The sequence below is a fragment of the Micromonospora sp. RP3T genome (genome assembly GCF_003027925.1).
In the GTDB taxonomy this organism is placed as follows: domain Bacteria; phylum Actinomycetota; class Actinomycetes; order Mycobacteriales; family Micromonosporaceae; genus Micromonospora.
This window is the reverse complement of record NZ_PYPS01000006.1, coordinates 170,095-214,182: the sequence shown is the minus strand read 5'-3', so window position 1 is coordinate 214,182 and position 44,088 is coordinate 170,095. Positions and strand designations below refer to the sequence as shown.

General features: G+C 74.8%; 37 protein-coding genes (1 of these 37 only partly in view). 10 read left to right on the top strand and 27 right to left on the bottom strand.

All coding sequences use genetic code 11. The features are described from left to right. Positions 1-79 precede the first annotated feature (79 nt). From C8054_RS07905 to C8054_RS07865, 9 genes are all read right to left on the bottom strand, one after another. Complete coding sequence (locus C8054_RS07905) at positions 80-1,144, bottom strand: hemolysin family protein (protein ID WP_107156068.1); 1,065 nt, start codon at positions 1,142-1,144, stop codon at positions 80-82. Further along, positions 1,141-2,499 (bottom strand): hemolysin family protein, encoded by a 1,359-nt coding sequence (locus C8054_RS07900; RefSeq protein ID WP_107156067.1) that lies wholly within the window; start codon positions 2,497-2,499, stop codon positions 1,141-1,143. The genes C8054_RS07905 and C8054_RS07900 overlap by 4 nt, the downstream gene beginning before the upstream one ends. A gap of 165 nt (positions 2,500-2,664) precedes the next feature. Continuing rightward, positions 2,665-2,994, bottom strand: a complete 330-nt coding sequence (gene mnhG / locus C8054_RS07895) for a monovalent cation/H(+) antiporter subunit G (protein WP_107156091.1) — start codon at positions 2,992-2,994, stop codon at positions 2,665-2,667. Between the two features lie 191 nt (positions 2,995-3,185). Beyond that, entirely contained in the window at positions 3,186-3,449 is a 264-nt protein-coding gene (locus C8054_RS07890; RefSeq protein ID WP_107156066.1) for a monovalent cation/H+ antiporter complex subunit F, read from the bottom strand. After that, positions 3,446-4,063, bottom strand: a complete 618-nt coding sequence (locus C8054_RS07885) for a Na+/H+ antiporter subunit E (protein WP_107156065.1) — start codon at positions 4,061-4,063, stop codon at positions 3,446-3,448. The genes C8054_RS07890 and C8054_RS07885 overlap by 4 nt, the downstream gene beginning before the upstream one ends. Beyond that, a complete protein-coding gene (locus tag C8054_RS07880) occupies positions 4,060-5,565 on the bottom strand; it encodes a Na+/H+ antiporter subunit D (protein ID WP_107156064.1) in 1,506 nt (501 codons plus the stop codon). Before C8054_RS07880 ends, C8054_RS07885 begins: the two co-directional genes overlap by 4 nt. A 55-nt stretch (positions 5,566-5,620) precedes the next feature. Next, positions 5,621-6,088, bottom strand: a complete 468-nt coding sequence (locus C8054_RS07875) for a Na(+)/H(+) antiporter subunit C (RefSeq protein ID WP_107156063.1) — start codon at positions 6,086-6,088, stop codon at positions 5,621-5,623. Further along, complete coding sequence (locus tag C8054_RS07870) at positions 6,085-8,916, bottom strand: Na+/H+ antiporter subunit A (RefSeq protein WP_107156062.1); 2,832 nt, start codon at positions 8,914-8,916, stop codon at positions 6,085-6,087. Before C8054_RS07870 ends, C8054_RS07875 begins: the two co-directional genes overlap by 4 nt. Positions 8,917-9,013: 97 nt before the next feature. Continuing rightward, positions 9,014-9,367 (bottom strand): hypothetical protein, encoded by a 354-nt coding sequence (locus C8054_RS07865; RefSeq protein WP_107156090.1) that lies wholly within the window; start codon positions 9,365-9,367, stop codon positions 9,014-9,016. Positions 9,368-9,544: 177 nt separating this feature from the next. Here C8054_RS07865 and C8054_RS07860 point away from each other — a divergent pair, with 177 nt between their 5' ends. Continuing rightward, complete coding sequence (locus C8054_RS07860; protein WP_107156061.1) at positions 9,545-14,230, top strand: DEAD/DEAH box helicase; 4,686 nt, start codon at positions 9,545-9,547, stop codon at positions 14,228-14,230. 121 nt (positions 14,231-14,351) lie between these two features. Continuing rightward, the gene (locus C8054_RS07855; RefSeq protein ID WP_107156089.1) at positions 14,352-15,164 is read left to right on the top strand and encodes an S-adenosyl-l-methionine hydroxide adenosyltransferase family protein; all 813 of its coding nucleotides are present in this window, start codon (positions 14,352-14,354) and stop codon (positions 15,162-15,164) included. A gap of 91 nt (positions 15,165-15,255) precedes the next feature. Here C8054_RS07855 and C8054_RS07850 read toward each other — a convergent pair whose 3' ends face one another. Next, the gene (locus tag C8054_RS07850) at positions 15,256-16,476 is read right to left on the bottom strand and encodes a hypothetical protein (RefSeq protein ID WP_107156060.1); all 1,221 of its coding nucleotides are present in this window, start codon (positions 16,474-16,476) and stop codon (positions 15,256-15,258) included. Positions 16,477-16,583: 107 nt separating this feature from the next. Here C8054_RS07850 and C8054_RS07845 point away from each other — a divergent pair, with 107 nt between their 5' ends. Both C8054_RS07845 and C8054_RS07840 read left to right on the top strand, forming a co-directional pair. Then, positions 16,584-17,375 carry a DNA-formamidopyrimidine glycosylase family protein gene (locus C8054_RS07845; RefSeq protein WP_107156059.1) on the top strand — a complete coding sequence of 264 codons (792 nt, stop codon included), beginning with the start codon at positions 16,584-16,586 and terminating at the stop codon, positions 17,373-17,375. 168 nt (positions 17,376-17,543) lie between these two features. Continuing rightward, complete coding sequence (locus C8054_RS07840; protein ID WP_107156058.1) at positions 17,544-21,170, top strand: fibronectin type III domain-containing protein; 3,627 nt, start codon at positions 17,544-17,546, stop codon at positions 21,168-21,170. A gap of 348 nt (positions 21,171-21,518) precedes the next feature. Here the strand turns inward: C8054_RS07840 and C8054_RS07835 are convergent, their stop codons facing one another. From C8054_RS07835 to C8054_RS07805, 7 genes are all read right to left on the bottom strand, one after another. Next, positions 21,519-22,280 (bottom strand): hypothetical protein, encoded by a 762-nt coding sequence (locus C8054_RS07835; protein WP_107156057.1) that lies wholly within the window; start codon positions 22,278-22,280, stop codon positions 21,519-21,521. 16 nt (positions 22,281-22,296) lie between these two features. After that, positions 22,297-23,148, bottom strand: coding sequence for a PspA/IM30 family protein (locus tag C8054_RS07830; protein WP_107156056.1), 852 nt, complete (start codon positions 23,146-23,148; stop codon positions 22,297-22,299). A gap of 126 nt (positions 23,149-23,274) precedes the next feature. Then, positions 23,275-23,715 (bottom strand): helix-turn-helix domain-containing protein, encoded by a 441-nt coding sequence (locus C8054_RS07825; protein WP_107156055.1) that lies wholly within the window; start codon positions 23,713-23,715, stop codon positions 23,275-23,277. A 205-nt stretch (positions 23,716-23,920) separates the two neighbouring features. After that, complete coding sequence (locus tag C8054_RS07820) at positions 23,921-24,469, bottom strand: CinA family protein (RefSeq protein ID WP_107156054.1); 549 nt, start codon at positions 24,467-24,469, stop codon at positions 23,921-23,923. A gap of 50 nt (positions 24,470-24,519) precedes the next feature. Next, entirely contained in the window at positions 24,520-25,101 is a 582-nt protein-coding gene (gene pgsA / locus C8054_RS07815; protein WP_199199598.1) for a CDP-diacylglycerol--glycerol-3-phosphate 3-phosphatidyltransferase, read from the bottom strand. A 47-nt stretch (positions 25,102-25,148) separates the two neighbouring features. Then, positions 25,149-26,636, bottom strand: coding sequence for a 30S ribosomal protein S12 methylthiotransferase RimO (gene rimO, locus C8054_RS07810; protein ID WP_107156052.1), 1,488 nt, complete (start codon positions 26,634-26,636; stop codon positions 25,149-25,151). Between the two features lie 63 nt (positions 26,637-26,699). Further along, entirely contained in the window at positions 26,700-27,632 is a 933-nt protein-coding gene (locus tag C8054_RS07805; RefSeq protein ID WP_107156051.1) for an ornithine cyclodeaminase family protein, read from the bottom strand. A 215-nt stretch (positions 27,633-27,847) separates the two neighbouring features. Between C8054_RS07805 and C8054_RS07800 the strand changes: the two genes are divergently transcribed. Together C8054_RS07800 and C8054_RS07795 are read left to right on the top strand one after the other, a co-directional pair. After that, positions 27,848-28,162 (top strand): multidrug efflux SMR transporter, encoded by a 315-nt coding sequence (locus tag C8054_RS07800; protein ID WP_107156050.1) that lies wholly within the window; start codon positions 27,848-27,850, stop codon positions 28,160-28,162. A gap of 85 nt (positions 28,163-28,247) precedes the next feature. Then, a complete protein-coding gene (locus C8054_RS07795) occupies positions 28,248-28,493 on the top strand; it encodes a hypothetical protein (RefSeq protein ID WP_107156049.1) in 246 nt (81 codons plus the stop codon). 60 nt (positions 28,494-28,553) lie between these two features. Here the strand turns inward: C8054_RS07795 and C8054_RS07790 are convergent, their stop codons facing one another. Beyond that, positions 28,554-31,016, bottom strand: coding sequence for a DNA translocase FtsK (locus C8054_RS07790; protein WP_107156048.1), 2,463 nt, complete (start codon positions 31,014-31,016; stop codon positions 28,554-28,556). 113 nt (positions 31,017-31,129) lie between these two features. Here C8054_RS07790 and C8054_RS07785 point away from each other — a divergent pair, with 113 nt between their 5' ends. Next, complete coding sequence (locus C8054_RS07785) at positions 31,130-31,609, top strand: YbjN domain-containing protein (RefSeq protein WP_107156047.1); 480 nt, start codon at positions 31,130-31,132, stop codon at positions 31,607-31,609. Next, positions 31,606-33,207, top strand: coding sequence for a YbjN domain-containing protein (locus tag C8054_RS07780; protein ID WP_107156046.1), 1,602 nt, complete (start codon positions 31,606-31,608; stop codon positions 33,205-33,207). The genes C8054_RS07785 and C8054_RS07780 overlap by 4 nt, the downstream gene beginning before the upstream one ends. Positions 33,208-33,301: 94 nt before the next feature. Here C8054_RS07780 and C8054_RS07775 read toward each other — a convergent pair whose 3' ends face one another. From C8054_RS07775 to C8054_RS07750, 6 genes are all read right to left on the bottom strand, one after another. Continuing rightward, positions 33,302-34,849 (bottom strand): S1 family peptidase, encoded by a 1,548-nt coding sequence (locus C8054_RS07775; RefSeq protein ID WP_107156045.1) that lies wholly within the window; start codon positions 34,847-34,849, stop codon positions 33,302-33,304. A 174-nt stretch (positions 34,850-35,023) separates the two neighbouring features. Next, positions 35,024-36,712, bottom strand: coding sequence for a ribonuclease J (locus C8054_RS07770; protein ID WP_107156044.1), 1,689 nt, complete (start codon positions 36,710-36,712; stop codon positions 35,024-35,026). A gap of 50 nt (positions 36,713-36,762) precedes the next feature. Continuing rightward, complete coding sequence (gene dapA, locus C8054_RS07765) at positions 36,763-37,689, bottom strand: 4-hydroxy-tetrahydrodipicolinate synthase (RefSeq protein WP_107156088.1); 927 nt, start codon at positions 37,687-37,689, stop codon at positions 36,763-36,765. Between the two features lie 61 nt (positions 37,690-37,750). Next, positions 37,751-38,488: an FAD-dependent thymidylate synthase gene (gene thyX, locus C8054_RS07760; RefSeq protein WP_107156087.1), complete on the bottom strand. Its 738-nt coding sequence runs from the start codon at positions 38,486-38,488 to the stop codon at positions 37,751-37,753. Between the two features lie 99 nt (positions 38,489-38,587). Next, positions 38,588-39,229, bottom strand: coding sequence for a DUF2752 domain-containing protein (locus C8054_RS07755; protein ID WP_233219530.1), 642 nt, complete (start codon positions 39,227-39,229; stop codon positions 38,588-38,590). Next, entirely contained in the window at positions 39,219-40,448 is a 1,230-nt protein-coding gene (locus C8054_RS07750) for a winged helix-turn-helix domain-containing protein (protein ID WP_107156043.1), read from the bottom strand. Before C8054_RS07750 ends, C8054_RS07755 begins: the two co-directional genes overlap by 11 nt. 82 nt (positions 40,449-40,530) lie before the next feature. Here C8054_RS07750 and C8054_RS07745 point away from each other — a divergent pair, with 82 nt between their 5' ends. After that, positions 40,531-41,082: a GNAT family N-acetyltransferase gene (locus C8054_RS07745; RefSeq protein ID WP_107156042.1), complete on the top strand. Its 552-nt coding sequence runs from the start codon at positions 40,531-40,533 to the stop codon at positions 41,080-41,082. Here C8054_RS07745 and C8054_RS07740 read toward each other — a convergent pair. Then, the gene (locus C8054_RS07740; RefSeq protein ID WP_107156041.1) at positions 40,981-42,294 is read right to left on the bottom strand and encodes a glycosyltransferase family 87 protein; all 1,314 of its coding nucleotides are present in this window, start codon (positions 42,292-42,294) and stop codon (positions 40,981-40,983) included. The genes C8054_RS07745 and C8054_RS07740 overlap by 102 nt on opposite strands. Positions 42,295-42,329: 35 nt before the next feature. Between C8054_RS07740 and C8054_RS07735 the strand changes: the two genes are divergently transcribed. Beyond that, entirely contained in the window at positions 42,330-42,914 is a 585-nt protein-coding gene (locus C8054_RS07735; RefSeq protein ID WP_107156040.1) for a GNAT family N-acetyltransferase, read from the top strand. 78 nt (positions 42,915-42,992) lie between these two features. On the opposite strand, the gene C8054_RS07730 is transcribed toward C8054_RS07735, so the two are convergent. Together C8054_RS07730 and C8054_RS07725 are read right to left on the bottom strand one after the other, a co-directional pair. Then, positions 42,993-43,877 carry a carbohydrate ABC transporter permease gene (locus C8054_RS07730; RefSeq protein ID WP_107156039.1) on the bottom strand — a complete coding sequence of 295 codons (885 nt, stop codon included), beginning with the start codon at positions 43,875-43,877 and terminating at the stop codon, positions 42,993-42,995. Between the two features lies 1 nt (position 43,878). Beyond that, positions 43,879-44,088, bottom strand: the end of a protein-coding gene (locus tag C8054_RS07725; RefSeq protein ID WP_107156038.1) for a carbohydrate ABC transporter permease. The gene runs 909 nt beyond the window's last position; 210 of the gene's 1,119 nt are visible here — the last part of the coding sequence; the start codon falls outside the window, past its right edge; its stop codon occupies positions 43,879-43,881.

Here is a 44,088-nt window from a genome sequence, read left to right as displayed (position 1 = left end):
AGAGTGGCTATCCGAGGCCGGATAGCCACTCTTTCCGTGAATCCGCGCCCAGGGTGGGCGGGGTGGGAGGGGGTGGGGGTCAGCGGAGGCGGCGGCCCCTGGGGACGGGGTCGGTCTCGTCGTCGAACTCGCCGATGACCTCCTCCAGGAGGTCCTCCAGCGCGACGAAGCCGATCGGCCGGGTCGGGCCACCACCGTTGCGGACCAACGCGAGCTGGGCCTGCCGGCCCCGCATCGCCGCCACCGCCTCGGACACCGACGACTCGGCCGGCAGCGTGAACGCGTTCGTCATCAGTTCCCCGGCGGTAGCCGCCCGGCCGGTGGTCACCGCGCGCACCGCCTCCCGGACGTGCACCAGGCCGCAGACCTCGCCACCGCTGTCGACCACGGCGAGGCGGGACCGGCCGCTGTCCCGGGAGACGTGCTCGATCCGTTCGGCGGTGTCGTCCCGGCGGACCGTGACGATCTTGTCGAACGGCTCCATCACCTGGGCCACCGTGGTGCCCTGCAACTCCAGCATGCTGGTGAGCAACTGGTGCTGCTCGGCGCCGAGCAGCCCGTGTTCCCGGGACTGCTCCAGCAGGATGCGCAGCTCGTCCGGGCCGTGCACCTGGGCGAGCTGGTCCTGCTGCTGCACGCCGACCAACCGCAGCATCGCGTTGGCCACCCCGTTCAGCAGCGACAGCACCGGGCGGGCGATCCGGGCGAACGCCCGGAACGGCAGCGCCAGCAGCATCGCCGAGCGCTCCGCGTCGGTGATCGCCCAGGACTTCGGCGCCATCTCGCCGACCACCAGGTGCAGGAACGTCACCAGGCCCAGCGCGAACACGAGCGCCACCACGTGGCTCGCCGCGTCGGGCAGGCCCACCGCGTGCAGCAGCGGGCTGAGCAGGTGCTCGATGGCCGGCTCGGCCAGCGCGCCGAGGCCCAGCGTGCACAGCGTGATGCCGAGCTGCGCGCCGGCCAGCATCAGGCTCAGCTCGCGGACGCCGTCGAGCGCCGCGCGGGCCGCCCGGCCGCCACCGGCCGCCGACTGCTCCAGCCGGTAGCGCTTCGAGGCCACCAGCGCGAACTCGGCCGCCACGAAGAATCCGTTGAGCGCCAGCAGCACCACGGAGAAGATCAACGCGAACCCGGGGCTCATGCCGCACCCTCCCCGGCCACGCCGGCGGTCGTCCGGAGCCGGACCGAGTCGGCGACGTGCCGGTCCACGGCCAGCACCTCGACCAGCACCCGGGGCCCGGACGGCGGCGGTTCGTCACCGTCACCGGCGAGCGCGATCTCCAGCCGGTCGCCGACCTCGGGCACCCGACCCAGCTCCCGCATCACCAGGCCGGAGAGCGTGTCGTACTCCGGCGCCTCGGGCAGTTCGATGCCGGTGCTGTCGGCGACCTCGTCGATCCGCCAGCGGGCCGGCACCACCCAGGAACCGTCGTCCTGCCGGGCCGGCGCCCGCTCCGGCGGGTCGTCCTCGTCGCGGATCGGCCCGACCAGCTCCTCGGCGAGATCCTCCAGCGTGATCACGCCGGCGAACCCGCCGTACTCGTCGACCACGCAGGCCAACTGCCGGTGCCCGGACCGGAGCCGGTCCAGCACCGTCGGCAGCGGCAGCGTCTCCGGCACCAGCAGCGGGGGTACGGCCACCGCGTCGATCCGGGTACGCGCCCGCTCGGCCGGCGGCACGCCCAGCACGTCGGCGATGCCGACCACGCCGATCAGGTCGTCGACGCCCTCGGCGCCGCGCACCGGGAACCGGGAGTGGCCGGTGTCGAGCATCTCGACGATCCGGCTGACCGGCTCGTCGGCCCGGACGGTGTGCACGTCGACCCGGGGCACCATGGCCTCGCCGGCGGTCAGCCCCCGGAAGTCGAGCCCCCGGTCCAGCAGGTCGGACATCTCCGCGTCGAGGTGTCCTTCCTCGCGGGACTCGGCGATGATCTGTTCCAGGTCGGCCGGGGTGGCGCCGCTGGGCAGCTCCTCGATCGGCTCGATGCCGACCCGGCGGAGCAGCCGCACGGCGGCCCGGTCGAAGAGCGTGATCAGCGGACCGGCGATCCGCAGGTAGATCAGGGTGGACCGGGACAGCGCCCGGGCCAGCGGCACGGCCCGGGCGATGGCCAGGTTCTTCGGGGCCAGCTCGCCCAGGACCATCTGCACCACGGTGGCGATGACCAGGGCCAGCGCCACCGACAGCGGCAGCGCCACCGCGCCGGACACGCCGGCCACGCCGAGCAGGCCGGCCAGCCCGGCGCCCAGGTACGGCTCGGCGACGTAACCGACCAGCAGGGCGGTCACGGTGATGCCGAGCTGGGCGCCGGAGAGCATGAACGAGAGCCGCCCGGTCACCTCCAGGGCGCGGGCGGCGGCGCGGTCGCCACCGTCGGCGAGTTGCTTGAGCTTGCCGCGGTCCACGGCGACGTAACCGAACTCCTGCGCCACGAAGTAACCGGTGGCGGCGGTGAGCACGGTGATGAGAAGGAGACCGACGAGGATCAACACGGGAGGTTCAGGGCTCCCGGGGTCGTCGGGGAGGGAAGATGCCGGGTACGACCCGGCCGGCTACTGCTGCCCTCCGGGGCAGGAGAGTCGATCATGCCGCCCATTTTATCGGTGCCCGCTGGATGCTCGCTGAAGGTGCCGAAAAGCCTCCCCCACGTCCGGTTCTCAGTGTCCGGCCAGCTCGTCGACGTCGAGCAGCGACCGGTCGACCCGCCCGGACCGGTAGGCGGCCCGCCCGATCATCTGCGCGGCGACCGGCGCGGTGGAGAGCTGGAAGATCGCCACCAACGCCAGCATGCCCAGGTCCGAGCCGGTACGCAGCCGCAACGCCAGCCCGCCCAGCAACAGCAGCACGCCGAGCACCTGTGGTTTCGTGGCGGCATGCATCCGGTCCAGCGTGTCCGGGAAGCGCACCAGCCCGATGCCGGCGACCAGGCTCAGCAGCGCGCCGCCCAGCAGCAGGATCCCCCCGGCCCAGTCCGCCACGACCGTCACGACCGTCACGCTGAGCCGCCTTCCGTTCGCGACTGCGGGGCTCGCAACCCCGGCTCACTCCTCGCGCTCACGCTGAGCCGCCTTCCGTTCGCGACTGCGGGGCCCGCAACCCCGGCTCACTCCTCGCGCTCACGCTGAGCCGCCTTCCGTTCGCGACTGCGGGGCCCGCAACCCCGGCTCACTCCTCGCGCTCACGATTCGGCCCGGACGGCGAAGCGGACCAGGGAGACCGAGCCCACGAAGCCGAGCAGGGAGAGCACCACCAGCACGGGCAGCGTGGTGGCGTGCCGGTTCACCGCCGCCTCCGCCCCCACCGCGCCGAGCATGGCGGCGAGCAGCAGGTCGGCGCCGACGATGCGGTCGAGCAGGGACGGGCCACGGTAGATCCGGGTCAGGGCGAGCAGCGCGGTGGCCGAGAGCAGCACGGTCAGCGCGACGGCGAGCAGGACGGTCACGGGTGGTTCCTCCGTTCGACGGGTTCGGTGTCGAGCTGGCGTACCTCGGTGGGCGAGCCGACGGCGCGCACGATGCGCCGTTCGACGGCGAGCACGCGGTCGCGGCTGCCGGTCAGGTCCTCGGGACCGCGCACGTCGAGCACGTGCACGTAGAGCACCCCGCGCGTGCGGTCGATGTCGAGGATCAGGGTGCCCGGCACCAGCGAGATCACCTCGGCGGTGAGCGCCAGGTTGAGGTCGGTGCGGACCCGCAGCGGCACCGCGATGATCGCGCCGCGCGGCCGGTAGCCGGGGCGCAACGCGACGGCGGCGACGTGCACGCTGGCGCTGACCAGCTCCCCGACGAACGTGCCGGCGAGCACCAGCAGCGGCCCCGGTCGCAGCCGCCCACCGAAGGTGACCGGCGGCAGCGGGAAGAAGAACAGCACCGCCGCGCCGATCGCCAGGCCGGTGAGCAGGTTGACCCAGGAGACGTCGCCCCAGAGCAGCAGCCAGACGACGACCAGCCAGCCGAGCGCCACGGCCTGGTCGCGCCGCCGCCCGCCGCGACCCACCGTCGGCGGGTCGCCGCCCGGCGCCGCACCGTTCCGGTCCGGGCCCGGGTCGGTGGTCACGGCACGTCCCGGGGCAGCACGGCCCGCACGTACGGGGTGCGTTGGCGCAGGTCGGCGGCGGCGTCCGCGGTGACCTGGAACAGTGGGCCGGCCACCAGCGTGAGCAGCACGCCGAGCGCGACGAGCGCGGCGGTGGCGCCGACCATCAGACCGGGCAGCCGGGTGACCGGCGTGGTGGTGGCCAGCCGCGGCGCCCGCCAGAACGCGATGTTCCACACCCGGGACGCCACGTAGAGCGTCAGCAGGCTGGTCAGCGTGCCGGCGCCGACCAGCACGGCGGGCAGCGCGCCGCCGGCCGCCACGCCGGCCTGGAGCAGGCCGAGCTTGCCGAGGAAGCCGGAGAACGGTGGGATGCCGGCCAGGTTCATCGCCGGCACGAAGAAGAGCACCGCGACCACCGGGGTGACCCGCGCCAGCCCGCCGAGCCGACGCAGGTCGGTGCTGCCGGCGCGTTCCTCGACCAGGCCGGCGACCAGGAAGAGCGTTGTCTGGACGGTGATGTGGTGCACCACGTAGAAGATCGCGCCGGACAGGCCGGCGACGCTGCTCAACGCCACCCCGAAGATCATGTAACCGATGTGGCTGACCAGCGTGAAGGAGAAGAGCCGCTTCATGTCCGACTGCGCCACCGCGCCCAGGACGCCCACCACCATGGTCAGCCCGGCCACCACCATCAGCAGCCCGTCGACCTGGCCGCCGGGGAAGAGCAGCGTCTCGGTGCGGATGATCGCGTACACGCCGACCTTGGTCAGCAGCCCGGCGAAGACCGCGGTCACCGGCGCGGGCGCGGTCGGGTAGCTGTCCGGCAGCCAGGCGGAGACCGGGAAGACCGCCGCCTTGATGCCGAATGCGAGCAGCAGCATGAGCTGCAACGCCAGGCGTACGCCGGCGGGCAGCGCGTCCAGCCGGCCGGCGAGCTGCGCCATGTTCAACGTGCCGGTGGCCGCGTACACCAGCCCGACGGCGGACAGGAAGAGCAGCGACGACAGGATGCTGACCACCACGTACGTCGAGCCGGTGCGCAACCGCACCTCGGTGCCGCCCAGTGTGATCAGCACGAAGCTCGCGGCCAGCAGGATCTCGAAGCCGACGAACAGGTTGAACAGGTCCCCGGCCAGGAACGCGTTCGTCACCCCGGCGGTGAGCACCAGGTAGGTGGGGTGGAAGATGCTCACCGGCGCGGTCTCGCCGGTCTCCGCCCGGCCCTGGCCGATCGAGTAGAGCAGCACGCAGAGCGTGACCGCCGAGGAGACCACCACCATGAGCGCCGCCAACTGGTCGGCGACCAGCACGATGCCGACCGGCGCCGGCCAGCCGCCGACGCGCACCACCACCGGCCCGTACCGGTACGCCTGGACCAGCAGCACCACCGCGACCAGCAGTACACCGGCCAGGCAGAGCACGCTGATCGAGCGTTGCAACCGGGGCCGGCCGGTCAGCATCAGGGTGAGCGCCGCGCCGAGCAGCGGCACCACCACCGGCAGCGGCACCAGCCCACTCATGGTGCCGCCTTCCTTCGCGACTGCGGGGCTCGCAAACCCGGCTCACTCCTCGCGCTCACGATTCCTCGTTTCGGCGGAGCCGGCGGCGGGCCGGCTCCGGGTCGACCTGTTCCGGGTCGCCGTCCGGGCCGTCGCCGCCGAGGTCCGCGGTGGCCACCTCGTTGCGTTCGGCCAGCCGGACGGTCTGCCGGTCCTCCAGGTCGTCCTGCACCTCGTCGTCGCCGCTGGTGTACCAGCTCCGGTAGGCCACCGCGAGCAGGAACGCGGTCAGCCCGAACGTGATCACCACGGCGGTGAGCACCATGGCCTGCGGCAGGGCGTCGCTCATGTCGCCGGTCGGCGCGGTGCCGACCAGCGGGGCGGCGCCGGACCGCCCGCCGAGCAGGATGAGCAGGTTCACCCCGTTGCCGAGCAGGATGACGCCGAGCAGGATCCGGGTCAGGCTGCGTTCCAGCAGCAGCGTGACGCCGGTGGCGACGAGCACCCCGACCGCCAGCACCAGCACCAGCGTCGGCCCCGTCACGCGCCCGGCCCCTCACGCCGGACCGTCAGGCCACGGCCCGGCTCGCCGGCCGCCTCGACGTGCCGGTCCACCTCGGCGCCCAGGCTGCGCAGGATGTCCAGCACCAGCCCGACCACCACCAGATAGACACCGATGTCGAAGAAGAGCGACGTGACCAGGTAGAAGTGGCCGATAACCGGCAGCCACAGGTCCACCTTGACGCTCTGCAGCACCTCGCCGCTGAGCAGCAGGCCGAGCACGCCACTGCCGACCGAGACCGCCAGGCCGGCGCCGAGCACCATGCCGGCGCCGACCGGCGCGGCCTCGGCCAGCTCGTACCGCCCGCCGGCCAGGTACCGCAGGGTCAGCGCGAGGCCGGCGACCAGCCCGCCGGAGAACCCGCCGCCGGGCGCGTTGTGCCCGGAGAAGAGCAGGAACAGCGAGAAGAGCAGCACGGTGTGGAAGATCAGCCGGGTGACCACCTCGAACACGATCGACCGCCGCCGCTCGTGCAGCGTCTGCCCGCCGCGCAGCCAGACCGTGCGGCCGGGGCGCGGCGTCGCCGGGCGGGGGCGGCGCGGGCGCGGCCCGGTGCGGGAGCGCTCGAAGATCAGGCTGGCCACCCCGGTCGCGGTCACCACCAGCACCGAGATCTCGCCCATGGTGTCCCAGGCCCGGATGTCCACGAGCGTCACGTTGACGACGTTGCGGCCGTACCCCTGCGCGACCGCGAGGTCGGGGAACGCCGCGGAGATCGACGGCGCCCGGCGGGCACCGGCCGCGGTCAGCGCCAGACCGGCCATCACCAGGCCGGCGGCGACGCCGATGCCCCGCCGCAGCCACCGGCTACGGCGCAGCGGACGGGCCGAGAAGCGTTCCGGCAGCCGGCGCAGCACCAGCACGAAGACGGCGATGGTGGCGGTCTCCACCAGGAACTGGGTGAGCGCCAGGTCCGGCGCGCCGTAGAGGACGAACATCATCGCGGTGCCGTATCCGGTCACGCCGACCAGCAGCATGGCGGTGAGCCGGCGACGCGCGTCCACCGCGAGCACCGCCGCGACCGCGATCACCACGCAGACCACCAGTTGGGTCGGGGTGTCCCAGGGCGCCAGCCCGACCCGCCACGGCGCGGTGGCCACCATCGCCCCGCCCGGCACGACCACCAGGACGAGCAGCACGGTGCCGAGGTACTGCGGCAGCGAACCACGCTGGGTGACGCCGGTGACCTCGATGGCGAGCCGGTCGAACCGGTGGGTCACCCACTCGTAGCCCTGGTTGCCGCCCACCGGCGAACGCAGCCGGGCCAGCACGGGGGCGAGCGGGCCGCGGAGCAGGTGCAGCAGCACGCCGCCGGCCAGCACCAGCGCGGAGAGGCCGAGCGCCACGGTGGGTCCGTGCCAGAGCGCCAGATGCTCCTCGACCGGGCCGAACAGCTCGGCGTACGGCTGGAGCAGGCCGCCCAGCCAGCCGGCGGTCAGGCCGGCGGCGAGCCCGGCCACGGCCAGCAGCGCCGGGGGTACGAGCATCGCCGCGGGCGGTCGCTCCAGCACGGTGTCCGCAATCCCGGGTCGGGTGCCGAACGCGCCCCACAGGAAGCGGATGCTGTAGCCCACCGTCAACGCGCTGCCGGCGACCAGGCCCACCAGCACCCACGGCCGGTCGGTGAACGCGGCGAGCACGCCTTCCTTGGCCACGAAGCCGAGCAGCGGCGGGACGCCGGCCATCGACGCGGCGGCCAGCGCGGCGACGGTGGCCAGCAGCGGCGCGGCCCGGCCCACGCCGGACAGGTCCCGCAGGTCCCGGCTGCCGGCGCAGTGGTCGAGGAGGCCGACGACGAGGAAGAGCGCGGCCTTGAACAGCGCGTGCGCGGCCAGCAGGGCGACGCCGGCCAGGGCCGCCGCCGGGGTGCCCGCCCCGAACGCCACCGTCAGCAGGCCGAGCTGACTGACCGTGCCGTACGCCAGCAGCAGCTTCAGGTCGCTCTGCCGCAGCGCCGCCCAGCCGCCGCCGACCAGCGTGACCAGCCCGGCGACCACGGTGACCGGCCGCCACGGTCCGGCCGGGGCGAGCGTCGGGCCGAGCAGCCCGATCAGGAAGATGCCGGCCTTCACCATCGCCGCCGCGTGCAGGTACGCGCTGACCGGTGTCGGCGCCGCCATCGCCACCGGCAGCCAGGCGTTGAACGGGAACACCGCGGACTTGGCCAGCGCGCCGGCGAGGATCAGCAGCACGGCGGTGGCCAGGTACCCGCCGCCGGGCAGCGGCGCGGCGGCCACCGCCGACCAGCGGTAGCTGCCGGCGTGGTGGCCGAGCAGCAGGAAGCCGACCAGCATGGCCAGGCCGCCCAGCGTGGTGACGGTGAGCGCCTGGGCGGCGGCCCACCGGCTGGCCCGGCGTTCGGTGCTGTGCCCGATCAGCAGGTAGGAGAAGACGGTGGTCAGCTCCCAGAAGACGTAGAGCAGCAGCAGGTCGTCGGCGACGACGAGGCCGAGCATCGCGCCGGCGAACGCGACAAGCACGGCGGCGAACCGGGCCAGGCCCACCGAGCCGGGCGGGAAGTAGCGGGCGGAGTAGACCAGGACCAGCGCACCGACGCCGCCGACCAGCAGCATCATCAGCCAGGACAGCGTGGTGACCCGCAGGGCCAGGTCGAACCGGAGCTGCGGGATCCAGGGGTACGTCTCGACGACCGCGCCGCCGTGGCGTACCGCGCCGGTGTGCGCCACCGCCCAGCCGGCCGTGGCCGCCGGGGCGAGCGCCAGCAGCAGGCAGGCTCGCGGGCCCCACCTGCGGACCAGCAGCGGGGCGAGCAGCGCCGCCACCAGGTGCAGGATCAGCAGGACGAGCACGCGTACTCCCGGTCGAGGTACAGCGCGGGGGCACGCTGCGGGTACGACCGATCACACGCCACTTCCCCACCCGCCGCGCCGTTTTCCCCGAAACCCGTCAGGGGAAGCGGGCCGGGTTTCGGCGGGGGTCGCCGGGCTGGGTCGGGTGGTTGAGCTGGCGGGCGGCCCGGTCCACCACGCGCTGGGCGGCGGCGAGGGAGCGGACCGGGAGCCGGGTGTCGCGGCTCTCCCGGCGCAGCACGAAGTAGTGCACCGCGGCGCGGACCAGCGCGCGGTCGGCGGCGCTGGACCGGGCGGTGGCGACGACCAGCTGACGCAGGCGCTCGGCCAGCTCCTCGGCCAGCTCCAGCTCGGGGCCGTGCAGACCGGCGCGGAGTGAGGCGAGCCGGCTGTCGACCTTGCGGATGAGCACGTCGGTGCCGGGTCGAGAGCCTCGCTCCTCAACGGTCATCCACGCCTCCACCCACGCCACGTTGCGAGTGAAGTTACTTTATGTTGCATGCCGCAAGCAAGCAGTTAAGTAAGACTTAACGGAACAAATCCCCTATTCGTCGCGTCAATTGTCCGCCCGGTACCGAACCACCCCGGCGACGGGCCGGATGTCGTACCGGCGGGGCAGGATGGTGCCGTGGCGGACGAGGTGACCCCGGCCGACGGGGTGCTGACGGAGTTCGGCGCGGCGACCCGGGAGTGGTTCACCGCGGCGTTCGCCGCGCCCACGCCGGCCCAGGCGGGCGCCTGGCGCTCGATCGCCGCCGGTCACCACGCGCTCGTGGTCGCCCCGACCGGCTCCGGCAAGACGCTCGCGGCGTTCCTCTGGTCGCTCGACCGGCTGGGCAAGGAGCCACCGCCGGCCGACCCCCGGCGGCGGTGCCGGGTGCTCTACGTCAGCCCGCTCAAGGCGCTCGCCGTCGACGTGGAGCGCAACCTGCGGACCCCGCTCATCGGCATCCGGCAGGCCGCCACCCGGCTCGCGCTCGCCCCGCCCGACATCACCGTCGGCATGCGCACCGGCGACACCCCGGCCGACGAGCGGCGGGCCTTCGCCCGCACCCCGCCGGACGTCCTCATCACCACGCCCGAGTCGCTGTTCCTGCTGCTCACCTCCGCCGCCCGCGACTCGCTGCGCGGGGTGGACACGGTGATCGTCGACGAGGTCCACGCGGTGGCCGGCACCAAGCGCGGCGCCCACCTGGCGCTCTCCCTGGAACGCCTCGACGCGCTGCTGGAGCGGCCCGCCCAACGCATCGGGCTGTCCGCCACGGTGCGCCCGATCGACGTCTGCGCCCGCTTCCTCGGCGGCGCCCGCCCGGTCGACGTGGTGCAACCGCCAGCCGACAAGACCATCGAGGTCAGCGTCCAGGTCCCGGTGGAGGACATGACCCGCCTCGACGAGCAGGAGCCCCCGGAGGACCAGCTGGGCGGGCTCGGCCCGCGCCGGCCCTCGATCTGGCCGGCCGTCGAGGAGCGGGTGCTCGCGTTGATCCGCGCGCACCGGTCCACGATCGTGTTCACCAACTCCCGGCGGGGGGCGGAGCGGCTCTGTGCCCGCCTCAACGAGCTGGCCGCCGAGGAGGCGGAGGCGGAGGCCGCCCCGGAGGGCAGCCGCGTGGCCCGGGGCGGGGAGCCGGTGCGCGTATCCGATCTCCTGCCCGGCGCCGACGGCCCGCCGGCCGGCGGCGGGCGGCGCGGCGCGGACGCTTTCGGCGGGCCGGTGGGGCCGGTGCGCGCGCCCCGGCAGCCGGCCGAGGTGATGGCGCAGTCCGGGGCCGCGACCGGCGCGCCGTCGGTGATCGCGCGGGCGCACCACGGCAGCGTCTCCCGGGAGGAGCGCAAACACATCGAGGAGGCGCTCAAGTCCGGTCAGCTCCCCGCCGTGGTGGCCACCTCCAGCCTGGAGTTGGGCATCGACATGGGCGCGGTCGACCTGGTGGTGCAGATCGAGGCGCCGCCGAGCGTCGCGGCCGGGCTGCAACGGGTGGGCCGGGCCGGGCACCAGGTCGGTGCCGTCTCCCGGGGCGTGGTCTTCCCCAAGCACCGCGGCGACCTGCTCTCCTGCACCGTGGTCGCCGAGCGGATGGGCGAGGGCGCGATCGAGGAGCTGCACTACCCGCGCAACCCGCTCGACGTGCTGGCCCAGCAGATCGTCGCGATGGTGGCGTTGGAGCCGTGGCCGCTCGGCGACCTGGCCGTGCTGGTGCGGCGCGCGGCGCCCTTCGCCGAGCTGCCAGACTCGGCGCTGCACGCGGTGCTCGACATGCTCTCCGGTCGCTACCCGTCCACCGCCTTCGCCGAGCTGCGCCCCCGGCTGGTCTGGGACCGCGCCACCGACGTGCTGACCGGCCGGCCCGGCGCCCAGCGGCTCGCGGTGACCAGCGGCGGCACCATTCCCGACCGCGGGTTGTTCGGCGTCTTCCTGGCCGGGGCCGAGCGGGCCGCGCGGGTCGGCGAGCTGGACGAGGAGATGGTCTACGAGTCACGCGTCGGCGACGTGTTCCTGCTCGGCTCGTCGTCCTGGCGCATCGAGGAGATCACCCCCGACCGGGTGCTGGTCTCCCCCGCGCCGGGGCAGGCCGCCCGGATGCCGTTCTGGAAGGGCGACCAGCTCGGCCGGCCGGTCGAGCTGGGCCGCGCGATCGGCGCCCGGGTCCGGGCGCTGCTGCGGCAGTCCGACGCCGACGCGGTGGCGGCGTTGCGCGCCGGCGGGCTGGACGACTGGGCCGCCGGCAACCTGATGACGTACCTGCGCGAGCAGAAGGCGGCCACCCGGTCGCTGCCCGACGACCGGACGGTGGTGGTCGAGCGCTTCCGCGACGAGCTGGGCGACTGGCGGCTCGCCGTGCACTCGGTGCTCGGCGCCCGGGTCAACGGCCCGTGGGCGCTCGCCATCGGCCGCCGGCTGGCCGAACGCTACGGCGTGGACGCCCAGGTCATGCCCTCCGACGACGGCATCGTGGTGCGACTGCCGGACACCGCCGAGGAGCCGCCCGGCGCGGACGTGGTGGTCTTCGAGCCGGACGAGATCGCCCAGCTCGTCGAGGAGTCGGTCGGCACGTCCGCGTTGTTCGCCGCCCGGTTCCGCGAGTGCGCGGCCCGGTCGTTGCTGCTGCCCCGCCGCGACCCGCGCCGCCGGCAGCCGCTCTGGGCGCAACGCCAGCGCGCCGCGCAACTGCTCGACGTGGCCCGCGAGTACGCCGACTTCCCGGTCACCCTGGAAGCCGCCCGGGAGTGCCTCCAGGACGTCTTCGACCAACCGGCCCTCGGCGGGCTGATGCGCGACCTGGCCGCCCGCAAGGTGCGCCTGGTCGAGGTGGAGTCCGAACGCCCGTCCCCGTTCGCCAGGTCGCTGCTGTTCGGGTATGTGGGGGCGTTCCTCTACGAGGGCGACGCGCCGCTGGCCGAGCGGCGGGCCGCCGCGCTGGCGCTCGACTCCGGGCTGCTCGGCGAGTTGCTCGGTCGGGTCGACCTGCGGGAGCTGCTCGACCCGGCGGTGCTCGCCGAGACGGAGCGGCAGTTGCGGTGGCGCACCGAGCAGCGGCGGCCCCGCGACGCCGAGGACGTGGTCGAGCTGCTCCGGGTGGTCGGCGACCTGAGCCCGGCCGAGCTGGCCGAACGCGGGGTGCCGGAGGCGTGGCCGGTGGAGCTGGCGGCGGCCCGCCGGGTGCTGCGGGTCCGGGTCGCCGGCGAGGACCGCTGGGTGATCGTCGAGGACGCCGCCCGGCTGCGCGACGCGCTCGGGGTGGCGCTGCCGGTGGGGGTGGCCGAGGCCCACCTCGCGCCGGTGGCCGATCCGCTCGGTGACCTGGTCGCCCGGTACGCGCGCACCCACGGCCCGTTCGCGGCGGCCACCTGCGCCGCCCGGTTCGGGCTCGGGGTGTTCGTGGTCGAGCAGGCGCTGCGCCGGCTCTCGGCGACCGGTCGGGTGGTCTCCGGCGAGTTCGCGCCGGACAGCGTCGGCACCCAGTGGTGCGACGCGGAGGTGCTGCGCCTGCTGCGCCGCCGTTCCCTGGCGGCGCTGCGCCGGGAGATCGAGCCGGTGCCGCCCCGGGCGCTGGCCGCGTTCCTGCCCCGCTGGCAGCAGGTCGGCTCGTCGGCCCGGGGCGTCGAGGCGGTCGCCGCCGCCGTGGAGCAGGTGCAGGGCACCACCGTGCCGGCGTCCGCGCTGGAGCGTCTGGTGTTGCCGGCCCGGGTCGCCGACTACTCCCCGGCCCAACTCGACGAGCTGTGCGCCGGCGGCGAGGTGGTCTGGGCCGGCGCCGGCGCGATCTCCGGCGGCGACGGCTGGGTCACGTTGGCGTACGCCGACGTCGCGCCGCTGCTGTTGCCGCCACCGGACGAGGCGTTGACGCTCACCCCGCTGCACGAGTCCGTGCTCGACGCGCTCGGCGACGGGCAGGCGCTGTTCTTCCGTTCGCTCTCCGACCGGGTCGGCGCCACCGACGACGCCGCGTTGTCGGCCGTGGTGTGGGATCTGGTCTGGGCCGGCCACCTGACCAACGACACGCTCGCGCCGCTGCGGGCCGCGTTGGGCGCGGGTGGGGCGCACCGGTCCCGGCCGGCGGCCCCCCGGACCCGCTACCGCCGGCCCGGTCGGGTGGCGCTGCCCAGCCGGGGCGGCCCGCCGACCATGGCCGGCCGCTGGTCCCGGCTGCCGGAACGCGACCTGGACCCGACCCGTCGGGCCGCCGCCCTGGCCGACCTGCTGCTGGAACGGCACGGGGTGGTGACCCGGGGCGCGGTGGTGGCGGAGCAGGTGACAGGTGGCTTCGCCGCGGTCTACCCGGTGCTGTCGGCGTTGGAGGAGCGCGGGGCGGCCCGACGCGGCTACTTCGTCGAGGGCCTGGGCGCGGCCCAGTTCGCGGTGCCCGGCGCGGTCGACCGGATCCGCGCGTTGGCCGACGACAGCCGGGACCGGGGCGGCGGCCCGACCGTGGTGCTGGCCGCCACCGATCCGGCGAACCCGTACGGCGCGGCGCTGCCCTGGCCGGACCGCGTCGTCGACTCGGGCGACGGGGCGGCACCCGCCACCGGTCACCGGGCCGGGCGCAAGGCGGGCGCACTGGTGGTGCTGGTCGGCGGTGACCTGGTGCTCTATGTGGAGCGGGGCGGGCGGACGATCCTCTCGTTCACCGACGACACCGACGCGCTGGGGGCGGCCGGCAAGGCGCTCGCCGACGCGGTGCACTCCGGCGCGCTCGGCGCGATCTCGGTGGAGCGGGCCGACGGCGAGGCGGTGCACTCCTCCCCGCTGCGCGACGCGCTCACCGCAGCCGGCTTCCGGGCCACCCCCCGGGGCCTGCGCCTGCGCGGCTGACCCGCCGGACCGGCCGGCACCGCGCGGCTGACCCGGCCCGGACCGGGCCGCGCCGCACGGCCATGGCGGGAGGGCGGGGCGACGTCTCGCTAGGGTGGCCGGAGACGACGAGGAGGAGCCGATGGCGAGTCATCCGGCCGGCCCACCGGCGGCGCGCCGGCCGTGCGTCTCGCTGACCACCGACTACGGGCTGGCGGACGGCTTCGTCGCGGCCTGCCACGGGGTGCTCGCGCGGTTCGCGCCGACCGCCCGGGTGATCGACGTGACGCACCTGGTGCCGCCGGGCGACGTCCGCCGGGGCGCTGCGGTGCTGGCGCAGACGGTGCCGTACCTGCCGGTCGGGGTGCACGTCGGGGTGGTCGATCCGGGGGTCGGCACCGAGCGGCGCGGCATCGCGCTGGCCACGCCCGGCGGGTTGCTGGTGGGGCCGGACAACGGCCTGCTCCTGCCGGCGGCGGAGGCGCTCGGCGGGGTGACCGCCGCGGTGGAGCTGACCAACCCGGCCTGGCTGGCGCCCACCGTGTCCCGCACCTTCCACGGGCGGGACGTGTTCGTGCCGGTGGCCGCCCGGCTGGCGCTCGGCGCGCCGCCGGGCGGGGCCGGGCCGGCCGTCGACCCGGCCACCCTGGTCCGGCTGCCGGAGCCGGTCGTCCGGGCGGAGACCGCCGGGTTCGACGCCGAGGTGCTCACCGTCGACCACTTCGGCAACGTCCAGCTCGCCGCGCCGGGCCCGCTGCTCGACGGCCTGCCGTCCCGCGTGCTGGTGAACGGGCACGAGGCCGTGCACGGCCGCACGTTCGGCGACGCGGAGCCCGGCGGACTGGTCGCCTACGTCGACTCGGCCGGCCTGGTGGCCGTGGCCGTGCACACCGGCCGCGCCGCCGACGTCCTCACCCTCTCCCCCGGCGACCTGGTCACCGTCACCACCCCCTGACCTCCGCGATCTTGCAGTTCGGGCCCCGACAAATGACCCGAAAGCCGCGCCGGACGGGCCGCAACTGCAAGATCCACGGGGTGGGGGTGGGTCAGCAGCGGGGGACGGTGCCGCCGGAGATTGCGGACAGGTACGCGTGGCTGACGTAGGTGCCGCCGACCAGGCGGTACCACCTGGTGGTGGTGCGGTAGGTGCCGGCGACGCGCTCGCCGGTCAGGTAGCACTGCACCGGCACCTGCGCGTGGGTGGCGGCGAGGCCCCGGCTCGCGTACGAGGTGCCCGCCCCGGTGCGCAGGGTCAGCGGCCCGGAGCCGACGACTGCCCGCGCCCCGCCCCCGGTCCAGAGCAGGGTCACGTCCACCCACGCGTTGTCGGTGAGCCGCAACCCGTCCCAGAACGTGCCGTCGGCCAGGTCCAGCCCGGCCGGGTTGCGCACGACCCGCCCGAACTGGTCCCGCCCGCCGTGGTAGCCGTCCTCGTAGGCGGCCTGCGCCTCGGGCCGGCCCTGCGGCAGGTCGCGCCAGTTCTCCCGGACGGTCGGCGGGTTCCACCAGTCGTCCCGGGTGTTCCACGGGCCGACGTCCCAGACCGGCGCGTACTCGCACCGGCTGCCATTGGTGGTGCAGACCTTGACCGTGTAGTCGCCGGTGCCCCGGGGGGAGAGGCCGCGCCGGGTGGGCAGCGCCGCGAAGTGGTCGCGGGCGCCGACGACGTGCCCGTTGGCGGTGACGCCGCCGACCAGGCCGATCCGGGTCGCGTACACCCGGTAGGTGCGCCCGGCGGTGGGCTGGGTCGCGGCGGTGGTGGCCTGGTCGGCGGCGAGCGTCAGGTCGGTCACGGTGGCCTCGGCGGCGGCGCCCGGCGCGGTCAGCACGACGCGCGCCTGGACCCGGGTGACCGGCTGGTCGAAGACGGCCTCGGTGGCGTCGCGCCACTCGGTCCAGCCGCCGGCCCGCCAGCCGCGTACCTCGGCCGTCGCGGTGCCGCCGTCGCCGGTGTGGGCGGCGAGCCGGGCGCGGACCCGGGTGGCGGGCCGGTCCAGCGCGCGCGGCGCGGCGAGCAGGATGCCCTCGGCGAGCGGGCCGGACGCGGCGGCGGGGCGGGTCCGGGCGGTCGGGCGGGGGTCGGCCAGCCGCAGGCGGCCGGCGCGCCAGGTGACGTTGACGTCGTCGCCACCGGCGACGGCGAGGTCGGCGGACCAGCGTTCTCCTCCGGTGGCGCGGGCCGGCGCGGCGGAAGCGGCGGCGGGCAGGCCGGCGGTGGCGGTGAGCAGGGCGGTCAGGGCGATGACGGTACGACGGGCTCGGGCCATGGGATTCTCCTCAGAACCCCCTGATCCTGTCCGCTATCGTCACAAAAAAGAATATCGGTCCAGATAGCGAAACATGTGAATTCCGTTCGGTAGGCGACAATGACGGGGTGCCCGAAGGTGACACCGTCTGGAACACCGCCCGCGTCCTGCACCGTGCGCTGGCCGGGGCCCGTCTCACCGGGTCGGACTTCCGCGTGCCGCAGCTCGCCACCACCGACCTGACCGGCTGGACCGCGCGCGAGTCGGCCAGCCGCGGCAAGCACCTGCTGCTGCGCCTCGCCGGTCCGGCCGGCGAGGAGCGGACGCTGCACTCGCACCTGCGGATGGACGGCGCGTGGCGGGCGTACGCCCCGGGTGAGCGGTGGTCGGCCCGACCGGCGCACCTGATCCGGGTGGTGCTCCGCTCCGCCGGCGCGGTAGCGGTCGGCTACCACCTGCACGAACTGGCGCTGATCCCGACCGCCGAGGAGGAGTCGCTCGTCGGTCACCTCGGCCCGGACCTGCTCGGCCCGGACTGGGACCCGGCCGAGGCGGTCCGCCGGCTGGCCGCGCACCCGGAGCAGAGCATCGGGGAGGCGCTGCTCGACCAGCGCAACCTGGCCGGCGTGGGCAACCTCTACAAGTGCGAGGTGCTGTTCCTGCGCGGGGTGTCGCCGTGGACGCCGGTGCGCGACGTGCCCGACCTGGCCGGCACCGTGGCGCTGGCCCAGCGGCTGCTGGCGGCGAACCGGGGTCGCTGGACGCAGAGCACCACCGGGGTGCTGCGCCGGGGCGGGACCAGTTACGTCTACGGCCGCCGGGCCCAGCCGTGCCGGCGCTGCGGGACGGCGATCCGCAAGGAGGAGCTGGGCGAGCGGGTCACCTACTGGTGCCCGGCCTGCCAGCCGGAGCGGACGTGACCTGCAACTTCCACGAACCGGATAAGATCACCCGAGATACGGACGATTGGGTACTTCCCTCCCGCCCGTCCGGCGTCGCATGCTGCGGTGGACCGCACCGATCGTCAGCAGCGCGTACGCCCGCCACGCCGGGGTGACGGCCGGCGCGCCCCGATCCCGGGGAGAGCCATGGTGCTGTTCCGCAGACTCCGGCCGGGCCGGCCGGACCGGGCCGCCACGGTCGCCGAGGAGACCGCGCCCACCGTCCCGACCGCCCGCGCCGCCGACGAGACGCCCGCCGGGCCGGCCGAACCCACCGGCCCGGCGGCCCTGGACCCGGGCGGGGTGCCGCGCCTGTTCGGTCCGGTACCGAACACCGCCGCCAGCCCGCTGCCCACGCTCGACCCGGACGGCCGCCCGGTCCCCGGCACCGGCCTGCGCAAGTTCGTCGACCCGCTGCCGCTGCCGGGCCGGTCGCCCACCGCCGGGCTCGGCGCCCGACTGCCGGTCGCGGTGCCGGACACCATCACCTGGCCGGGCTGCGACTACTACGAGATCGGCCTCCAGGAGTACGCGCAGCGCCTGCACCGGGACCTGCCGGCCACCCGGCTGCGCGGCTACCGCCAGCTCAACCTGGGCACCGACGGGGCCGGCCACAACACGGTGAGCCCGCCCGACCGGCCCTGGCACCTCGGGCCGATGATCATGGCCCGGCGCGACCGGCCGGTCCGCGTCAAGTTCATCAACCAGCTACCGACCGGCCGGGCCGGCGAGCTGTTCCTGCCGGTCGACGAGACGGTCGACGGGGCCGGGAGCGGGCCGCTCGACGGTCCCGCGCCGTACCCGCAGAACCGGGCCGTGCCGCACCTGGCCGGCGCGCGGACCGCCTGGATCAGCGCCGGCAACCCGTGGCAGTGGGTGACCCCGGCCGGCGAGATCACCCCGTACCCGGTCGGGGTGGGGGTGACGCCGGTGCCGGACATGCCGGCGCCCGGCGCGGGCGCCACCACGCTCTACTTCCCGAACGACCAGAGCGGCCGGCTGATGTGGCTGCACGACAACACGCTCGGCCTGTCCCGGCTCACCGTCTACGCCGGGCAGCTCGCGCTCTACCTGCTCACCGACCCGGCCGAGGACCGCCTCGTCGCCGACGGCGTGCTCCCCGCCGACCAGCTCCCGCTGGTGATCGAGGACAAGACGTTCGTCCCCGACGACGCGCAGCTCGCCGCGCAGGACCCGACCTGGGACCGGGACCGCTGGGGCGCCAAGGGCAGCCTCTGGCACCCGCACGTCTACCAGCCCCGGCAGAACCCGTACCGGATCAGCGGCACCAACCCGACCGGGCGCTGGGACTACGGGCCGTGGGCGCACGACCCGGACGGCGGGACCAGCCCCTGGATCGCCCCGGTGCCGAACCCGCACCACGACCCGGTCACCGAACCCGACGAGCCACCGCTGGTCCCGGGCGTGCCGCACCCCTCGGCGGTTCCCGCGGCGTACGGGGACACGCCGCTGGTCAACGGCGTCGCGTACCCGTACCTGGAGGTCGAACCGCGGGCGTACCGGTTCCGGATCCTGAACGCCTGCGCGGACCGGGCGCTCAACCTCCAGCTCTACCGGGCCGCCTCGGACGGGCCGATGTGGACGCCGGACGGCGACGCGGCCGACCCGCGCGCCGGCGAGGTGCCGATGGTCGAGGCGGTACGCGCACCGGGCCGGCCGGCGTACTGGCCGGTGGACGGCCGCGACGGCGGCGTGCCCGATCCGGCCGCCGCCGGGCCGGAGCTGATCCAGATCGGCAACGAGGGTGGCCTGCTGCCGGCGCCGGTGGTGCTGGCGAACCGGCCGGTCGGCTACCGCTACGACCGGCAGGACCCGACCGTGCTCAACGTGGACGGGCACACGCTGCTGCTCGCGCCCGGCGAACGCGCCGACGTGGTGGTGGACTTCTCCACCGTGCCGCCGGGCCGCACGCTGATCCTCTACAACGACTGCCCGGCCCCGCTGCCCCGCTTCGATCCGCGCTACGACCACCACACCGGCGCCGCCGACCGCACCGGCGCGGGCGGCCTGCCGCCGGCCCACCCCGGCTACGGCCCGAACACGCGCACGCTGCTCCAGATCCGGGTGGTCGGCAGCCCGGCGCCCCGCTACGACAGGCGGCGACTGGCCGCCCGGCTGCCCGCCGCGTACGCGCAGAGCCAGCCGCCGCCGATCGTGCCGCAACCGGCGTACGACCCGGCGTTCGGCACCCGCACCGCCGGCCCGACGCTGGTCCCGGCGCGCGCCACCTCGGTCACGTTCACCCCGAGCGGTGGGTCCGGCCCGGTCACGCTGCCGCTGGCGGTGAAGTCGGTCGGGCAGGTGTTCGAGCCCCGGCACGGCCGGGCGGTGGGGCGACTCGGGGTCGGCCACCCGCTCGCCGGCCCGCTCGCGCCGGCCGTGCTGCCGCTCGGCCCGACCGACCCGGTCACCGAGGAGGTGTTCGTGACCGATCCGACCGTGCCGGTGGGCGCGCCGGCGGACGGCACCCAGCTCTGGCGGATCGTCGGCGACACGGACCGGACCCATCCGGTACACGTGGAGGGCGTCGACGTGCAGGTGGTCAACCGGGTCGGCTGGGACGGCACGCTCCGCCCACCGGATCCGGGCGAGCTGGGCTGGAAGGACACCGTCCGGGTCAACCCCCGGGAGGACGTGGTGGTGGCGTTGCGTCCGGTCGCGCCCAGCCTGCCGTTCACTGTCGGCGACAGCGTACGGCTGCTCGATCCGAGCCGGCCGGCCGGTGCGCGGCTGGACGCCGGCCCGGTCAGCCCGGTCGACGGGCGGCCCGCGACGGTGGTCAACCAGGTGGTCAACCTGGGCTGGGAGTACCGCTGGCAGACGCGCTCGGCGGGGCTGCGCGACCAGGGCATGAGCCGGCCGCTGGTGCTGCGGGTGTCGCCCCGGGCGCCCACCGGCCTGACCGCCACGCCGGTGCCCGGTTCGGCCACCGTGCTGCCGGCCGTCGCGCTGGCCTGGACCGGCAACGGCAGCCGCCCGCCGGCCACCAGCCATCGGCTGCAACGCGCCACCGACAGCGCCTTCACGACCGGTCGCACCGAGATCACCGTGGCCGCCACCGCGACCCGGTACACGGACGCCACCGTCACCCCCGGCGTCACCTACCACTACCGGATCCGCGCCGAGAACGCGGTGAGCTGCTCGGCCTGGTCGAACGACGCGCCGGCGGCGGTGCGGCTGACCGCGCCGTCCCGGCTGACCGCGGCGGTGCCGCCGGCCGCCCCGCTGCGGGTGGCGTTGCGCTGGGCGAACCACTCCTTCGCCACCGGGGTGGACGTGCAGCGGGCCACCAACCCGACGTTCACCAGCGGGCCGGGCACCACGGCGATCACCGTCGGCGAGGCCCACCTGGACCCGGCCGTCGCCCCGGACACCACGTACTACTACCGGGTACGCACCACGTACCTCGGCGCGGCGTCCCCCTGGTCGACGGTGGCCACGGTGACCACGCCGCCCCGGCCGGCCGCGCCCACCCGGGTCTCCGCCACCGCCGGCGCGCCGGCCCCGGACACCACCACGGTGACGCTGAGCTGGTCGGCGTCGACGCCGGTCGGGCCGGGCGCCGGCTTCCTCGTCGAACGCGCCAGCGACGCCGGCTTCACCCGGGACCCCACCACGTTCCGTGTCACCGGCCGGGGCTTCACCAACACCGCCCTGCCGCCCGGAGTCACCTACTACTACCGGGTCCGCGCGACGAACATCGTCGGCACCTCCCCGTGGACCCCCCCGATCCAGATCACCACTCCGGACTGACCGCCGCCCCCATCCCTCGCCGTGCGCGGGCCCGCCGGGACCCCCAGCCTCCGAAACCCGCCGGGCTGCGGGCTGCGGGCTGCGGGCTGCGGGAGAAGGCATTACTTCTGACCGGTATACCTCAGAGGCATAATTATGCCTCTGAGGTATACCGGTTCCTGCCGATCTACTCGGGGCGGCCACTACCCACGGTGAGGATGGATGGGGTCGGGCAGCTCCGTGGATCGGCCGGACGAGGAACCGGCATGACACGCACCGGCATGACACGCCGGATCAGCCGCGCACCGCGATCGGTCGTGGCTGTGCGCCTGTCGGCCCGTCGGGGCGTGCCGTGACCGAGCGCGGCGGTCAGGGGGTGGGCAGTGGGGTGCGGAGCTCGGCCAGCGCGGAGGCGACGCCGTGCAGCAGGTCCGTGGCCTCGGTCAGGCGGGTCGCGGCCGGGTGGTGGGTGTCGGGGCGGGCGTCCTCGGCGACGTAGCCGGCGGCGGCCACCACCAGCCGCTCGTAGGCCGCCACGCCCTCCTCGAGCTGGGCGACGAGCGTGGCGTGCACCTCGGCGAGCGGCCCGCGCGGGGCTAGCTTCAGCGCACGCTCCACGCCGGCCACCCGACCGGCCAGCTCACGCAGGGAATGGTCCGCCTCGGCGGCCTCCCGGACCGCCGGCTCGGCCAGCCCGGTCAGCCGGCCGGCCAGCCCACCGAGCGTGAGCGCGGCGCGGTCCAGGCGGGCCCACGGCTCGGCCGCGGAGGTGCCGCGCAACGCGAGGCGGGACCGGACGCGGCGTACCTCGGCGAGGACGCCGGGGCCGACGGGCAGCCGCTCGACGGCGGCGACCAGCCGGGCCCGGGAGCGGGCGGCGGCCTCGGCCGGGTCGAGCGCCGGCGGGGCCGGCACGGCGGCGAGCGCCCGGTGGTCGATCCAGCGCCAGGCGGCCACCGCGACCGCGCTGCCCGCGGCGCCGACCCAGGCCGCGTCCGGCAGCCCCAGGCCGGCGTACGGAGTGAGCACCGCGGCGGCGCCGCCCAGCCCACCGGCCAGCACGCTCCACCGCCGCGCCGAACGGCGCAGCTTGGCCAGCCGCCGGAAGTGTCGCGTCCGCTCGTCCGCCATCGCTCTCCCTCGTCCGTCAGCCGGTGGTGCTCTCCCCGGCACCGCGGTCCCGGCTCATGCTGGCCCGGATCTCGTCCAGCCGGGCGGCGGCGGCCGGGTCGGTCGGCTGCCCCACGGCGGGCCGCTGCTGCTGGCCGCCGAGCTGCTCGCCGGCCATGCTCGACCGGATCTGCTCCAGCCTGGAGGACCCGGCCGAGTCGAGCGTCGCCTTCTGGATCTCCAGCATCCGGCCCTCGACCGAGTTGCCGGCCAGCTCGGCCCGGCCCATGGCGGTGGCGTAGCGGCGCTCGATGCGGTCCCGCACCTCGTCCAGGGACGGAGTGCTGGCCGGCGCGGTGAGCGACGACATCGACTCCAGCGACTTGGCCACGCTCTCCTGCATCTTGGCCTGCTCGAGCTGGCTGAGCAGCTTGGTGCGCTCGGCGAGCTTCTGCTGGAGGATCATCGAGTTGTTCTCGACCGCCTTGCGGGCCTGCGCCGCCGCGCCGAGCGCCTGGTCGTGCAGCGTCTTGAGGTCCTCCAGCGCCTGCTCACCGGAGACGAGCTGGGTGGCGAGCAACTGGGCGGACTGCTCGTAGCGCCCGGCCTCGGTCTCGTCGCCCCGACCCCGGGCCTGGTCGGCGAGCGCGAGCGCCTGCCGCGCGTTGCCCTGGAGCTGCTCCACCTCGGTCATCTGCCGGGAGAGCTTCATCTCCAGCTGGCGCTGGTTGCCGATCACCGCCGCGGCCTGCTGGACCAGCGCCTGGTGCTGCCGCTGCGCCTCCTCGACCGCCTGCTGGATCTGCACCTTCGGATCGGCCTGCTCGTCGATCTTCGCGCCGAAGAGCGCCATCAGGTATTTCCAACCCTTGACGAACGGGTTCGCCATCTCCGCCTCGTCCCCTCAGTAGTGTCGCGCCTACATCGTCCCAGTCGGACACCACTCCGGCACCCGTACGACCCTGATCAACAGTACGACGCAGGCGCCACCGGCGACCATCGCGCGGACGATCGGTCAGGCGGCGCAGACCACGTCCCGCTCGGCGGGGCGTACGCGGGTGCTGCGCAGCGTCGCCTTGAGCGGCGAATCCTGCCGGACCTGGACGGCCACCGCGCCGTCGGTGGTGACCTGCCGGACACCCCGGTTGGTGGCCTTGCGCACGGCGGGCGGGGCCACCGGCGTCGGCTCGTCGGTCACCGGCACCAGCACGCCGGGCATCTGCTCGGCCAACGCGACCGTGTCGCTCACCTCGCGCAGCAGCTCGGACAGGCGGGCGCCGAGCGCGTCGCAGATCGCGGCGAGCAGCTCGCTGGAGGGCTCCTTCTGGCCGCGTTCGATCTCGGACAGGTAACCGAGGCTGACGTTGGCCGCGGACGAGACCTCGCGGAGGGTGCGGTGCTGCCCCTGCCGGCGCGCCCGCAGTGCGTCACCGATCACCCGGCGTAGCAGGACCATCGCACCTCCCCTGACGGGACACCTGTCCGGCCGGTCCGCGCCGCGCCGGGGACGGCGGTCCGCCCCGGCGCCGGCGTCGCCCGCCGGAGCCTTCCCGCAACCGTACCCGTTGACCGCCACGACGACATCCCACCCCGCCTCTCCAATCCTGAGCGGCACGCCGTGCCGGCGCCCCCGCGGCCGGGCGCGTCGGCGGTCGGCCGGCTCACCGCCGGCCGGTGCCCGCCGGGTCGGCGACCCCGGCGTCGTCGGCGTCCGGGATGTGCTCGGCGAGCAGGCGCAGCGCCTCGATCACCGCGGCCGAGCGGATGTGGTCCCGGCCGCCGTCGAGGTCGAGCCGGCGCACGTCGCTGCCGGTCGGGCCGGCGACCGCCACGTAGACCAGGCCGACCGGCTTGTCGTCCTGCGGCTCCGGCCCGGCCACGCCGGTGGTGGCCAGTCCCCAGTCCGCGCCGCAGCGCCGCCGCCCACCCTCGGCCAGCGCGACGGCCACGTCCGGGTCGACCGGCCCGCGCGCCGCCAGCAGGTCCTCCGGCACACCGGCCAGCACCGCCTTCAGCTCGGTGGCGTAGACCACCAGACCGCCCCGGTAGATCGCGCTGACGCCGGCGATCTCCACGATCGCGGCGGCGAGCAGCCCACCGGTCAGCGACTCGACAGTGGCCAACGTCTGGCCGCACTCGTGCAGGCGGTGCACCGCGGCCGCCGCCGGACTGCCGGCGGGCCGCTGGTCTCTCGCGTCGGTGTCTCCCATGACCGCCCCTTCTTCCCGCGCCGCGCCGGCCTAGTCGCCGGCTGCCCGGATCAACGCGCGGGACGACGCAGCCGCAGCGCCTGGGCGACGTAGTCGAAGCCGGTGGCGACCGTGACCGCCACGGCGGCGCCCATGATCCAGGGACCGACCGGGGCCAGCGCCGCCGGCATCGGCCAGAGGTACCAGGTGATGGCCAGGATCTGCAACGCGGTCTTGATCTTGCCGCCCCGGCTGGCCGCGATCACCCCGTGCCGGATCACCCAGAAGCGCAACGCGGTGATGCCCAGCTCCCGGACCAGGATCACCACGGTCACCCACCAGGGCAGCCGGTCGTAGACGGAGAGCAGCACCAGGGCGGCGCCGGTGAGCGCCTTGTCGGCGATCGGGTCGGCGACCTTGCCCAGCGAAGTGACCAGCTCGAACCGCCTGGCGATCCAGCCGTCGACCAGGTCCGTCGCCGAGGCCACCACGAAGATCAGGCAGGCCGCCGTCCGCCAGCCGGCGTGACTCATCCCGGACACGACCACGGTGACCGCGAAGACCGGCACCAGCACCAGCCGCGCCGCGGTCAGCAGGTTGGCCGCGTTGAGCAGCGGCACGGGAGCGGCCACCGTCGACTCCGCCCCGGTCATGTCCGGCATCGCCCCACGTGGCTTCCCCGCTCCGTCCGGGCCCGCCGTCACCGTGCCGCGCCGGGCGCCGCCGAGATCATCTCATCCGGTACGGCGATCAGGTCGACCCCCTCGGTCGCGGTCACCCGGGCCCGGACCAGGTCACCCGGGCGCAGCGCGGCCAGGTCCACCCCGCCGCCGTCCGGCGCGACGAGCGTGGTCGACCCGTCGACCTCGGGCGCCTGGTGGGCGGCCCGGCCCTCGACCACGCCGTCGGCGACCGAGTCGACCAGCACCTCCACCGTCGAACCGAGCCGCTCCTCGGCCCGCTGCGAGCACAGCTCGTCGGCGAGCGCGCTGAGCTTGTCGTAGCGCCGCTTGACCGTGGCGGCGGAGACCTTGCCGGGCAGCCCGGCGGCCTCGGTGCCGTCCTCGTCGCTGTAGTCGAACATGCCGATCGCGTCCAGCCGCGCCTCGGTCAGGAACCGGACCAGCTCGGCCACGTCCTGCTTCGTCTCGCCGGGGAAGCCGACGATGAAGTTGCTCCGCGCGCCCGCCTCCGGCGCCAGCGCGCGGGCGGAGGCGAGCAGCTCCAGGAACCGGTCGGTGGAGCCGAACCGGCGCATCCGGCGCAGCACCGGCTCGCTGGAGTGCTGGAACGACAGGTCGAAGTACGCGGCCACGCCCGGCGTGGTGGCGATCACCTCGACCAGGCCGGGCCGGGTCTCGGCCGGCTGGAGGTAACTGGCCCGCACGCGCACGATCCCGTCGATGGCGGCGAGCTGCGGCAGCAGCTTCTCCAGCGCCCGCGGGTCGCCCAGGTCCTTGCCGTAGGAGGTGGAGTTCTCGCTGACCAGCACCAGCTCCCGCACGCCGGTCTTGGCCAGCCACTCGGCCTCGGCGAGCAGCTCGTCCGGGGTACGCGAGACGAACGCCCCACGGAACGCCGGAATGGCGCAGAACGCGCACCGCCGGTCGCAGCCGCTGGCCAGCTTCAGCGAGGCCACCGGGCCGGTGTCGAGCCGGTGCCGCAGCACCTGCCGCAGGTGCGCCGGGGTGTGCGCGTCGGTCTCCGGCGCGACCCGGGTCGGCGTGCCGTGGCCGGGCAGCGACACCGCCGCCTCGCGGCGCTTCACCGGCGTCAGCGGCAGCAGCTCGCGCCGGTCGCGCGGGGTGTGCGCGGAGATCGCCTCGCCGGCCACCACCGCGTCGAGCCGGGCGGCGATGTCCGGGTAGTCGTCGAAACTGAGCACCGCCTGCGCCTCGGGGAGACTGTCGGCCAGCTCACGGCCGTACCGCTCGGCCATGCAGCCGGCGGCGACCACCTTGGCGCCGGTGTCGGCGGCGGCCAGCAGCGTCTGGATCGAGTCCTGCTTCGCCTTCTCCACGAAACCGCAGGTGTTCACCACCACCACGTCGGCGCCCTCGCCGTCGGTGGTCACCTGCCAGCCGTCGGCGTGCAGCCGGGCGGCCAACTCCTCCGAGTCGACCTCGTTGCGCGCGCACCCCAGCGTCAGCAGCGCAACCCGCCGCCCAGACAAAGAATCAGACACCATCCGAGGGTACAGGTGCAAGGAAGGGCCCCTTCTCAACGCCTGCGGTAGAGAAGGGCGCCCGTCTCACCGCGCCGGGCGCGCGGGCGCGAGGGTGCGGGCCAGGCGGTCCAGCAGGAAGACCTCGGTGCCGGCCAGACCGGTGGAGCAGAAGACCGAGATCTGCTCCGCGCGGGTCCGGCCGGGGGTCGCGCCGGCCAGCACCGCGCCCAGGTCACGCAGCCGCCCGGCGTACGGCTCGACGGCGGCGAGCATCGGCGGGGCGTACGCGGCGGCCTGCCCCGGCGAGTCGGTGACCAGCAGGTCGGCGGCGTCGAGCAGGTCGGTGCCGAACTCGTGCCGGTCGACCTGCTTGAAGCCCACGGTGTTGACGTGCGTGCCGGGGGCCAGGTCGGCGGCGGCCAGCACCGGGGTGGTGCTGGTGGTGGCCAGCACCACGAGATCGCGGTCACGTACCGCGGCGGCGGCCGAGCCGACGGCCCGGGCCGGCACGCCCAGCTCGGCCCGGACCCGGGCGGCGAACGCCTCCCGCCGGGCGGCCGAGCGGCTGTGCACGGTCACCTCACGCAACGGCCGGACCGCCGCGGCGGCCCAGACCTGGGTCCACGCCTGGCGTCCGGAACCCACCACGCCGAGCGTGGCGGCGTCCGGTCGGGCCAGCGCGTCCACCGCCACGCCACCCAGTCCCCCGGTACGCCGCGAGCCCAGCTCGTCGCCGACCGCGATGGCCCGGACCGCCCCGGTACGCGCGTCGTGCAGCACGACGAGCTGCCCGCTCTCCGGGTGCCCGAACGTGTCGTACGAGCGGAAGCCGTACCACTCACCGGTCAGGTGGCCGGCGGTGAGCACCATCCGGCCGCCACCGAGCGACGCCGACGCCCGGGGCGGGGCGATCAGCCGCCCGGCGTACGAGGCCAGCAACGCGTCCCGCATGGCGGCGACGGTGAGCGGGGCGTCCACGACCGCCGCCACGTCCTCGTCGGAGAAGAGCACCGTCATGGACCCATCGTGCAACCTGAAGTTGACGTCAACTCCAGTCATGGTGGGCTTCGTCACCATGCCGGCCGACCCGCCCCGCCGGTGCTAGCGTCGGCCGTGGCGGTCCCCGGGCCGCCCCGGACGAGTGGTGGGCGTACCCGGTCAGGCACGACGCCCCGCGTGAACCGACCGCCGCCCGGCCGACCGCCGGGCCCGCCCGTCAGAGGTGATCCGTCATGGCCTGGATCGTGTTGGTGCTCTCCGGACTGCTGGAGACCGCGTGGGCGATCGCCCTGGACCGCAGCGCCGGCTTCACCCGCCCCGTCCCCTCCGCCGTCTTCGCCGTCACGCTCGTCGGCAGCATGGCCGGCCTGGCGTACGCGCTGCGCGACATCCCGGTCGGCACCGGCTACGCGGTGTGGGTCGGCATCGGCGCGGTGGGCACCGCGCTGGTCGGCATGGTCGCGCTCGGCGAGCCCGCCAACCTGCCCCGGATCGCCTGTCTGCTACTGGTGGTCGCCGGCGTGGTCGGCCTCAAGGTGTTCCACTGACCGATGCGTCATCCGGTTTGGACAACGGCGGCGCCGGGGTAGGTGATCCCTCAGCTCATCGAGAAGATCACTCACGGAGGACACCATGGCCGACGTCCACGCCACCGCCCGTCCGCGCAGCAACGCCGCCCGGATCTGCACCATCATCGCGTTCGTCTTCGCGGCGCTCGCGCTCTTCCTGTCCCCGCTGATCTTCGGGGTCCTCGGCGTGATCCTCGGCATCGTGGGCGCCGTGCTCGGCGACAAGCCCCTCGGCTGGTACGCCGCCGCCGCGAGCGTCGCCGGCGCCGTCCTCGGCTTCATCATCGCCGCCGCGCTCCTGAACGCCTGATCCCACCACCAGCACGACGAGGGCCCGCCGTCTTCCGGCGGGCCCTCGTCGTGACCGGGTCTACTCCTCGCCGCCGCCGCGCAGGCCGACCAGGACCTCCTCCAGCTCGTCCGGCTTGACCAGCACGTCGCGCGCCTTGGAGCCCTCGGACGGGCCGACCACGCCCCGGGTCTCCATCAGGTCCATCAGCCGGCCCGCCTTGGCGAAACCGACCCGCAGCTTGCGCTGGAGCATCGAGGTCGAGCCGAACTGCGAGGTGACCACCAGCTCGACGGCCTGCACCAGCAGGTCGAGGTCGTCGCCGATGTCCTCGTCGATCTTCTTCTTGCTGTCCTGCGCCGGGGCGAGCACATCCTTGCGGAACTCCGGCTCGCGCTGGTCCTTGCAGAACTTGACCACGTCGGCGATCTCGCGCTCGGTCACCCAGGCGCCCTGGATGCGTACCGGCTTCGACGCGCCCATCGGCAGGAACAGGCCGTCACCGCGGCCGAGCAGCTTCTCCGCGCCGGGCTGGTCGAGGATCACCCGGGAGTCGGCGAGCGACGAGGTGGCGAACGCCAACCGGGACGGCACGTTCGCCTTGATCAGACCGGTGACCACGTCCACCGAGGGGCGCTGGGTGGCCAGCACCAGGTGGATGCCGGCGGCCCGGGCGAGCTGGGTGATCCGGACGACCGAGTCCTCCACGTCACGCGGCGCGACCATCATCAGGTCGGCCAGCTCGTCCACGATCACCAGCAGGTACGGGTAGGGGCGCATCTCCCGCTCACTGCCGGGCGGGGCCTTGATCTCGCCGTTGCGCACCTTGCGGTTGAAGTCGTCGATGTGCCGGACCCCGTTGGCGGCGAGGTCGTCGTAGCGCATGTCCATCTCGCGGACGACCCACTCCAGCGAGTCGGCCGCCTTCTTCGGGTTGGTGACGATCGGCGTGACCAGGTGCGGGATGCCCTCGTAGCCGGTCATCTCGACGCGCTTCGGGTCGATCAGCAGCAGCCGCACCTCGTCCGGCGTGGCTCTGGTCAAAATAGACACAAGCAGACTATTAAGACAACTCGATTTGCCCGCGCCGGTGGCACCCGCGATCAGAATATGAGGCATCTTCGCGAGGTTTGCCACCACGTAGCCGCCCTCGATGTCCTTGCCGAGCGCCACCACCATCGGGTGGTGGTCGCTTGTCGCGTTGCGCGACCGCAGCACGTCGCCGAGCGACACGTTCTCCGGGTCGGTGTTCGGGATCTCCACGCCGACCGCGCTCTTGCCCGGGATCGGGCTGAGGATCCGCACGTCCGGCGACTTCACCGCGTACGCGATGTTGCGGGAGAGCTGGGTGATCCGCTCGACCTTGACGCCCGGCCCCAGCTCGACCTCGTAGCGGGTCACGGTCGGGCCCCGGGTGAAGCCGGTGACCTCGGCGTCCACCCCGAACTGGTCGAACACGCCGGTCAGCGCCGCGATCACCTCGTCGTTGGCTTTGCTCCGGGTCTTCGGCGCGGCGCCGGCGCCGAGCATGTTGGCCGGCGGCAGCGTGTAGTCGCCGGCCAGGCCGGTGAGCGCGAGCTGCTCGGCGCGGGTGGGCAGCGGCGAGTGCTCCGGCGGCTCGGCCGGCTTGCGGTTCGCCGGCACCTTGGGCAGCTTGCGCGGCAGCACGATGGTTTCCTGGAGGTCCACGCCGGCCAGCTCGTCGTCCGGGTCCGGTGGGTCCAGCGGCGGCGGGAGCCGCTTCGCCGGCCGCTTACGCGCCGGCTTCGGCGGCGCGGCGTCCTCGACCGGTTCCTCCACCTCGCCGTCGTCGGTCGGGATCAGGCCGGCGCGCAGCCCGAGCCGCTCCGGAATCCGGTTGATCGGCGTCGCGGTCACCACCAGCAGGCCGAACACCAGCAGCAGGAGCAGCAACGGCATGGCCACCCAGGCGGTCACCGCCGACTTCAGCAGGTCACCCAGGCCGGCGCCGATCAGGCCGCCGGCGTAGTCGCGCTGCACCTCGTCGACCGGGTTCTGCCCGATGTGCAGCATCGCGGCGGTGGCCAGCAGCATCGAACCCCAGCCGACCAGGCCGCGACCGCGATGCTCCGGGTCCACCGGCGTACGCATCAGCCGCCACGCGCCGATCATCAACAGCACCGGCAGCACGATGGAGATCGCGCCGAAGAAGAGGCGCACGGTGTCGGCCAGATGCCGGCCGACCGGCCCCGCGCCGCCGCCCCAGATGCCCACCGCGGCGAGGATGGCCAGCCCGAAGAGGAGCAGTCCGGCGCCGTCGCGGCGGTGCTCCGGGTCCAGCTCCCGGGTGGACGCGGCCTGTCGACCGGCGGCCCGGAACGCCCAGCCGACCGAGTGCGCCAGCCCCATCCACAGTGCGTTGACCGCGCCGCCGACGAACGCGGCCGGGCTCGGCCCGCGGGTCGGCCGCCGCCGGACCGGCTTGCGCGCCGCCTTCTTCGCCGGTTGACGGGCACGGTTGTTGGTGGTTCCGCGCGGCGACGCGCCGCGCCGCCGGCTCGCCTGAGAGGTACGGCCCGCCATAGAGTCACGGTAACGGCGGTGACCGGCGGAACGCCGCTTTTCCGGGTCGGGTGCGCGTGTCGCAGCGCGGGCCGGGCCGTCGTTTGTGTTATTCGCCTCAGAAGGGATGCCCGATGGCGTCGCCGGAGATCGAGGACGGTCCGGACGGTCCCCTGACCGGACACCCGCAGGCACTGCGGCCACTGACCGGCGAGCTGATCGCCGCCGTGCTGGCCCACCGGGGGTACGCGGTGGCCGAGGACCCCGACGGCGCGCTCGTCGGCCGCTGGGAACGCAGCCTGATCTGGTTCCACCGCCGGGGCGCGGCCGGCGAGCTGCTCCAGGTACGCACCGTCGCCGCGCACCGGTTCGGCATCGAGCGGGCGCCCGAACTGCACGCGTTCTGCAACACGTGGAACCACGACCGGCTCTGGCCCAAGGCGTACGTGCACGTCGACGACGACGGGGTCGCCCAGGTCTGCGGCGAGGTCACCACCGACCTGGAGCGCGGCGTCACCCCGCACCAGCTCGACCGGCTGATCGACTGCGGTGTCACCACCGGCTGCCAGCTCGCCGCCGCCGTCGCCGACCTGCCCGACGGGACGCTCCGGTGACCACGGCCCGCGACCGGGCGCTGGCCGCCGCGCTCGCCGACGCCCGGGACCGGCCGGACGACGAGGGACGCTGCGCCGAGCTGGACCGGATCGCGGCCCGCGCCGACGCCGCCGACGACCCGCGTACCGCCCTGTCGGCGCGGTTCGCGCTGGTCGAGGCGTACCTGCACCGGGGCGAGCGGTGGCGGACCGTGGAGCCGGTCCGCCGCCTGCGGGCCACGCTGGCCCGGCATCCGGGGCTGCTCGACGCCCACCCGGACGAGCTGGTCCGGCTGCGCCGGCACCACCGGCAGGCGGTGGAGGCGGCGCTCGGCACGCCCCGCGTCGGGCTGGACCAGATCCGGTCGCTCACCGACACGCTCGCCGACGAGCTGGGCCCGGACGCCACGCCGGTCGCCGAGCTGCGCTGCCGGCTCGCCGACCACCTCGGCGACGAACCGGCCGCGCGGCGCGCGTACCAGCGGTGGACGGCCGGGGACGCGGCCGACCCGGTGGGCGGCTGCCCGGGTTGCGCCCCGGCCCGGCGGGCCGAGCTGCTGACCGGCTGGGGTGAGCCGGAGGCGGCCCTGGCGGCCCTGGCGGCACCGGAACAGCACGGCTACCACGATCCGGCGGACGGCGAGCCGAACTGCACCGACCAGCCCGAACGGTCACTCACGGCGGGGCTGCTGCCGTGGCTGCGTACCGGCGCGGTGGAGCGGGCGGCGCGGGCGCACGTCCGCGCGTACCGCCGACACCGTCGGGAGCGGGCCGCGTTTCCGCTGCTCGCCACGCACCTGCGGTTCTGCGCGCTGGGCGGGTACCCGCACCGTGGCCTGGAGCTGCTGACCGAGCAGTTGCCCCGGCTGGACCGGCCGGCCGACGACCTGTCCGCGATGGAGTTCGCGGCGGCCGGCGCGCTGCTCTGCGGGCTGGCCACGGAGGCCGGTCTCGGCGGGCGGCGGATCCACCGTCCCGGGCACGGCTCCCGCCCGGCGGCCGAGGTGGACGTGGCCACGCTCGGCGCGCAACTCCAGGCGTTGGCCACCGCGCTGGCCGGCAGCTTCGACGCCCGCAACGGCACCGGGCACCAGTCCGGCCGGATCGCCTCCTGGCTGGCCGAACGGCCGCTCGCCGGGCCGGTGTCGCTGGCGGCGGAGAGCGAGTTCGACGAGGAGCCGGAGGCCGACCCGGCCGACCCGGGGCTGCCCGGCCCGGAGGAGCCGGCCCCGCTGGACGCCGCGCTGCTCACCGCCGCGCTGGCGGCGCGCCGCGAGGCGGTCACGGTGGAGCCGGACGGCACGCTCGTCGGCCGGTGGGGCGAGGCGACGATCCAGTTCCGCGTGCTCGGCGAGGTGCTGCACGCCCGGGTGGTCGCGGCGCGCACGCTGCCGGCCGACCGACGCGCCGAGGCGTACGCGTTCTGCAACGCCTGGAACCACGACCGCCTGCTGCCCGCCGCCTACGTGCACGAGCCCGGCGACGGGACGCTGGTGCTGGCCGCCGGCGTCACCACCGACCTGTCCTGCGGTGTCGCCCCGACCCAACTGGCCGTGCTGGTGGCCGCCGCCGTCCGCACCGGCACCGCGTACGCCGACGCGGTCGCCGCCCTGGGCTGAGCCGCACACGGCCCGCGCCACGCCGCACGCCGACGCGGCGCGGCCCCCGACCACCGGGCGGTGGAAGTCGGGGGCCGCGGTCTCGGGGCGGCGGTCAGCGGGCGGAGAACGCCACCGTGTACTCGCCGGCGCCGGACAGCCCGACGACCCGGTAGCGGTAGGCGCCGGCCGGGGTGTCGGCGGTCAGCGTGGCCGCGCCGTCGGCGGTGGCCACGCGGGCCACGGTGCGGAACGCGCCGCCGGTGAAGCGTTGCAGCTCCAGCACCACCCGGGTGCCGTCCGGCGCGACGACGCAGGCCTCCTGCGCGCCGCCGGCCACCCGGAAGAAGCGGCCGTCCGGCTGCACCTGCGCGCGCCCGGCGGCGATCCGGCCGGTACGGCTCACCTGGCCGGTGCACCCGGTGTCGCCGGCCGGCGGCTCGGCGGGCGGCGTGGCGGCCGGCGGGGCGGTCTGGTCACCACCGGCCGGTGGCTCCGCGGGCGCCGGCTGGCCGCCGGCGGTGACCAGCGTCAGGTTGTTGCGCTGGAGGATCTCGTTGACCGGTTGGAAGAACGTCACGCCGCCCCTGGTGCAGTCGCCGGAGCCACCGGAGGTGACCCCCTGCGCCTGGTCACCGGAGAGCCACGCGCCGCCGGAGTCGCCCGGCTCGGCGCAGACGTCGGTCCGGGTCAGTCCGGTGACCGTCCCCTCCGGATAGTTGACGGTGGCGTTCTTGGCCTGCACCACACCGCAGCGGGTGCCGGTGGTGGAGCCGGACCGGCAGATCGACGCGCCGACCGGGGCCTCGGTGGAGCCGTTCACCGGCACCGTGCCGCCGTTGAAGTCGTTCACCACGCCCTGCGGCGTCCAGTCGCCGTTGGTCTCGACCACGGCCCAGTCGTCACCGGGGAACGACGAGGCCGCGAACGTTCCCTGGGCGACCCGGTTGCTGCCGGTGGTGCGGTCGCCCGGTCGGCCGCAGTGCCCGGCGGTGACGAAGCCGCCGACCACGGAGAAGCCGACCGAACAGCGGCCGGCGTCGTTGATGAGGAACGCGTCGCCGCCGCGCACGTCGAACAGCGGGCGCGGGGCCTCGTCGGCGGTCCGCACCCGGACCGGGCCGGCCGTCCCGCCGGCGGCGGCGAACCGGCGGCCGGCGGACTCCGCGCCGGGCCGGGCGACCACCACCACGGAGTTGCTGGCCACGTCGACGTACCAGCCGGCGATGTCCGGGCTGGCGTCCGCGCCGGCCGCGTCCAGTCGGGTCTTCACCGCGTCCAGCTCGGCGACGCCCCGCTGCACCCGCTTCGGCACCGCGCCGGCCGCGGTGACCCGCGCCGCCCCGGCCGCGTCGGTCACCGCCACGTTGAGCGTGGCGCCGTCGTCGCCGAGCCAGCTCCCGCCGTAGCCGGCGCCGAGTTCGGTGCGCAGCCTGCTGACCGTGCCGGCCGCCCAGCGTTCCGTCTTCAGCCGGCGGACCGCCTGGTCACGGGTGAGCGAGAGGTCGCGGCCCAGCGCGTCCAGGACCTCCGGGGCGACGCCGTCGGCGGCCGGGGCCGCCCGCCGGGGTTCCTCACCGGCGAACGACGGCAGCGTCACCGCCGCCGTCAGGCCGGCCGCCGCCACCAGTACGCCGATGGCTGTCATCCGTCTGCGGTCCATCCGCCACGCTCCTCCCGGCCGGCGCGGGGGCACGCCGACCGACCGGGGGTACGGAGACGGACGCCGATCGGTTGAGGACCGGCACCCGGTTTCGACGCAGCGTGTCGGGGCGTACCCGGAACGCGACCGCGCCGGCCCACCGCGGACGGTGGACCGGCGCGTGGAACCGTCCGGTCAGACCTCGACCACGGTCGGGACGATCATCGGGCGTCGCCGGTACGCGTCGTTGACCCAGCGGCCCACCGTCCGGCGGACGATCTGCTGCAGCTGGTGCGGGTCGGTGATGCCGTCCGCGGCGGCCCGGTTCAGCGCGTCGGTGACCAGCGGGATCACCGGGTTGAACGCGGCCGGGTCCTCGGAGAAGCCCTTCGCCGAGACGGTCGGCCCGGCGACCACCTTGCCGGTGACCGAGTCGACCACCACGGTGGTGGCGATGAAGCCGCCGTCGCCGAGGATCCGGCGCTCGGTCAGCAACGACTCGCTGACGTCGCCCACGGCGAGGCCGTCGACGTAGACGTAGCGGCTCCTCACGCGCCCGACCAGGCTGGCCCGGCCCTCGACCAGGTCGACCACGTCGCCGTCCTCGCAGAGCACCACCCGGTCCGGCGCGACGCCGGACTCGATGCCGAGCCGGGCGTGCGCGCGCAGGTGCCGCCACTCACCGTGCACGGGCATCAGGTTGCTCGGCCGCACCACGTTGAGCAGGTAGAGCAGCTCGCCGGCCGGGGCGTGCCCGGAGACGTGCACCTTCGCCACGTCCTTGTGCACCACCACGGCACCGGCCCGGGCCAGCCGGTTGATCACCCGGTAGACCGAGGTCTCGTTGCCGGGCACCAGCGACGAGGCCAGCACCACGGTGTCGCCCGGCGCGATGGTGATGTGCCGGTGGTCGCCGCTGGCCATCCGGCCCAGCGCGCTCATCGGCTCGCCCTGCGAGCCGGTGGACATCAGCACGATCTGCTCGGGCGGCAGATTGGTGGCCTCCTCGATGTTGACCACCAGACCGGCCGGGATGTTGAGCAGGCCCAGGTCCCGGGCGATGCCCATGTTGCGGACCATGGACCGGCCGATCAGCGCCACCTTGCGGCCGTGCTCGGCCGCCGAGTCGAAGACCTGCTGCACCCGGTGCACGTGCGAGGCGAACGAGGCGACGATGATCCGCCCCTTGGCCTTCGCGAAGATCGAGTCGAGCACCGGCCCGATCTCCCGCTCCGGCGTGACGAAGCCGGGGATCTCCGCGTTTGTCGAGTCGGAGAGCAGCAGGTCGACGCCCTCGGCGCCGAGCCGGGCGAAGCCGGCCAGGTCGGTGATCCGCCCGTCCAGCGGGAGCTGGTCCATCTTGAAGTCGCCGGTGTGCAGCACCAGGCCGGCCGGGGTGCGGATGGCCACCGCCAGCGCGTCCGGGATCGAGTGGTTCACCGCGAAGAACTCGCACTCGAACGGGCCCAGCCGCTCCCGGCCGCCCTCCCGCACGGTCAGCGTGTAGGGCTGGATCCGCCGCTCGGCCAACTTCGCCTCGACCAGCGCCAGCGTGAACTGGGAGCCGACCAGCGGGATGTCCGGCTTGTGGGCGAGCAGGTACGGCACCGCGCCGATGTGGTCCTCGTGGCCGTGGGTGAGCACGATCGCCTGCACGTCGGCCAGCCGGTCCAGGATCGGACCGAAGTCGGGCAGGATCAGATCCACGCCCGGCTGCTCGACGTCGGGGAAGAGCACCCCGCAGTCGACGATCAGCAGCTTGCCGTCGTACTCGAAGACGGTCATGTTCCGGCCGATGGCGCCGAGTCCGCCGAGCGGGATGATCCGCAGGCCGCCTTCCGGCAGCGGCGGGGGCAGCTCACCCTCGATGTGCGCCTCGGTCACGCGTCACCTCATTCTGCGACGCCGCGAGCGGCGTCCGTCGTGTCGTTGAATCATGCGGGCAGGGGCAGGCCCGCCGCGGCGCAGTCGGCGCGCAGCTGGGCCAGTTCGTCGCCGGTGGCCTCCACCAGCGGCGGTCGCACCGGGCCGGCCGGCAGGCCCTGGGCCGTGAGGCCGGCCTTGACCAGGATCGTGCCCTGGGTGCGGAAGATACCTGTGTAGAGCGGCAGCAGCCGCCGGTGCAGGGCGAGCGCGCCGGCGTGGTCGCCCGCCTCGAACGCCTCGATCATCTGCTTCGTCGCCGCGCCGGTGAAGTGCGTGGACGTGCCGACCACGCCGACCGCGCCGACCGCCAGGGCGGGCAGGGTCAACGCGTCCTCACCGCTGTAGAACGCGAGGTCGCTGCGGGCCAGCACCTCCGAGGTCGCGATCAGGTCGCCCTTGGCGTCCTTGACCGCGACGATCCGCCCGTGCTCGGCGAGCCTGACCAACGTGTCGGTGGCGATCGCGACGCCGGAGCGGTGCGGGATGTCGTAGAGCATCACCGGCAGCCCGGTGGCGTCCGCGACGGTGGAGAAGTGGTGCAGCAGCCCGGCCTGCGGCGGCTTGTTGTAGTACGGCGTGACCACGAGCAGGCCGTGCGCGCCGGCCTTCTCGGCCTGCGCGGCCAGCTCGACGGTGTGCCGGGTGTCGTTGGTGCCCACCCCGGCGACGATCCGGGCCCGGTCGCCGACCGCCTCGACCACGGCGCGGATCAGCGTCTCCTTCTCCGCGTCGGTGGTGGTCGGCGACTCACCGGTGGTGCCGTTGAGCACCAGCGCGTCGTTGCCCTGCTCGTCGACGAGGTGCCCGGCGAGCCGGGCGGCGCCGTCGAGGTCGAGCGCGCCGTCGGGCGTGAACGGCGTCACCATGGCCGTGATCACCCGCCCGAACGGGCGCGACGCGCCGCGGTCCGGGGCGGCGGAGTGGTCGTGCGTCATGTTCACAACCTAGCGGACGACCACCGGTGCCCCGGCGGCGAAGGGAGACGACTCACTCCGCTCACTCCGCGTGCGGCGACGCCGCCACCTCGGTGCCGTCCGGCAGCGTGGTGATCACGAAGTCGGCGAAGACGTTCGGCGCGACGCCCTGGAGCTGCCGCAGGCACTCGATCGCCAGCTCGCGGATCTCCACGTCGGCGTGCTCGGTGGCGCGCATCTTCACGAAGTGCCGCCACGCCCGGTAGTTGCCGGTCACCACGATCCGGGTCTCGGTCGCGTTCGGCAGCACGGCCCGGGCCGCCTGCCGGGCCTGCTTGCGGCGCAGCGTCGGGTTGGGCTCGTCGGTGAAGCGGGCCTCCAGCCCCTCCAGCAGATCGGTGTACGCGCGCACCGCCGCCTCGGACGCCTCGACGAACTTCTTGTGCAGCTCCGGGTCCTCGGCGATCACCGCCGGCTCGACCATGGCGGCGTCCCGCTCGGGCACGTAGCGCTGGGAGAGCTGCGAGTAGGAGAAGTGCCGGTGCCGGATCAGCTCGTGCGTGAACGACCGGGAGACGCCGCTGAAGTAGAAGCTCACCGAGCCGTGCTCCAGCACGGACAGGTGACCCACCTCCAGGATGTGCGCCAGGTAGCCGGCGTTCGTCGCGGTGACCGGGTTCGGCTTCTTCCAGCTCTGGTAGCAGGCCCGGCCGGCGAACTCGGCGAGCGCCTGCCCGCCGTCGGCGTCGGTCGACCACGGCACCTCGTCCGGCGCCTGGAACTGGGTCCACGCGATCAGCTTGACCTGGGGCTGCACCATCTCCGGCATGCCGAGGACTGTAGTTGCCCGTCGTCCGGCGTGGAAATCGGGCACGCGGCCGACCAGCCCTTGCCCTGTGGCGGCTCCGCCAGCAGGCGGTCAGACGTAGAGCGAGGGGAACGGCGCCCAGGGCAGGTTGCGGACCACCGAGAAGACCGCCCAGGCGGCCAGGAAACCGCCGAGCACCTTCGGGCTGAACTGCGGCTCGGGCAGTCGCCAGCCGAACGCCCGGTTGCCGGCCCAGGCGACGAAGAGCCAGGCCAGGAACGGCAGCGCGAAGACGAAGAGGAAGTGGTGCCGGGCGGCGGCCGGCAGGTCGCCGTGCAGCACGTACCAGAGCGCGCGGGTGCCGCCGCAGCCCGGGCAGTCCAGCCCGGTGGTGAGCTTGAGCAGGCAGGTCGGCCGGGCGTCCGGGTCACTCCGGGTGGGGTCGCTGATCAACGCGTACGTCATGCCGAGGCCGACGCAGGCCAGCGCGGCCAGCGGCACCGCCCAACGCGGGGCGCGGGCGTGCAGGCGCAGCACCAGGCGGGTGAACCGGTCCGGCTCGACGGGCTGGTAGACCACCCCGGCCGGCCACGCCACCGGCCCGGGATGGCCGTAAGGCTCGGCAGGACCGGAGGGCCCGGCGTGGCCGTAAGGCTCGGCGTGCCCGTGCGGTTCGGCGTGTGCGGGTGCCTCCGCGTCCGGGTGCGGTGCGGTAGCGGGCCGGTCGACGCTCGTCACGAGGTCACCGTACACCGGCCACGCCCACCAGCGCGGCGGCCAACGGCGCGGCCAGGTCACCGGCGGCCGGCGGGGCGACCGCGTCCAGGCCGAGCCAGCCGGCCAGCCGGTACAGCTCGGCGGCGAGCGCCACGGCCGTCTCCCCCGGGTCGGCGCCCGGCTCCAGCCAGGCCGCCGGCACCAGCAGGACGCCCGCCTTCCGGTCGGCCTTCAGGTCGACCCGGGCGGTGAACCGCTCGCCCTGCCGGAACGGCAGTACGTAGTAGCCGTACACCCGCTGGGGCGCCGGCACGTAGATCTCGATGCGGTAGGTGAAGCCGAAGAGCCGCTCCGTGCGGGCCCGCTCCCAGACCAGCGGGTCGAACGGGCTGACCAGCGTGTTGCCCCGCACCCAGCGGGGCAGCCGGGCGGCGGCGTGCAGGAAGGCCGGCTGCCGCCACCCCTGGACGGTGACCGGGGTCAGCTCACCCGCCTCGACCAGCTCGGCGATCGCCTGCCGGGCCCCGGCCACCGGCAGGCGGAAGTAGTCCCGCAGCTCCGGCTCGGCGGCGACGCCCAGCGACCGGGCCGCGAGCGCCACCAGGGCGCGGTGCGCCTCGGCGACGGTCGGGGTGGGCGCGTCGAGCACGGTCGCCGGCAGCACCCGCTCGGGCAGGTCGTAGCGGCGGGCGAACGAGTTCGTGCGGTCGGCCGCGGTGACCTCACCGGCCCAGAACAGGAACTCCAGTGCCCGCTTCACGGTCGACCAGTTCCACCCCCAGTTGCCGGTCTCCCGGGGCGCGTCGTGCTCGACCTCGGCGGCGGTGAGCGGCCCCCGGGCGGCCACCTCGTCGCGCACCCACGCCACCAGCTCGGGCTGCTCCTGGGCGATCCGGCGCATCCCGCCCCACGCCTCGTCGCGCGCCTTGGCCATCCGCCAGCGCAGCGCCGGTTGCAGCCCCACCGGGACCAGCGACGCCTCGTGCGCCCAGTATTCGAACAGCTCGCGGGGGCGGCGGTAGGCGGCGGTGTCGAGCAGGGCGGTCGGGTAGGGCCCGAGCCGGCTGTAGAGCGGCAGGTAGTGCGCGCGTTGCAGGACGTTCACCGAATCCATCTGGATCAGCCCGACCCGGTCGAGCACCCGGCGCAGGTGCCGGCGGGTGGGCACGCCGGTGGGCGTCGGGTCGGCGAAGCCCTGGGCGGCCAGCGCGACCCGACGGGCCTGGGCGAGCGAGAGCGATTCCGGTGCGGCCATCGTCGGCGACCCTAATCCACCGGTACGACGCGGACGGAGCGGCGGCTGGACCGGTCGACCGCCGGGGCATACAACTGGACGGGTGCCCACCATCCGACCGGAGGAGCCGGACGACGCCGAGGCGATCGCCCGGGTGCACGTCCACGGCTGGCAGGCCGGGTACGCCGGCATCATGCCGGCCGAGGTGCTGCGCCGGCTGAACCCGGCCGCCTGGGCGCAGCGCCGCCGCGACCTCGGCACCGCCGACCCGGAGCACCCGTTCACCACGCTGGTCGCCGAGGCCGACGGGGAGGTCACCGGCTTCACCACGTTCGGGCCGTACCGGAACAACCAGGACCGCGGCGACCTCGACCCGGCGTGCGGCGAGTTGCTGGCCCTCTATCTGGAGCCGGCGCGCTGGGGTTCGGGCACCGGCGCGGCGCTGCTCGCCGCCGCCCGGGCCGGGCTGGCCGGGCGGGGCTGGACCGAGTACCGACTCTGGGTGCTCGCCGACAACGCCCGGGCCCGCCGCTTCTACGAGCGGGCCGGGCACTCACCGGACGGCGAGGAGTCCGCCTACCCGGTGCCGCTGCACGGTGGGCGCGATCCGGTCCTGCTCCGCGAGCTGCGGTACACCGCCCGGCTCGACCGCTGACCCGGCCGGCCCGGCGCCGCCCGCCGGCCCGCCGCCGCCGGCCGGGACCGCCCAGCGGCGGATCGGCAGGCCGAGCAGCAGGGCCAGGCTGATCCACACGTAGGTGTTGCTGCCGAGGAAGCCGTCCACGCCGGTGAAGTCCTTCTCCCAGGACCAGACGATCCGGCTGCACAGCAGCGCGTACCCGATCAGCGCGGCGGCCAGCAGCAGACGGCGCCGCCGGCTGCGGGCGGGCGCCGCCATGCCGTTGTCGACCAGCAGGATCAGCCCCGGCAGCAGCCAGACCAGGTGGTGCACCCAGGTCACGGGGCTGACCAGGCACATCACCGCACCGGTCAGGGCCAGGCCGGTGGCCTCGTCGCCGGCGGACACCGCGGCCCGGCAGCGCCAGCCCCAGACCGCCAGCGTGGCCAGGACCAACAGCAGCCAGGCCACGGTGCTCGGATGTTCCGGGTCGAGCCGGGCGACCACGCCGCGCAGCGACTGGTTGGAGACGAACGCCAGCTCGCCGACCCGGTCGGTGTTCCACAGCGCCTCGGTCCAGAACTCGCGGGACGCGTCCGGGAAGAGGCCGGCGGCGACGAGCGTGGCGACGGCGGCCGCCCCGACCGCCGTCGCGGCGGCCCGCCAGCGACCGGTGACCAGCAGGTAGACGATGAAGATGCCGGGGGTCAGCTTGATCGCGGTGGCCAGGCCGATGCCCACGCCGGCCCAGCGGCTGCCGACCGGCAGCAACCGGAGCAGGTCCACCGCCACCAGGAACAGCAGCAGCATGTTGACCTGACCGAAATTGACCGTCTCGCGCATCGGCTCGTACGCGGCGGCCAGGCAGAGCGCGACCGCGAGCGTGAACCAGCGGGTCCAGCCGGCCCGACGGGCCACCGGGTCCAGCAGCCACCAGATCACCACGGCGCTGACCACCACCGTCGCCGCCACGCTCACCACGATCGCCGCGCCCCACGGCAGGTACGCCATCGGCAGCATGACGAGCGCCGCGAACGGCGGGTAGGTGAAGCCGTACTGGGTGCCGGCCTTGAGGAAGTCGTAGATCTCGCCGCCGTCACGCACCCAGTAGGTGAGCGCGCCGTAGTAGACCTTCAGGTCGAAGAAGCCGTGCCGCACCGCCGCCACGGAGAGGAACACGGTGACCGCCGCGGCGAGCGCCACCACGGCCACGACCTGCGCGGTCGTCCGCCCGGCACCCTGCGCCACCGTCCTCCTCCTCGCCCTGCGTAGGCTCACGTGCCATGGCTGCAGGCTACGTCCGCCCCGCGCGTCCCGAGGACGTCGCCGAGATCGCACGCATCCAGCTCGCGACCTGGCGGGTCGCGTACCGCCGGATCCTGCCCCGGCACGTGCTCGACAACCTGGACGAGGCGTACCTCGCCCGGCGGTGGGGCGCGGCGGTGCAGGAGCCGCCCTCGGGCGCGCACCGGGTGCTGGTCGCCGTCGAACAGGCCGCGCAATCGTATCTGGTGGGGTTCGCCGCCTCCGGTCCGGCCGACGCCGAGGCGCTCGCCCCGGGCGAGCCGGCCGACGCGTTCGACGGGGGCGTGGCCGCGGTGACCGACCTGCTGGTCGAGCCGCGGTGGGGGCGGCGCGGGCACGGCAGCCGGCTGCTCGCCGCCGCCGTCGAGCACTGGCGCGCGGACGGGCTCACCCGAGCGGTGGCGTGGGCGTTCGACGCGGACGCGGCGACCCGCGCGTTCCTCGGCTCGACCGGCTGGGAGCCGGACGGCGCGACCCGGGCGCTGGACGTGGACGACATGCTGGTGCCCCAACTCCGGCTGCACGTGGCCGTCCCGGAGGAAGCGGCGCCGGCGCAGCGATGAGTTTCCGGCCGGCCGCCGGTCTGCCCTCCACGGGTGGCACCGGCGGTCCCGGCACGGGGCGGGACCGCCGGCCACCGGTCAGCCCTTGTCCGCGCCCTCGTTGGCGCCGCGTACGAAGTACCGCTGGAAGATCACGAAGAGCACCGCCACCGGGATGGTGGCCAGCAGCGCCGCGCCGAGCTTCAGCGGATACTGGTTGCCCTTGCCGAGCGAGCCGCCGACCAGGTCGGCCAGCCCTCGGGGCAGCGTGAACAGGCCCGGGTCCTGCACCGAGACGAGGCTGTGCGGGAACTCGTTCCAGGAGCCCTGGAACGACAGGATGGTCAGCGTGATCAGCGCCGGTCGGGCCATCGGCAGCACCACCGACCAGAACGTGCGGAAGACACCGGCGCCGTCGATCCGGGCCGCCTCCTCCACGCTGACCGGGATCGACTCGAAGAACTGTTTCATGATGAACACGCCGGCCGCGTCGGCGAGCAGCGGCACGATCAGGCCGGCGTAACTGTCGTACAGACCGATCTGCTTGAGTACCAGGAACTTCGGGATCAGCAGCACCACGCCCGGCACCGCCATCACCGCGATGACGGCGGCGAACAGCCCGGCCCGGCCCCGGAAGCGCAGCCGGGCCAGCGCGTAGCCGGCGAGCGAGTCGAAGAACACCCGGCCGAGCGTGACCAGCACGGTGACCAGCAGCGAGTTGCCGAGCCAGAGCGGGAAGTTGGTGCCGGAGAAGATCCGTTCGAAGCCGGCCAGCGTGAGCGGGTCCGGGATCGGCGACAGCGGGTTGGCCGCCGCGTCCGGCTCGGTCTTGAAGGAGTTGCCGAGCTGGATCACGAACGGGTAGAGGAAGACCAGTCCGAAGAAGATCAGGACGGCGTACCCGAGGAAGCGGTTGGCCCGGGCGCGCGGCTCGCGGTCGCGACGGCGCGCGACCGGCGCCGGCCGGTCGGTCAGCACGGCCATGTCAGGACCCCTCCGGTACGCGTCGCCGCCACCACCGGCCGCGCCGGTTGCCGTCCCGGTCGGCCATCAGCCGGCGCTGGAACAGGGTGAGCAGAATGATGATCAGGAACAGCACGAACGAGATGGCCGCGCCGGAGCCGTAGTCGAAGTCGCGGAACGCGGTCCGGTACGACAGGTACGCCGGGGTGAGCGTGGTCTTGGCCGGGTCACC

Coding starts and splice junctions, on each gene's coding strand:
- C8054_RS07805 (WP_107156051.1), bottom strand. CDS start 27,632: ATGACGGTGCTCTTCTCCGACGAGGACGTGGCGGCGGTCGTGGACGCC.
- C8054_RS07905 (WP_107156068.1), bottom strand. CDS start 1,144: ATGAGCCCCGGGTTCGCGTTGATCTTCTCCGTGGTGCTGCTGGCGCTC.
- C8054_RS07830 (WP_107156056.1), bottom strand. CDS start 23,148: ATGGCGAACCCGTTCGTCAAGGGTTGGAAATACCTGATGGCGCTCTTC.
- C8054_RS07730 (WP_107156039.1), bottom strand. CDS start 43,877: ATGGCCGTGCTGACCGACCGGCCGGCGCCGGTCGCGCGCCGTCGCGAC.
- thyX (WP_107156087.1), bottom strand. CDS start 38,488: ATGGTGCAGCCCCAGGTCAAGCTGATCGCGTGGACCCAGTTCCAGGCG.
- C8054_RS07835 (WP_107156057.1), bottom strand. CDS start 22,280: ATGGCGGACGAGCGGACGCGACACTTCCGGCGGCTGGCCAAGCTGCGC.
- C8054_RS07795 (WP_107156049.1), top strand. CDS start 28,248: ATGGCCGACGTCCACGCCACCGCCCGTCCGCGCAGCAACGCCGCCCGG.
- C8054_RS07840 (WP_107156058.1), top strand. CDS start 17,544: ATGGTGCTGTTCCGCAGACTCCGGCCGGGCCGGCCGGACCGGGCCGCC.
- pgsA (WP_199199598.1), bottom strand. CDS start 25,101: ATGACCGGGGCGGAGTCGACGGTGGCCGCTCCCGTGCCGCTGCTCAAC.
- C8054_RS07800 (WP_107156050.1), top strand. CDS start 27,848: ATGGCCTGGATCGTGTTGGTGCTCTCCGGACTGCTGGAGACCGCGTGG.
- C8054_RS07775 (WP_107156045.1), bottom strand. CDS start 34,849: ATGGACCGCAGACGGATGACAGCCATCGGCGTACTGGTGGCGGCGGCC.
- C8054_RS07735 (WP_107156040.1), top strand. CDS start 42,330: ATGGCTGCAGGCTACGTCCGCCCCGCGCGTCCCGAGGACGTCGCCGAG.
- C8054_RS07750 (WP_107156043.1), bottom strand. CDS start 40,448: ATGGCCGCACCGGAATCGCTCTCGCTCGCCCAGGCCCGTCGGGTCGCG.
- dapA (WP_107156088.1), bottom strand. CDS start 37,689: ATGACGCACGACCACTCCGCCGCCCCGGACCGCGGCGCGTCGCGCCCG.
- C8054_RS07785 (WP_107156047.1), top strand. CDS start 31,130: ATGGCGTCGCCGGAGATCGAGGACGGTCCGGACGGTCCCCTGACCGGA.
- C8054_RS07880 (WP_107156064.1), bottom strand. CDS start 5,565: ATGAGTGGGCTGGTGCCGCTGCCGGTGGTGGTGCCGCTGCTCGGCGCG.
- C8054_RS07825 (WP_107156055.1), bottom strand. CDS start 23,715: ATGGTCCTGCTACGCCGGGTGATCGGTGACGCACTGCGGGCGCGCCGG.
- C8054_RS07790 (WP_107156048.1), bottom strand. CDS start 31,016: ATGGCGGGCCGTACCTCTCAGGCGAGCCGGCGGCGCGGCGCGTCGCCG.
- C8054_RS07850 (WP_107156060.1), bottom strand. CDS start 16,476: ATGGCCCGAGCCCGTCGTACCGTCATCGCCCTGACCGCCCTGCTCACC.
- C8054_RS07855 (WP_107156089.1), top strand. CDS start 14,352: ATGGCGAGTCATCCGGCCGGCCCACCGGCGGCGCGCCGGCCGTGCGTC.
- C8054_RS07865 (WP_107156090.1), bottom strand. CDS start 9,367: ATGACCGTTGAGGAGCGAGGCTCTCGACCCGGCACCGACGTGCTCATC.
- rimO (WP_107156052.1), bottom strand. CDS start 26,636: ATGGTGTCTGATTCTTTGTCTGGGCGGCGGGTTGCGCTGCTGACGCTG.
- C8054_RS07820 (WP_107156054.1), bottom strand. CDS start 24,469: ATGGGAGACACCGACGCGAGAGACCAGCGGCCCGCCGGCAGTCCGGCG.